Origin of the sequence: Methylobacterium sp. 37f, from assembly GCF_023093475.1 — a bacterium.
Classification (GTDB): domain Bacteria; phylum Pseudomonadota; class Alphaproteobacteria; order Rhizobiales; family Beijerinckiaceae; genus Methylobacterium.
Genome location: NZ_JAGHKN010000035.1, coordinates 1 through 55806, shown reverse-complemented (window position 1 = coordinate 55806; position 55806 = coordinate 1). Strand labels below are relative to the sequence as shown.

At 64.8% G+C, this 55806-nt stretch carries 43 protein-coding genes and 2 pseudogenes; 16 read left to right on the top strand and 29 right to left on the bottom strand.

Annotation, left to right across the window (positions count from 1 at the left end; genetic code table 11):
* The 9 genes from J7U37_RS19655 to J7U37_RS19615 form a co-directional block, all read right to left on the bottom strand.
* Positions 1-309 (bottom strand): DUF444 family protein (locus J7U37_RS19655; RefSeq protein ID WP_247636793.1); only part of this gene is annotated, 309 nt, incomplete at its 3' end.
* 105 nt (positions 310-414) lie between these two features.
* Complete coding sequence (locus J7U37_RS19650; protein ID WP_247636792.1) at positions 415-2361, bottom strand: PrkA family serine protein kinase; 1947 nt, start codon at positions 2359-2361, stop codon at positions 415-417.
* A 199-nt stretch (positions 2362-2560) separates the two neighbouring features.
* Positions 2561-2995: a 4-aminobutyrate aminotransferase gene (locus tag J7U37_RS19645; RefSeq protein WP_247636791.1), complete on the bottom strand. Its 435-nt coding sequence runs from the start codon at positions 2993-2995 to the stop codon at positions 2561-2563.
* A 115-nt stretch (positions 2996-3110) separates the two neighbouring features.
* A complete protein-coding gene (locus J7U37_RS19640; protein ID WP_247636790.1) occupies positions 3111-3641 on the bottom strand; it encodes a MerR family transcriptional regulator in 531 nt (176 codons plus the stop codon).
* A 7-nt stretch (positions 3642-3648) separates the two neighbouring features.
* Positions 3649-3969 (bottom strand): integration host factor subunit alpha, encoded by a 321-nt coding sequence (locus tag J7U37_RS19635; protein WP_056184209.1) that lies wholly within the window; start codon positions 3967-3969, stop codon positions 3649-3651.
* 117 nt (positions 3970-4086) lie between these two features.
* A complete protein-coding gene (locus J7U37_RS19630; protein ID WP_247636789.1) occupies positions 4087-5094 on the bottom strand; it encodes a beta-ketoacyl-ACP synthase III in 1008 nt (335 codons plus the stop codon).
* 28 nt (positions 5095-5122) lie between these two features.
* Positions 5123-6157 (bottom strand): phosphate acyltransferase PlsX, encoded by a 1035-nt coding sequence (gene plsX, locus J7U37_RS19625; RefSeq protein ID WP_247636794.1) that lies wholly within the window; start codon positions 6155-6157, stop codon positions 5123-5125.
* 201 nt (positions 6158-6358) lie between these two features.
* Positions 6359-6868 (bottom strand): DUF177 domain-containing protein, encoded by a 510-nt coding sequence (locus tag J7U37_RS19620; protein WP_247636788.1) that lies wholly within the window; start codon positions 6866-6868, stop codon positions 6359-6361.
* Complete coding sequence (locus J7U37_RS19615) at positions 6865-7467, bottom strand: ubiquinol-cytochrome C chaperone family protein (protein ID WP_247636787.1); 603 nt, start codon at positions 7465-7467, stop codon at positions 6865-6867. Before J7U37_RS19615 ends, J7U37_RS19620 begins: the two co-directional genes overlap by 4 nt.
* 204 nt (positions 7468-7671) lie before the next feature.
* Here J7U37_RS19615 and J7U37_RS19610 point away from each other — a divergent pair, with 204 nt between their 5' ends.
* Together J7U37_RS19610 and J7U37_RS19605 are read left to right on the top strand one after the other, a co-directional pair.
* Positions 7672-8169 (top strand): outer membrane protein assembly factor BamE, encoded by a 498-nt coding sequence (locus J7U37_RS19610; protein ID WP_056184219.1) that lies wholly within the window; start codon positions 7672-7674, stop codon positions 8167-8169.
* A 149-nt stretch (positions 8170-8318) separates the two neighbouring features.
* The gene (locus tag J7U37_RS19605) at positions 8319-10772 is read left to right on the top strand and encodes a PAS domain-containing protein (protein ID WP_247636786.1); all 2454 of its coding nucleotides are present in this window, start codon (positions 8319-8321) and stop codon (positions 10770-10772) included.
* 112 nt (positions 10773-10884) lie between these two features.
* Here J7U37_RS19605 and J7U37_RS19600 read toward each other — a convergent pair whose 3' ends face one another.
* The 3 genes from J7U37_RS19600 to J7U37_RS19590 all read right to left on the bottom strand — a co-directional run bounded on the left by J7U37_RS19600 (position 10885) and on the right by J7U37_RS19590 (position 14694).
* The gene (locus J7U37_RS19600) at positions 10885-11559 is read right to left on the bottom strand and encodes an HAD-IA family hydrolase (protein WP_156376030.1); all 675 of its coding nucleotides are present in this window, start codon (positions 11557-11559) and stop codon (positions 10885-10887) included.
* The gene (locus tag J7U37_RS19595) at positions 11556-13367 is read right to left on the bottom strand and encodes a PAS domain S-box protein (RefSeq protein ID WP_247636785.1); all 1812 of its coding nucleotides are present in this window, start codon (positions 13365-13367) and stop codon (positions 11556-11558) included. The genes J7U37_RS19600 and J7U37_RS19595 overlap by 4 nt, the downstream gene beginning before the upstream one ends.
* A gap of 235 nt (positions 13368-13602) precedes the next feature.
* On the bottom strand, positions 13603-14694 hold the full coding sequence (locus J7U37_RS19590; RefSeq protein ID WP_056482093.1) for an alkene reductase: 1092 nt from the start codon (positions 14692-14694) through the stop codon (positions 13603-13605).
* 238 nt (positions 14695-14932) lie between these two features.
* Here J7U37_RS19590 and J7U37_RS19585 point away from each other — a divergent pair, with 238 nt between their 5' ends.
* On the top strand, positions 14933-16015 hold the full coding sequence (locus J7U37_RS19585) for a catalase family protein (RefSeq protein ID WP_056482090.1): 1083 nt from the start codon (positions 14933-14935) through the stop codon (positions 16013-16015).
* A 72-nt stretch (positions 16016-16087) separates the two neighbouring features.
* Here J7U37_RS19585 and J7U37_RS19580 read toward each other — a convergent pair whose 3' ends face one another.
* The 9 genes from J7U37_RS19580 to J7U37_RS19540 all read right to left on the bottom strand — a co-directional run bounded on the left by J7U37_RS19580 (position 16088) and on the right by J7U37_RS19540 (position 26090).
* Positions 16088-18235, bottom strand: coding sequence for a sodium-translocating pyrophosphatase (locus tag J7U37_RS19580; RefSeq protein ID WP_056184232.1), 2148 nt, complete (start codon positions 18233-18235; stop codon positions 16088-16090).
* Between the two features lie 337 nt (positions 18236-18572).
* On the bottom strand, positions 18573-19562 hold the full coding sequence (gene thiL, locus J7U37_RS19575) for a thiamine-phosphate kinase (protein ID WP_247636784.1): 990 nt from the start codon (positions 19560-19562) through the stop codon (positions 18573-18575).
* 6 nt (positions 19563-19568) lie between these two features.
* On the bottom strand, positions 19569-20045 hold the full coding sequence (nusB, locus tag J7U37_RS19570; protein ID WP_056184236.1) for a transcription antitermination factor NusB: 477 nt from the start codon (positions 20043-20045) through the stop codon (positions 19569-19571).
* A 23-nt stretch (positions 20046-20068) separates the two neighbouring features.
* Positions 20069-20575, bottom strand: coding sequence for a 6,7-dimethyl-8-ribityllumazine synthase (gene ribH, locus J7U37_RS19565; RefSeq protein ID WP_056184363.1), 507 nt, complete (start codon positions 20573-20575; stop codon positions 20069-20071).
* A 154-nt stretch (positions 20576-20729) separates the two neighbouring features.
* Positions 20730-21374, bottom strand: a complete 645-nt coding sequence (locus J7U37_RS19560) for a riboflavin synthase (protein ID WP_056482084.1) — start codon at positions 21372-21374, stop codon at positions 20730-20732.
* A gap of 1 nt (position 21375) precedes the next feature.
* The gene (gene ribD, locus J7U37_RS19555; protein WP_247636783.1) at positions 21376-22488 is read right to left on the bottom strand and encodes a bifunctional diaminohydroxyphosphoribosylaminopyrimidine deaminase/5-amino-6-(5-phosphoribosylamino)uracil reductase RibD; all 1113 of its coding nucleotides are present in this window, start codon (positions 22486-22488) and stop codon (positions 21376-21378) included.
* An 11-nt stretch (positions 22489-22499) separates the two neighbouring features.
* Entirely contained in the window at positions 22500-23087 is a 588-nt protein-coding gene (nrdR, locus tag J7U37_RS19550) for a transcriptional regulator NrdR (protein WP_247636782.1), read from the bottom strand.
* 126 nt (positions 23088-23213) lie between these two features.
* Entirely contained in the window at positions 23214-24518 is a 1305-nt protein-coding gene (gene glyA / locus J7U37_RS19545) for a serine hydroxymethyltransferase (RefSeq protein ID WP_056184242.1), read from the bottom strand.
* A gap of 273 nt (positions 24519-24791) precedes the next feature.
* Complete coding sequence (locus tag J7U37_RS19540) at positions 24792-26090, bottom strand: L,D-transpeptidase family protein (RefSeq protein ID WP_056184365.1); 1299 nt, start codon at positions 26088-26090, stop codon at positions 24792-24794.
* Positions 26091-26787: 697 nt separating this feature from the next.
* Here J7U37_RS19540 and J7U37_RS19535 point away from each other — a divergent pair.
* The 3 genes from J7U37_RS19535 (at position 26788) to J7U37_RS19525 (ending at position 31205) form a co-directional block, all read left to right on the top strand.
* Positions 26788-27807 (top strand): DUF1775 domain-containing protein, encoded by a 1020-nt coding sequence (locus J7U37_RS19535; protein ID WP_247636781.1) that lies wholly within the window; start codon positions 26788-26790, stop codon positions 27805-27807.
* Between the two features lie 219 nt (positions 27808-28026).
* Positions 28027-30153, top strand: coding sequence for a TonB-dependent receptor (locus J7U37_RS19530; protein ID WP_247636780.1), 2127 nt, complete (start codon positions 28027-28029; stop codon positions 30151-30153).
* A 65-nt stretch (positions 30154-30218) separates the two neighbouring features.
* Positions 30219-31205, top strand: a complete 987-nt coding sequence (locus J7U37_RS19525; RefSeq protein WP_247636779.1) for a hypothetical protein — start codon at positions 30219-30221, stop codon at positions 31203-31205.
* 53 nt (positions 31206-31258) lie between these two features.
* Here the strand turns inward: J7U37_RS19525 and J7U37_RS19520 are convergent, their stop codons facing one another.
* Both J7U37_RS19520 and J7U37_RS19515 read right to left on the bottom strand, forming a co-directional pair.
* The gene (locus tag J7U37_RS19520; protein ID WP_247636778.1) at positions 31259-33691 is read right to left on the bottom strand and encodes a penicillin-binding protein 1A; all 2433 of its coding nucleotides are present in this window, start codon (positions 33689-33691) and stop codon (positions 31259-31261) included.
* A 234-nt stretch (positions 33692-33925) separates the two neighbouring features.
* A complete protein-coding gene (locus J7U37_RS19515; RefSeq protein WP_056184251.1) occupies positions 33926-35209 on the bottom strand; it encodes an N-acetylmuramoyl-L-alanine amidase in 1284 nt (427 codons plus the stop codon).
* Between the two features lie 799 nt (positions 35210-36008).
* Here J7U37_RS19515 and J7U37_RS19510 point away from each other — a divergent pair.
* Entirely contained in the window at positions 36009-39086 is a 3078-nt protein-coding gene (locus J7U37_RS19510) for a ribonuclease E/G (RefSeq protein WP_247636777.1), read from the top strand.
* Positions 39087-39145: 59 nt separating this feature from the next.
* Here the strand turns inward: J7U37_RS19510 and J7U37_RS19505 are convergent, their stop codons facing one another.
* A complete protein-coding gene (locus J7U37_RS19505) occupies positions 39146-40324 on the bottom strand; it encodes an aminotransferase class I/II-fold pyridoxal phosphate-dependent enzyme (protein ID WP_247636776.1) in 1179 nt (392 codons plus the stop codon).
* A 161-nt stretch (positions 40325-40485) separates the two neighbouring features.
* Between J7U37_RS19505 and J7U37_RS19500 the strand changes: the two genes are divergently transcribed.
* From J7U37_RS19500 to aat, 6 genes are all read left to right on the top strand, one after another.
* The gene (locus tag J7U37_RS19500) at positions 40486-41274 is read left to right on the top strand and encodes a DsbA family protein (protein ID WP_247636775.1); all 789 of its coding nucleotides are present in this window, start codon (positions 40486-40488) and stop codon (positions 41272-41274) included.
* 112 nt (positions 41275-41386) lie between these two features.
* Positions 41387-41869 (top strand): acetyl-CoA carboxylase biotin carboxyl carrier protein, encoded by a 483-nt coding sequence (accB, locus tag J7U37_RS19495; protein ID WP_247636774.1) that lies wholly within the window; start codon positions 41387-41389, stop codon positions 41867-41869.
* A gap of 14 nt (positions 41870-41883) precedes the next feature.
* Positions 41884-43239, top strand: a complete 1356-nt coding sequence (gene accC, locus J7U37_RS19490) for an acetyl-CoA carboxylase biotin carboxylase subunit (RefSeq protein ID WP_247636773.1) — start codon at positions 41884-41886, stop codon at positions 43237-43239.
* Between the two features lie 137 nt (positions 43240-43376).
* Complete coding sequence (locus J7U37_RS19485) at positions 43377-43676, top strand: hypothetical protein (protein ID WP_247636772.1); 300 nt, start codon at positions 43377-43379, stop codon at positions 43674-43676.
* A 424-nt stretch (positions 43677-44100) separates the two neighbouring features.
* Positions 44101-44433, top strand: a complete 333-nt coding sequence (locus J7U37_RS19480) for a hypothetical protein (protein ID WP_247636771.1) — start codon at positions 44101-44103, stop codon at positions 44431-44433.
* 125 nt (positions 44434-44558) lie between these two features.
* Positions 44559-45227, top strand: a complete 669-nt coding sequence (gene aat / locus J7U37_RS19475; protein ID WP_247636770.1) for a leucyl/phenylalanyl-tRNA--protein transferase — start codon at positions 44559-44561, stop codon at positions 45225-45227.
* Positions 45228-45249: 22 nt separating this feature from the next.
* On the opposite strand, the gene J7U37_RS19470 is transcribed toward aat, so the two are convergent.
* Both J7U37_RS19470 and J7U37_RS19465 read right to left on the bottom strand, forming a co-directional pair.
* Entirely contained in the window at positions 45250-45885 is a 636-nt protein-coding gene (locus J7U37_RS19470) for a DUF2155 domain-containing protein (protein WP_247636769.1), read from the bottom strand.
* Positions 45886-46031: 146 nt separating this feature from the next.
* Entirely contained in the window at positions 46032-46448 is a 417-nt protein-coding gene (locus tag J7U37_RS19465) for an NADH:ubiquinone oxidoreductase subunit NDUFA12 (RefSeq protein WP_056184269.1), read from the bottom strand.
* 495 nt (positions 46449-46943) lie between these two features.
* Between J7U37_RS19465 and J7U37_RS19460 the strand changes: the two genes are divergently transcribed.
* The 3 genes from J7U37_RS19460 to J7U37_RS19450 all read left to right on the top strand — a co-directional run bounded on the left by J7U37_RS19460 (position 46944) and on the right by J7U37_RS19450 (position 53629).
* Positions 46944-50675 carry a vitamin B12-dependent ribonucleotide reductase gene (locus tag J7U37_RS19460; protein WP_247636768.1) on the top strand — a complete coding sequence of 1244 codons (3732 nt, stop codon included), beginning with the start codon at positions 46944-46946 and terminating at the stop codon, positions 50673-50675.
* 288 nt (positions 50676-50963) lie between these two features.
* A complete protein-coding gene (locus J7U37_RS19455; RefSeq protein ID WP_146180477.1) occupies positions 50964-51167 on the top strand; it encodes a hypothetical protein in 204 nt (67 codons plus the stop codon).
* Positions 51164-53629 carry an AAA family ATPase gene (locus J7U37_RS19450; protein WP_247636767.1) on the top strand — a complete coding sequence of 822 codons (2466 nt, stop codon included), beginning with the start codon at positions 51164-51166 and terminating at the stop codon, positions 53627-53629. The genes J7U37_RS19455 and J7U37_RS19450 overlap by 4 nt, the downstream gene beginning before the upstream one ends.
* Before the next feature lie 376 nt (positions 53630-54005).
* On the opposite strand, the pseudogene J7U37_RS19445 reads toward J7U37_RS19450, so the two are convergent.
* The 3 genes and pseudogenes from J7U37_RS19445 to J7U37_RS19435 form a co-directional block, all read right to left on the bottom strand.
* Positions 54006-54335, bottom strand: a pseudogene (locus J7U37_RS19445) (S24 family peptidase); the annotation flags it as partial.
* Positions 54336-54497: 162 nt separating this feature from the next.
* Complete coding sequence (locus J7U37_RS19440; RefSeq protein ID WP_247636766.1) at positions 54498-55490, bottom strand: mechanosensitive ion channel domain-containing protein; 993 nt, start codon at positions 55488-55490, stop codon at positions 54498-54500.
* A gap of 83 nt (positions 55491-55573) precedes the next feature.
* Positions 55574-55806, bottom strand: a pseudogene (locus tag J7U37_RS19435) (mechanosensitive ion channel protein MscS); the annotation flags it as partial.

Genomic DNA, 55806 nt, shown 5'->3' with positions numbered 1-55806 from the left:
GCCCTCCCCCGAACCCTTGCCGCTGCCACCTGAGGGCGGGCGCTCGATGCGGTCGCCCTCCACGTAGGTCTTGTTGCCCGGCAGGATGTGGTCGTGAAGGCCGGTGCCGGGTTGGCGTGCGAAGCGCGGCTCCCGAACCCCATCGACCGGGACCGAGACGCGGCCGTCCTTACCGAGATCCTTGATGTCCTTTTCCCGCGCGGATTCCCGCACGGCGCGCTGGGCCACATCTTTCACCCGGCGCAGGAAGCGCTGGCGGTTTGCGAGGCTCTTGCCCCCGGGATTCAGGCGACGATCGACGATGTGCATCCGGTGTGTGTGCCTTCACCCTCGGAATCAATGTGGGATCGACTGGCCGGAGCGGCCACCGGAGTGGCCACCCCTTCACCTGTAGGACGGGACGTATTGCGCGCCCTAGCCTGCCTGCTTCACCCGCATGTACCATTCGACCAGACGGCGCACCTGCCGCTCGGTGTAGCCGCGCGACACCATCCGGTCGACGAACTCGCCGTGCTTCTTCTCCGTCTCGCCGTCCTTCTTAGAGCCGAAGGAGATAACGGGCAGGAGTTCCTCGACCTGACTGAACATGCGTCGCTCGATGACCTCACGCAGCTTCTCGTAAGACGTCCAGGACGGGTTGCGGCCGCCGTGTTGCGCTCGAGAGCGCAGAGCGAATTTGACCACCTCGTTCCGAAAGTCCTTCGGATTGGCGATGCCCGCCGGTTTCTCGATCTTGGTCAGTTCCTGGTTGAGGAGTTCGCGGTTGAGGAGCTGGCCCGTCTCGGAATCCTTGAAGTCCTGGTCCTCGATCCAGGCATCAGCGTAGTCGATGTAACGGTCAAACAGGTTTTGTCCGTAGTCGTGGTAAGATTCGAGGTAAGCTTTCTGGATCTCGTGTCCAATGAACTCCGCGTAGCGCGGAGCCAGCTCCGTCTTGATAAACTCCAAGTAGCGCTTCTCGGTTTCCGGGGGCAGCTGTTCGCGCCGCAGGGATTGCTCTAGCACGTACATGAGGTGGACCGGATCGGCCGAAACTTCCGTGGTATCGTGGTTGAAGGTCGCTGCCATCACCTTAAAGGCGAAGCGGGTGGAGATCCCGTCCATGCCCTCGTCAACGCCGGCAGCGTCCTTGTATTCCTGCATCGAACGGGCGCGAGGATCGACCTCGCGGAGGGATTCACCGTCGTAGACCCGCATCTTCGAGAAAGCATTGGAGTTGGCGTGCTCGCGTAGGCGCGAGAGCACCGAGAAGCGGGCCAGCATCTCCAGGGTACCCGGCGCGCAGGCAGCGTCGGATAGTTCGGATCCGGAGACCAGCTTCTCGTAAATCCGCTGTTCCTCGGTTACCCGGAGGCAGTACGGCACCTTGATCACGTAAATGCGATCGATAAAAGCTTCGTTGTTCTTGTTGGTCTTAAAGGTCTGCCACTCGGACTCGTTCGAGTGAGCCAGGATGATGCCTGTGAATGGGATCGCCCCGATGTTCTCGGTACCGACGTAGTTGCCCTCCTGCGTGGCGGTCAGGAGAGGGTGCAGCATCTTGATCGGGGCTTTGAACATCTCGACAAATTCGAGAACGCCCTGGTTCGCCCGGTTCAAGCCACCCGAGTACGAGTAAGCATCGGGGTCGGCTTGCGAGAGGGTCTCCAGTCGACGGATATCGACCTTGCCGACGAGACTGGAGATGTCCTGATTGTTCTCATCGCCGGGCTCGGTCTTGGCGATGGCGATCTGGCGAAGGCGCGACGGCCGAACCTTGATCACCTTGAATTTCGAGATGTCGCCGTTGAACTCGTCGAGCCGCTTCAGGGCCCAGGGGCTCATCAGTCCGGTCAGGCGGCGCTTGGGGATGCCGTAGCGCTCTTGGATTTCGGTTCCCATCGCCTCGGGGTCGAACAGCCCAAGGGGACTCTCGAAGACCGGGGAGACCTCATTGCCGGCCTTCAGAACGTAGATGGGGTGTGTCTCCATCAACGCCTTGAGGCGTTCGGCCAGAGAGGACTTACCGCCGCCGACGGGCCCAAGCAGATAGAGAATCTGCTTGCGTTCTTCCAATCCCTGCGCCGCATGGCGGAAGAACGACACGATGCGCTCGATCGTCTCCTCCATTCCGTAGAACTCGGCGAAGGCGGGATAGATGCGGATGGTGCGGTTCATGAACACGCGCCCGAGGCGCGGGTCCTTTGCGGTGTCTACGAATTCCGGCTTGCCGATGGCCTCCAGGATGCGCTCGGCGGCGGAGGCGTACATCAGCGGCTCGTCGCGGCACGCCTCGAGATACTCGGAGAGGCTCATCTCCGTATCGCGACGCGCCTCGTAGCCACGGGCGAAGCTCTGAAACAGGTCGTTCGTCGACGGCATAGGCTTTCCGATCCCCTCACGACAGCGACAGCTTCATCCTGTCTCGCCTTGGATGCAACTGACAGGCCCAGTTTTGTCGCAGCGCATTCACGGCGGAATTTGACCGCGCGATGTGTGCGACAGGGCAACACTCCGGCCTGCCTCTTGGGTTCGGTGTGGGGGCACGCGGACAAAGCCACGCCGCGGCCCCGACTGCGGCTCAGAGGTCGGTGGCATCCTTCTTCGCCGTCGAATCAGGTTTTGCTGCGCCGACCGTGATCTTGATGTTCTGGGTCTGGACGTTCCCGTCAGAATCCTTGACGTCCACCGTCACTTCGTCGGCGCCGGTGAAGCCGTCCTTACTCTGGTAGAACACGGCCTGCACTGCGGCCTCCTTGCCCGGGCAACGATATTTCGCCGGCGTCTTGAGCTTGCCGACCTTCGTGATGAGCGAGCCGTTCTTGGGCGCACCGCTGACCCGGATTTCCGGCATCGGACCTGTCGAACAATCCTTCTTGAGGTTTGGTACGATGGCAAGGCGTACGCTTTTTCCGCTGGCGGCGGTCTCGCTGCGGGTGACCGTGGTCTGCGCCAGTGCCGGTCCGGCTAGAACGACGCTGGCGGCCAGGAAGGTGAAGGAACGGGCAAGCAGCATGCGGACGAACTCCGATCACGCCGGACGATCCGCGCGGGACGCGGTGGATTCGGTCCGGTTGTTGAGAATGTGGGGATCGTGAGCGCGACCGTCGAGTGGGCGATGGGTCGATCCCTTAGGAGCCGGCTTTACTCTCGGGCAGCCGGCGCAGGTGGGCGATGGCTTCGCGGCACGCTTGTAGATCACCGAGGACGTCGACCAGGACTGCCCGCTGCTTTGGACTCAGGGGCTCGGCCGCGGGGAGCACGACATGTTGAACATCCACGTCGGCATCCTGAATCGACGGTGCGGCCACGACGGCTTCGCCGCGTCCCACCGACTGAACGAAGCGGAGGCCGCGTTCACGCAGCACCCGCTGGGCGCCCTTGATGGTGTAGCCCTGCCCATGGAGGAGGCGCTTGATGCCCTTCAGCAGGGCAACGTCTTCGGGCCGATAGTAGCGCCGCCCGCCCGCACGCTTGATGGGACGAATCTGAGCAAAGCGCGTTTCCCAGAAGCGCAGGACATGCTGAGGCACGTCCAATTGTTCGGCGGCCTCCTTGATGGTGCGGAACGCCCCAGCGCTCTTCTCGAGCGCTTCCTGCACAGCAGGGGCTCCCTCGCAATGGGACTCGTTGATGTCGTCGATCCGCGTGGCGAGGGACATGGCAGGCCTACTCGTCGTCGTGTTCGCCCGCGCCGTTGATGCCGTTGATGCGGGCCTTCAGCACATTTGAGGGCTTGAAAACCATGACTTGGCGCGGTTCGATTGCAACTTCGACACCGGTTTTGGGATTGCGGCCGACCCGGCGGCCCTTGCTTCGAACAACGAAGGATCCAAACGAGGATAACTTCACCGTTTCGCCGCTGGCGAGGCAGGTACAAATCTCGGATAGAACCGTCTCGACCAATGCTGAAGACTCAGTGCGTGACAGGCCAACCTGCTGATAGACGGCCTCGCTCAAATCGGCGCGTGTGACCGTCTTTCCCGTCATGAAACATTCCCCGAAGCGATTCGTGTTTTCTTAGTATCTCTATGATTGCGCACGCTAATCGGCGTTCAGTCTGGGGTCAACAGTGCGTGAGGCACCCCGTGGCAAGCGGTGACGCGCTTACCAGCGGATCAGGGCTGCGCCCCAGGTGAACCCACCGCCAATCGCCTCGATCATCACGAGGTCGCCGCGCCGGATTCGGCCATCCTTACATGCGACGTCGAGGGCCAATGGAATCGAGGCCGCCGATGTGTTGCCGTGTCGGTCGACCGTGAGCACCACCTTCTCGCGCGCAATCCCAAGTTTATCGGCCGAGGCTTCGATGATCCGTCGATTGGCTTGGTGGGGTACGAACCAGGACAGGTCCTCCGCGGTGGTGCCGGATCCGCGAAAGGCATCGTCGATGACATCGGTGACCGAGCCCACCGCGAACCGGAACACCTCCTTGCCGGTCATGCGCAGGTGGCCCGTGGTACCAGTGGAGCCAGGGCCGCCATCAACGTAAAGCTTGTCCCGGTGTCGGCCATCTGAGCGCAGGCTTGCACTCAGGACGCCGCGATCGGCGTTGGTGCCCTCGCCTTCGCTCGCTTCCAAGACGATGGCGCCAGCGCCGTCGCCGAAGAGAACGCAGGTCGTACGATCCTCCCAGTCGAGGATTCGCGAGAACGTTTCGGCCCCGATGACCAGCGCGCGCTTGACGCTTCCAGTGCTCAGGAACTTGTCAGCGGTGGTCACAGCATAGACGAATCCGGCGCAGACCGCCTGGACGTCGAAAGCGAATCCACCTCCCAGACCGAGGGATGCCTGAATCTCCGTTGCTGTGGATGGAAAGGTATGATCGGGCGTGGAGGTGGCGCAGATGATGAGATCGATGTCGTTGGCGGTCAGTCCAGCTTGGTCGAGCGCTGCTTGCGCGGCTCGGGTGCCCAAGACGGCTGTCGTTTCCGAGGCATCCGCGAGATAGCGCTGCCGTATTCCCGTGCGCTGCACGATCCACTCGTCAGAGGTATCGACGGTGCGGCTAAGTTCCTCGTTGCTGACGCAACGGGCCGGCAGGGCGGAGCCGCAGCCGACCACGACGGACCGCAGAACTTTCTCAGCGGTAACCGTCCCGGTGGTAACCGTCATGATTCCGTCCTTTTGTTCGCTGCTCCCGTCATGACGTTGCCGCGGCTGGTGTCAGGTCGAGCATATCGCGGATTGTGCGCATCAAGTCGTGCCGAGCCATATCGTGGGCGAGGTCGACGGCCGCCGCGAAGCCGTTCGCGTCCTCGGAGCCGTGGCTCTTGATGACAATACCCTCGAGCCCGAGGAACACGCCACCATTGGCTCGGCTCGGATTCATTTTGTCCCTCAGGGCTTTGAAAGCTTGGCGGGCGAAAAAGTAGCCGATCTTGGCTGAGAGCGTCCGGCTCATCGCGCTGCGGAGATAGCTGGCGATCTGCTTGGCGGTCCCCTCCGCGGTCTTCAAAGCGATGTTGCCGGTGAATCCTTCCGTGACGACGACGTCGACCGTGCCCTTGCCGAGATCGTTGCCTTCGACGAATCCATGATAGCTGAGGTTCGGTAGATCGGTCTCGCGCAGGTAGCGGGCGGCTTCCTTGACCGCCTCGTTGCCCTTCATCTCCTCGGTGCCGACATTGAGCAGTCCGACCGTGGGCCGGTCGAGGTCGAACACGATCCGGGCCATAGCCGAGCCCATGACGGCCATTTCGACGAGATGCTCGGCATCGGTGCCGATGGTCGCACCAACGTCGAGGACGACGCTCTCGCCTCGGACCGTCGGCCAGAGACAGGCAATGGCCGGACGCTCGATTCCCGCCAGCGTTTTCAAGCAAATCTTCGACATCGCCATCAAGGCGCCGGTGTTGCCGGCCGAGACGGCCGCGTCGGCCTCGCCATCCTTCACGGCCTGGATGGCGCGCCACATCGAGGATTTCCCGCGTCCAGAGCGCACCGCCTGGCTTGGCTTCTCGTCCATCGCGATTGCGATCGTCGTGTGGCGGATCTCCACGGCGCCTTTCAGGCGCGGTTCGGCAGCCACCAAGGGTGTGAGGATTGCCTCATCCCCAAACATCAGGAACGTCATCTCGGGATGGCGCTCGCGGGCGATGGCAGCGCCGGGCACCACGGTGGTGGGGCCATGGTCGCCGCCCATGGCGTCGAGCGAGATGCACACTCTCTGGGACATATCGGGTGGCCGGTGGCCTCTGATCGTGGAAAAGGAATGCCTCTCTACGAAGAGACAGCGAGGCGGACGGGCGAGATGGCGGGGTGGTTTCGAAAAACCGGCCCCCTCCCCGGCGCGCCGGAAAATAGCGATTGATGACCGCCGGGCAAACGAAATCTGAGCCTTCGTTCGCATGCCGACCCATCGAGGCGGCTCATGGACTCAGTCTTTGGCGGACTTCAGACCGCGCAGGGCTGCGAGCGGCCCCTCGTCCGCGTCCTCGATATGGGGTTCAAAGGCCACGCCCGGCTTGCGCGGATAAGGATCCAGCCCGAGCGCCAGAAACTCGGCCGTGATCGTTCCGAAATCGATCTTGCCGCCGACGATGGGGTCGGGGATATCGGCATCCTCCGCATCAGTCCCTTCAAGTCGGTCGGTATCCGTGAACAGCAGGTCTACGGACTCCGAAACCGGGCCTTCGAATGGCTCCAGGGTCACGGTACAGACTTGGGTCACCAGAGCGGCGACGGTTCCACGCACTCGGAAGGCCGACGGCGGCCCACTCGTCTCGAAGGTCCCCACCAGCTCCTGGATGGACGGAGTCCCGAAATCCGCTGCAAGAGCCGCGCATTCCTCTGGGCTCGCCGTCACGATCAATCTGCCGTCGCTACGCCTGAGGCGATCGACGCTGACAATGCGTGAAAGTGGCCCGGCTTCTTCGTAACGTGTCATGATGCTGTCCGTGTCGGATCGGCGTTCGACTTCGCGAAGGGCATCGCAAAGGATCGAGGCGGTGGGAACTGTGGGCCGATGCCGATCAGCCCGTCGAGATCGGAGCGCGCCAGAGCGGCATCGCTGGCGAGGACGTAATTCGCCAAACCTGCAGCCGCCGCAGGCGTATCCTGTCCGAGTACGTTGCGGGCCAGGACCGCTTTCAGGCCTTCTGCGTCTCCGGCATCGAGTGCGGTCTCGTAGCTCTCTGCACGCCCATAGAAGGCGGAGCCGAGCTTTTTCATGCGCTTCGGCACGCCAAAATCGCCGATGCCGGATTCACGCAGCGACGAGTCGAGTTGCAGGAAGACCGAGTTGACTAGGTCCTGAGCCACGTCCGCCGCCGGCTCAGGCATATGGTTCAGACGTCGCAACACCAGGATGACGTGGAGGATCAGGCATTCGAACCGTCCTTCCAGCGAGTCCGGCACGCCGATATCGGTGTACAATTCCGGGCGCCGTGCCGCATCATTGATCCGCCTGTGCAGCGTCTCGATCAAACGCTGGCGCGGACTTGGCTGTCCCCAAGCGCGCAAGCGCTGTAGCAGTCCCGCCATCATGCGTATGTCCTCCCGACGGTTGGCTGATGACCGACAGAGACGATCGGCGCATGTGGCTGGGCTTGCCTTGTCAAAACCATAACCCCGCGTTACGGCAGCGAACGGTCAAGGTGCAACCTCCATCGGGATTCTTCAGCTCGGTGCCGAGCCGCTACCGAAGCCGGTAGACGCGTCCAGTTTTTCCACTGTCAGCAAGGGTGGCCGATGTCGCGCCGTCTCGTTTCATCGCTCGCTCGCCTCGCCGTCCTCGGCGTGATCGCAACGGGTGTGTCCGGCTGCATCGGCGAGGACATTCGTCACGGCTATCAGATCGATCAAGCGGCCCTGGCTACCGTCAAGCCCGGCATGAGCGCCGAGCAGGTGCTTCAGGCTCTGGGCACACCCTCCACCGTGTCTACCGTCGGCAACAAGTCCTGGTACTACATCAGCCAGAACACGCGCCGCACCGTCCTGTTCCTTGGCGAGCAGGTTGAGGATCAGAAGGTCACAGCGGTTTATTTTAATTCCGCTTTCAAGGTCGAGCGGGTAGCCCTCTACGGCCTTCAGGATGGGCGCGTCTTCGACTTCATTCAGCGTACGACCCCCACCAGCGGTGCCGACCGCGCCTTCATCAGCCAACTCTTCCGAGGTCTGACCAAGTATGAGCCGTTCGGAAGCGGTTCCGGTACGAGCGTGGTTCCCGGCGCCAATCGCGGTCAGTAATCGGACTCGTCCAGCGGCGAGTGCATGACGCGCCTCGCCGTATCGTGAGGCAAACTTCCCAAACGCGGGGAGATTTGCACAATGGGAATGACCTCGGTGCATGATCGGCTCTCCCGGGCTCAGACCCGGGCGGGCAGAGGATATAGAGGATGCCGTTTCGCGAGGCCTTTCTCGTAGAGGGTGGCGAGGCCGGCGCGCTTTTGCGCAATCACGATTGGTTGGCGACCTCGCTTGGGGCGCCAGCCGAATGGCCCCAGGCCCTCAAGACCCTGGTCGGAGTGATGCTCGGCTCGCAGCAGCCGATGCTCATTGTGTGGGGGCCGGACTACATCACCCTCTACAACGACGGTTACGCCGCAATGTGTGGCGCTCGGCATCCCAAAGCCCTCGGCGGTTCATTTCGCGAATTGTGGCACGACATCTGGGATCGCGTGGAGCCGATCCTGTCCCGTGCCTACGCGGGCGAGGCGACGCATATGGATGGCATCGCCTTCATCATGCATCGTAACGGGTATCCGGAAGAGACCTACTTTTCGTTCGGCTATACGCCTGTTCGCGACGAGACCGGACAAGTCGTCGGTATGTTCTGCGCCTGTGCGGAGACCACCGGGCGAGTGCATGCCGAGCGCAAGGCCAGTGCCGAGCGAGAGCGGCTCGAAACGCTCTTTGCCCAGGCCCCGAGTTTCATGGCGGTCCTACGCGGGCCCGAGCACCGATTTGAGCTCGCCAACCCTGCTTATCGGCGCCTTGTCGGCGACCGCTCTGTGGTCGGCCGTACGGTCGCCGAGGCGCTTCCGGACGCCGTGGCACAGGGGTATCTCGATCTCCTCGACACTGTCTATCGCACCGGGGAAGCTTTCACGGCGACCGCGTCGAGGATCGCCCTGCAGACCAAAGCGAGCGGCCCGGCGATCGAGCGCTACCTCGACTTTGTCTATCAGCCAATTTTCGATGACGATGGCGTCGTGACCGGGATCTTCGTCGAGGGCGTCGATGTGACCGATCGGGCTCTTGCCGAGATCGCTCTCCGTCGGAACGAAGCGGAACTTCGCAATCTCAATGCTGATCTCGAGCGTCAGGTCATCCTGCGGTCCGACGAGCGCGGTCTGACGTGGCAGGTCAGCCCCGACCTCCTCGGTGTCTTTCATCCTGATGGGTACTTCGAGCGCGTGAACCCAGCGTGGGAGGTGGTCTTAGGATGGACGGATACGGAAATTTCAGGGCGTCCCGTACTCGAACTCATCCATCCGGATGATGTCGCCCGGACCGCCGAAGCCATCCGGACTTTGGCACAGGCAATACCGGTCTTCCGCTTCGAGAATCGATATCGGACGCGCGACGGAAACTATCGCTGGCTCTCTTGGACGGCCGTCCCGGAGAGAGGGCGATCTTATTGCAGCGCCCGCGATGTTACGGATGAGAAGGCGCGGGAGGCTGCCCTCGATCAGGCCCAGGAGGCTCTGCGCCAAGCACAGAAGATGGAGGCGGTCGGCCAACTCACCGGAGGTGTGGCGCATGACTTCAACAACCTGCTTACCGTGATCAAGTCCTCGACCGACCTCCTGAAGCGGCCTGGCTTGGCTGAGGATCGGCGCCGCCGCTACGTCGACGCAATCTCCGACACGGTGGCGCGGGCCGCCAAGCTCACGGGCCAACTCCTCGCCTTTGCACGCCGGCAGGCGCTGAAGCCGGAAACTTTCAACGTCGGGACCGGAGTGTCGGCCATCAGCGAGATGATCGGGACCCTGACGGGCGCACGCATCGAGATCGTCGTCCAGGTGCCTCAGACCCCCTGTTTCGTAAACGCCGATCCGAGCCAGTTCGACACTGCACTCGTGAACATGGCGGTCAATGCGCGAGATGCCATGGGTGGCCAGGGCCGGCTGACAATCGAGGTCAGCCCAGTTGTCGGGATTCTACCACTGGACATCCGAAAGGGCGCGTTCGTAGCCGTTGCCCTCACGGATACCGGTACCGGGATCGCTCCGGGTGATCTGCATCGAATTTTCGAGCCGTTCTATACGACGAAGGGGGTCGGCCAGGGGACGGGCCTCGGACTTAGCCAAGTGTTCGGGTTCGCGAAACAGTCGGGCGGCGAGGTGGTGGTCCAGAGTCTTCCCGGCCGCGGCGCAACCTTCACGCTCTATCTTCCGCGCGTCTCGGAAGAGGCAGAGATCCCTGCAGTGCTCGAAGAGATCGAGCCTCTGACGGACGGGCACGGCACCTGTGTGCTTGTGGTGGAGGACAATCCGGAAGTTGGAGGGTTCGCGACCCAGACATTGGCGGAACTCGGATACCACACGGTCTGGGCCACCTCGGCCGCGGAAGCGTTGCATCAGCTTGAGAAAATTCCGTTTCGTTTCGAGGTGGTGTTCTCAGACATCGTCATGCCGGGCATGAACGGGATCGAACTCGCGAAAGAGATCTCACGACGGCGGCCGGATCTGCCGGTGGTGCTTGCCAGCGGCTATAGCCATATCCTTGCAAAAGAGGGGACGCATGGATTTGAGTTGCTACACAAGCCGTACTCGGTCGAGCAGTTGTCCCGCGTCCTAAGGAAAGCTGTGTCGCGGAGCCGACGTGTGCGAAGCGGCAGAGACTGAAGGACTTTCTGGTTTCGCCTGCTTCGGTTCGTTCGGTTCAGTTATGCGATGCAGAAACTATCCGGTGTTTGCGAAGGCCTGAGAGGAGGCCTTGCCTCCGTGGGACGCGTGGTCAGCGATCCTCCAGTCCGCGAACGGCAAGAGCCGGCGTGATTGCGACACAATCTCGAATGCTCGCCGGATTTGAAAAGATATGCGTCGGAGCCAACGCCGCGAGGGCTTCGACCCTTGTATACCCCCAAGAGACGGCTCCGAAGGCGCAGCCGACTTCACCCGCAGCGGACCAATCGCGGATTTCATCGCCGACATACAGTGTGTCGGCGGGAACGACGCCCGCCTCCCGGATCAGCGACCGCAGCCGCTTGGCCTTACCGAAGAGGGAAGCTCCGCAGGCGTAGTGCGTGAAACGCCGAGCATCGGCCGGTCCGAGGACCTGTCGGATGATGGTTTCGCGATTGGAACTTGCGATTCCAAGGCGGAGACCTGCGCGCTCGAGATCGATCAAAATTTCAGAAATCTCGGGGAAGAGCGAGATTGCGTCGATGTCGCGGGCTGCGAGACGATGCATGTGCCGGGTAATCAGCGGCAGCTTCCAGCCGGGAATCCCAAGGTGCCGAACGATGCCCCGGGCATCCATTCGCCGCAGGGTCTCGGTCTCATGCTCGGCGATGCGGGCAAACGCGTAGCGGTCGGCCACATCGTTGATGACTTTGGCAAACCAGGGAAAGCTATCGGCAAGGGTCCCGTCGAAATCGAACACAACGAGACGATAGAGGGGCAGGGTCAAGATCCAAGATTACCCACAGGAACCAAGAGCCGCATCACCAGGCCGCTCGGAGCCCAGTCCTGCTGAAGGGTCCCATCGAGCTGTCCCGCCACGCTGCGCTGTGCCAAGACCGTCCCGAAACCTTGTCGGCTCGGCGGTCCCGCGACGGCCGGTCCGCCGCTCTCGGCCCAGGTCAGAGTATAGGCTTCCCCATCGCGCCGGCCGGACAGGTGGACGCTCCCGGCCTCGGTCGATAAGCCCCCGTACTTCATCGCATTGGTGGCCTGCTCATGCATGACGAGAGCAAGAGCTGTGGCTGCACGCTCGCCCACGGCCACGTCATCGCCGGCAATGGTGATCCGCTCCCGGCCGTCCTGAACATAGGCGGCCATGATCAGCCGCATCAGGCCGAACAGGGTCTGGCCCTCCACCGGAGGCGCACTCGCGGGCGAGTGCGGTCTAACGTATTCGTGCGCCTGAGCGAGGGCGCTGAGGCGCTGCCGGAAGGCCGAAACGAAGGGGCGGGCAGCCGGGTCGGTGCGGGCCGAGAGGCCAGCAAGTCCACCCACCACGGCGAAGATGTTCTTGATCCGGTGCGAAAGCTCTTTGATCAAGAGGTCCTGTGCCTCCTCCGCCCGCTTGCGCTCGCGCAGGTCGCGGGTGACGGTGGCGTATCCGACGAAGCGGCCTTCGTCGTTGCGCAGCGGAAAGATGTTGTAGAGGACCGAGATCCCCTCCCCTGTCACGAAATGACGGAAGGCCAACTCGCCCTCCCACCAGCCCTGCCTCTCTACGGCAGGGAGAACCGTTCCGGTGATCAGCGACTGACTCCCGGGCATGAAGTAGTCCACGATCCGCGTTCCTGCCACGGCCGAGATGTCCGATAGTCCAACGAGCCGGCGCCCTGCCTCGTTGATGTGCTGTACACCGCCATCTCTGTCTGCGATGCCGATGAAGTCCTGCGACTGTTCCACGATGGCGGCGAGCTTGCGCGTTTCAGTCTCGGCTTGCTTCAGGTCCTCAATGTCGGTGCACGTTCCGAACCAGCGCTCGATTCGCCCCTCGGCGTCGATCAGCGGCATAGCCCGGCCCAAGGTCCAGCGATGGGTTCCAGAATGGTGGCGCAGGCGGTAGGCGACTTCGTAAGGTTCACCTGTGGCAAGGCTGTGCCGCCACCGGCCGAGGGCTCTCGCTCGATCATCCGCATGGACGATATGGTTCCAGGCGTCGCCGTCGGTTGAGCCGGCGGGTACGCCGGTGAACTCGTACCAGCGATCATTGTAGAAGTCGTGGTAGCCGTCCGGCTGGGTGGTCCACACCATCTGGGGCATCGCGCTCGTCATGACCCGGAACCGACGCTCGCTCGCCTGCAATTCCGCTTCCCGTGCGCTGACTTCGCTGCGCGTCCGTGTCAGTTCGATCAGCGTCGAGGCCTGCCGCGCCAAAGCCTCCAGCATCTCGACCTGCATCGGCGTGATCCCGTCTGGCCGGGCGACTTGGTCGAGGACGCACAGCGTGCCGAGGGGTAATCCCGAAGGCGAGCGGATCACCGCGCCAGCATAGAAGCGAAGCTTCCGCTCTCCGCTGACGAGGGGGTTGTCGCAAGTGCGGGGATCGAGAGCCAGGTCCGGGATCACCAGGAGGGCGTTTGATTCGATCGCATGTGAGCAGATCGACATTTGGCGCGGTGTCTCAGGCAAGTCGAACCCGACCCGGGCCTTGAACCACTGACGCTCCCCCTCGACCAGGCTCACCAGCGAAATGGGCGCGTGGCACACCAGAGCGGCGATACGGGTCAGATCGTCATAGACCGCTTCCTGCCCATTCACAGTCAGATCAAGGCTTTCGAGCTCCGCCAGTCGATCGGACTCGGTCCACCCGGTCGGTGCGGCTGAACAGAATTTGGCTGAAGGCAAAAGCAGCTATCCTCGACGGTCGCAACACATAGGATGTCTTCCCTCCGGCGGATAGCGCCAAGGTTGGTATTTCATCCCCAAAAGTACGCACCAGCTCTTGTGCCCAACACTGCAAGAGCTGGTGCGGTGATCAGGGTGACGTGAGGGATCAGGCCGCCTTGGCCGCGTCCCGTTCAGGATAATCGATGTACCCTTCGGGACCCTGGCTGTACCAAGTTTTCGCTTCGTCCTTGTTCAGCGGCGAGCCATCGAAGAGGCGTGCCGGCAGATCCGGGTTGGCGATGAAGGGACGTCCGAAGGCGATGGCATCCGCATGTCCCTCGTCCAGGGCAGCCTGCGCACGGACACCATCGTAATCCGAGTTGAGGATCAGGGGACCGTTAAACGCGGCCTTCATCGTCGGGGCAACCGGCGGATGATTGGCGGTGCCGAAGGTGCCATTCGGGCCGGGCTCGCGCAGTTCGAGGAATGCGATGCCAATCTTCGACAGAGCGGCAGCCGCTGCGCCGAAGAGGGCATCGGGGTTCGAGTCGTCGACACCCTGGATCGCGCCGTTGGGAGACAGGCGGACGCCGGTGCGATCCTTGCCGATGGCGTCGGCCACCGTCTGCGTCACCTCGGTCAGCAGGCGGATCCGGTTCTCGACCGATCCACCATAGGCATCGGTCCGAAGATTTGACCCGTCGCGCAGGAATTGGTCGATCAGATAGCCGTTCGCCGCATGAATCTGCACGCCGTCGAACCCAGCCTTGATGGCGTTGCGGGCGGCGCGCTCGTAATCGGCGCGCAGGCGCGGGATCTCGTCGATCGCGAGCGGCCGGGCCTCCCCGTAAGGCTTCTTGCCGTCGTAGGTATGGGCTGCATCCGGGGCCGTGGTGGCCGAGGCCGAAACAGGCTTCTGTCCGCCGAGAAAATCCGGGTGCACGATGCGGCCCATGTGCCAGAGCTGGCAGACGATCTTGCCGCCGGCTTCGTGTACGGCCTGGACGATCGGCTTCCACGCCTCGACCTGCTCGTCAGACCAGATGCCCGGAGCGAAGGGCCAGCCGAGGCCCTCCTGCGAGATGCCGGTTGCCTCCGTGAGAATCAGCCCCGCACTGGCGCGCTGACGGTAATATTCCACCATGATCGGTGTCGGCACGTGCGCGCGGGTGGCGCGTCCGCGGGTGAGTGGCGCCATGAAGACGCGGTTCTTGGCTTCGATCGCGCCGATACGGATCGGGTCGGACAGAGAGGGCATGCGGGAAGCTCACGTTGTTTCAAGGACAAACGGACGACTTGCAGCGTGCGCGGCGGTCGCCGCCGCAACATGTGGATGCTGCGCCGATGATGGCCAGCCACCTGGCCGGCGGGGATGATGCATTTGTGCGGGTGCGCACGCGACGGTGAATGGCGGGACGGCTGCCATGCCGGAACGGTGGGTTGCCGGGCACGGTTTGTCGGTGAAACCTCCCGCGCTCTCACCTTAAGGGCTGCCCATGCCGGTTCCGTCGCCTGTCCGTTACACCCCCGATCTCGAGCGTATTGAGTCGAACGAGACCGACGTCCAGAACGGCATGATCGCCCAATTCGCGAAGATCCAGGGAACGACCCTCAAGGATTACGGGCACGCCGTCCGCGGTGTCCATGCGAAGGCCCATGGATTGCTGACCGGGAGTTTGGAGGTGTTTGCCGATCTTCCCGGGCCTCTGGCCCAGGGGCTGTGTGCGCAACCGGCCGATCACCCGGTGGTCATGCGTTTCTCGACCAATCCGGGCGACATCCTCGATGACAGCATCTCGACACCGCGCGGGTTGGGCCTGAAAATTCTCGGAGTCCCGGGTGAGCGGCTGCCGGACGTGGAGGGTGACACGCAGGACTTCGTCATGGCGAATTCCCCCGCTTTTGTGGCACCGGACGCGGCGACATTTCTGAAAAGTCTCAAGCTGCTGGCTGCTACGACCGACACGCCGCAGATCTTCAAAAAGGCGTTCTCCGCCACACTGCGCGGCGTCGAAACAGTTCTGGAATCAATCGGGACCAAGAGCCCGACAGTGGTCAGCCTCGGCGGTCATCCCGAAACCCATATCCTCGGTGAGACGTTCTTTAGCCAGGTGCCAGTGCGCTGGGGGGACTATGTGGCCAAGGTCTCCGTGGCGCCGGTCTCCCCCGAACTGACGGCGCTGACCAACGCTGCGCTCAACGTGCATGGAAAGCCCGACGGCTTGCGCGAGGCGGTGACGGCCTTCTTCGCCGAGCACGACGCCACTTGGGAATTACGAGTGCAACTCCTCACCAACAGTGAGACGATGCCGGTGGAAGATGCTTCCGTGTCCTGGCCGGAGGCGGAGAGCCCCTACGTTGCGGTGGCTTGCATCCGGATTCCAAGACAGGAGAGTTGGAGTGCTGCCAAGGTGAAGACTCTCGATGATGGGCTCGCCTTCAATCCCTGGCACGGCCTCGAGGCGCACCGGCCGCTCGGATCGATCATGCGGGCGCGCCGCGCCGTCTATCCAAAATCCGCCGGGTTCCGGGCGGAGCATAACGGCTGTCCGATCCACGAGCCACGGACCCTGCCGTGAATCGGTGAAGGGCATGTTCGGATCACATGCCCTTCACACGGGTTTCACCGGTCCCGTGCCGTCGCCCCGAGGTCAGCTATGCGCCAGTACGGCCAGAAGCAGTAACGCGATGATGTTGGTGATCTTGATCGCTGGGTTCACTGCAGGACCGGCAGTATCCTTGTAGGGATCGCCGACGGTGTCGCCCGTCACGGCCGCCTTGTGGGCTTCCGAGCCCTTGCCGCCGTGATGCCCGTCTTCGATGTACTTCTTGGCATTGTCCCAGGCACCTCCGCCTGACGTCATCGAGACCGCGACGTAGAGCCCGGTGATGATCACGCCGAGAAGCATCGCTCCGACGGTGGCGAAGGCCTGCGACTTTCCTGCGATCGGCTGGATCACGAAGAACAGGACGATCGGCGACAGCACCGGCAGCAATGACGGCAGGATCATCTCCTTGATCGCCGCCCGGGTCAGCATGTCGACGGCACGCCCATAATCCGGCCGGTCGGTGCCTTGCATGATGCCGGGCTTCTCTCGGAATTGCCGGCGAACCTCCTCCACGACGGCGCCGGCTGCGCGACCCACCGCTGTCATCGCCATGCCGCCGAACAGGAATGGGATAAGCCCACCGAGGAGCAGGCCGACCACGACGTAGGGGTTCGAGAGCGAGAAATCGACGCTCACGCCCTGGAAGAAGCGGTACTGCGTCGGACTGGCGTTCGCGATGAAGTAGTTCAGGTCCGAGGTATAGGCGGCGAACAGTACCAACGCACCGAGACCGGCCGAGCCGATGGCGTAGCCCTTGGTCACCGCCTTGGTGGTGTTGCCGACGGCGTCGAGGGCGTCGGTGGACCTGCGCACATCCGGCGGCAGGCCGGCCATCTCGGCGATGCCGCCGGCATTGTCGGTGACCGGACCGAAGGCATCGAGCGCCACGATGAAGCCGGCCAGCGCCAACATGGCGGTGACCGCAATAGCGATGCCGAACAGGCCTGCCAGCGAGTAGGTACTGATGATCCCAGCCACGATCACCAGGGCGGGAAGCGCGGTGGATTCCAGCGAGATCGCGAGACCCTGGATCACGTTCGTGCCGTGGCCCGTGACCGAGGCGTCCGCGATGGACTTCACCGGCCGAAAGTTGGTGCCGGTGTAATACTCCGTGATGACGACGATCAGCGCCGTGATGACGAGGCCGATCACCGCGCAACCCAGAAGGCCACCGGAGGTGAAGGTGATCCCAGCGTTCGTGGTGAAGGCTGTGTTGAAGCCGCCGAACAGGGCGTAGTTGACGCCGGCAATCGCCACGATCGACAGGGCTCCGGCGGTGACCAGCCCTTTGTAGAGCGCGCCCATGATCGATTGATTGGCCCCGAGCCGCACTGCATAGGTGCCGGCGATAGAGGTCAGGATGCAGGCCGAGCCGATGGCGAGCGGGTAGAGCAGCATCGCTTCGAGGACGTTGCGCCCGGCAATATCGGTCTGGCCGGAGAAGAAGATCGCAGCGAGTACCATCGTGGCGACGACCGTCACCGCGTAAGTCTCGAACAGGTCGGCCGCCATGCCTGCGCAGTCGCCGACATTGTCCCCGACATTGTCCGCGATAGTGGCGGGATTGCGCGGATCGTCCTCCGGAATTCCGGCCTCGACCTTGCCGACGAGATCGCCGCCGACATCGGCGCCCTTCGTGAAGATACCCCCGCCAAGGCGCGCGAAGATCGAAATCAGCGAGGCGCCGAAGCCTAGCGCCACCAGAGCGTCGATGACATCACGGCTGGCCGGCGACAGGCCGGCGACGCGGGTGAGATAGCCGTAGTAGAGCGCGACCCCGAGAAGCGCGAGGCCGGCCACGAACATGCCGGTCACTGCCCCCGACTTGAAGGCCACGTCGAGTCCGCCACCGAGCGAGGTCGAGGCCGCCTGTGCGGTGCGGACATTGGCCCTTACAGAGACGTTCATGCCGATGAAGCCGGCGGCCCCCGACAGGATCGCACCGATGAGGAAGCCGACGGCGACCTTGAGACCGAGGAAGTAGGCGAGCGCCACGAACAGTACGAGCCCGACCACGGCGATGGTGGCGTATTGGCGCCGAAGATAGGCTTGCGCACCCTCCGCGATCGCCCCCGCAATCTCCTGCATGCGCTGGGTGCCGGCGTCGCGCTTCATCACGTCATTGATGGTGACAATGCCATAGGCGACGGCGCACAGCCCGCCCAGGATGATAAGCAACAAAGCTGTCATTCGACGGTCCTTGATTGGCGATGCCCGTGCGGGTCGGACGTGGCGTTCCTGGACTTTGGGCCGTACTTTCGGTGCGTGCGCAGCTTTTCAGGCGTGCGATGGTCATCGTTCGCGCGTGCGTCTCGGCCACGCGCGGCGTTTCTGTTCTTGTGCATCTCCTTACAAGGAATGCCTGCTCTGAGTGCCAAAATTTACCGACGCTTGCAAATGCGGCTTAGCTTTTTCATCCGTGAATATTTGTGCACCGCAGCATCAAGCGAGCTTACCGCAAGTTCTTACAAGCTCCCGGCCGTATCATGTGGGTTCAGACTTGGCACCCCGCGAAGCGGCCGGCATCTCAGAAGTGGCTGAAGGAGCCGGTACCGAGAGCGCGTGGCGTGCCATCCGCATCCTGGAAGGCCGGAGGCCCGAATCCGGCTGTGACTGTGCCGATGCAGGCCAGCGCTGTACCGGCTGCGACGGCTTCGGCGAGGCAGGCGTCCAGGTTCTCGGGCGCCACGGCACAAAGGATCTCGTAATCGTCGCCACCGGTCACGATCAGGGGCAGCAGGGCTGGCTCCAGCGCCAGGGCGTTAGCGGCGGCCGCGGAGAGCGGGACGCGGCTGAGTTCAATGTCAGCGGAGCGCCCCTCCCCTTTGATCATCTTGGTCAAATCACCGGCGAGGCCGTCGGAGACGTCCATAGCGGCTCGGGCGTAGCGGCGCAGGATCGGAGCCAAGGCGATGCGCGGGCGGGGATGCCAGTAGCGGTCGACGAGGGCATCGCAATCCGCTGCGGCCATCGCCCGAGCCCAGTCCGGGGGACGAGGTCCGCGCAGCAGCAAGCCCAGGGCAGCATCGCCGATGCTCCCGCTGACGCAGATCCGGTCGCCGATCTGCGCAGTCCGGCGCCTGACGATGCCGCCCGTAGGTACCTCGCCAATCGCGGTCACGCCGATCACCGCCGGTCCGGCGGCCCGCACGGTATCGCCGCCAAGGAGGTCGAGCCCGAAATCGGCGAGGCCGTCGCCGAGGCCGGCCACGAAGGCGGCGAGCCATGCTTCGGTCCAGTCGTCGGGCAGAGCGAGCGTCAGCAGGATGCCGCGCGGGCGCGCACCTTTGGCGGCGAGATCCGAGACGTTCACGCCGAGCGCCTTGCGGGCGATCGAACCGGGGGGATCGTCCGAGAAGTAATGGACGCCCGCCACGATGGCGTCGGCTGTGAGAACGAGGTCGCAGCCGGGGCTCGGCGACAGCGTGGCGGCGTCGTCGCGCAGACCATCCGCTCCCGGGCCGGCCAGAGGCGCGAAGTAGCGCGTGATCAGCCCGTCCTCATCGGGCCGGGCCATGTGGGTTCAGGCCCGACCGGAGGCCGGAAGGCCGGCGAACTCGCTGCCGCGCACGTCCCGCGCCACCTTGTCTAGCACGCCGTTGACCATGCCCGGCTCGTCCCCGCCGTAGAAGCTGTGGGCGACGTCGACATATTCGGAAATGACGACCCGGGCCGGTACGTCGCGACGAGACATCAGTTCGTAGGCGCCGGCCCGTAGGATGGCCCGCAGCACCGCCTCGATGCGCTTGAGGGGCCAGCCTGTGGCGAGTGCCCCGTCCAGGAGGGGGTCGATGGCGCGCTGCTCGTCGACGACCCCGCGCAGGAGATCGCGGAAGAAGGCGATCTCGGCGGTCGGATGCGCGATGCCGTCGACCTCACGGCCAATCCAAAAGGTTTCGAACTCGGCAAGCGCCTCGATCACGCCCTTGCCCGAGATCTCCATATCGTAGAGCGCCTGAACCACCGAGAGGCGCGCGCCGCTGCGCTCGGCGGTCTTCATCCCGGAGTCCTTAGCCATGATGCTCAATCCTCTCCGACCGACGCCGCCGACGCGTCGCGCTTGAGCGACAGCACCGCGAGCGCAGCCTCGGCGGCTCCGCCGCCCTTGTTGAGTTCTGCGACCCGGGCCCGGGCCTGGGCTTGGGCCTCGGTTTCCACCGTCAGGATGCCATTGCCTAGCGGCAAGCGTAGGGTGACGGACAGGTCCATCAGCGCCCGCGCGCTCTCGCCCGCGACGATGTCATAGTGACCGGTCTCGCCGCGGATGACGCAGCCGAGCGCCACCACGGCGTCGTAGGGCTGGCCTGCGCGGGCGGCGGCCTCGACCAGAATCGCAATGGCGGACGGAATTTCAAGGGCACCCGGCACCGTCACCACAGTAGCGACGGCCTCGGCCGCCACCAGTGCGGCTTCCGCGCCTGCCAGAAGCTCGTCCGCAAGATCCTCGTAGTAGCGGGCCTCGACCACGAGGACGCGCGCCCCCCTGACGTTGGCGGGAGCAGTGCGGGCAGCGTAGGCGAGGGATACCATCGAGGGGCCTTCACGGGTGCGGTCGATGATCGGCACGCAGGATCCGACCGCTGGGCGAGCCCCTTCGATCGCAGGCGCGAGCGATAGACCGAAGGCGACGCTCCCACAAGCGCGATGCCTGTTTCCCAGGTCGCTGGGCGTGGCGGCGTCCTGCTCAGGCTTCTGCGGCGGCCCGGCTCTCGGACAGGCGCGCGGCGTAGCGGGCGATCAGGTCGACTTCGAGGTTGAGGTGGTCCCCGGCTCGGCGCTCGCCCCAGGTGGTGACCGCGAGCGTGTGCGGGATGAGCAGCACCGAAAACAGGTCGCCGTCCACCGTGTTCACGGTCAGCGAGGTTCCGTCGAGGCAAACGGAGCCCTTCTCGGCGATGAATCGCGCGAGTAGCGCCGGCGCCCGCAGCGTGAAGCGGTCGGAGGGCGCCCATTGCGGATCGCCCGCGCCGCCTGTGACCGGATCGCGGGCGATCAGTTCGGCGAGGCCATCCACATGCCCCGTGACGAGGTGGCCGCCGAGTTCGTCCCCGATCTTCAGGGAGCGCTCCAGATTCAAGCGTCGTCCCTCGCGCCATTGACCCACGTGGGTGCGGGCCAGCGTCTCTGCCGCGGCATCGACGGCGAAAATGCAGCCGCCTTCGACCGCTTCGACCGCGACCGCTGTCAGGCAGGGACCTGAGCAGGCAATGGAGGCTCCCAGCGCGATCGTAGCCGGATCATAATGCGAGCGGATGCGAATGTGACGCAGGCGGTCGTCGCCCGCGACGGACACGACCTCTCCGACGTCCGTAACGAGACCCGTGAACATCTCAGGCGCTCCGCTCGTAGGTGACGACCCGGTCAGGGCCGAGAATCCGGGTGTCGATGACCCTGAGGCGGCCACCGTCGAGGATCCCCTGCAGGACCGGGCCGATGGCCGGCAGGCCGCCGGAGCCGTCTAGGCTGACCGGGCCTGTGATGAGGGTGAAGACGTCGACGAGGTCGGCCTCCGCCAGCGCCTCGGCGAGGTGTGGGCCGCCCTCGCAGCAGAGCCGCGTTACGCCCCGCTCGGCCAGAGTTCGGAGCGCGGCATGAAGGTCGACCTGTCCGGCGCCGTCCGCATCGACGCCGATCACCTCCACACCGAAGGAGGCCAGCATGCGTTTGGCATGGACCGGCGCGCGGCGGGTGGTGAGGACAAGGGTTGGGACGTCGCGGGCACTGCGGACCAGGGTGGTCGAGGGCAGCAGGCGCAGGCTCGAATCGAGCACGACGCGTAAGGGCGAGCGGTCGGACAGGCCCGGCAGTCGGACGGTCAGCGAGGGGTCATCGGCACGTGCGGTGCCGATGCCGACAAGGATCGCGTCCGCATGAGCCCGCCAGAGATGCACCGCTCCGTCGGAGATGGGGCCGGTGATCCGCAGGCGCTCGTTGGGGGCACCGGCGAAGCCGTCCTGGGTCTGGGCGAGCTTGAGGTGAACGCTCGGCCGCCCTTTCGTCACCCGAGTGACGTGGCCGCGATGGTCGCGGGCGGCCTCCTCCGCCAGAAGACCCGTGGTCACGGCGACGCCGGCATCAGCGAGGAGGCGGTGCCCCCGCCCTGCCACGCGCGGATCGGGATCTTCCAGGGCTGTGACGACGCGAGCAATGCCGGCGGCGATGATGGCGTCAGTGCACGGTGGTGTGCGGCCATAGTGTGAGCACGGCTCCAGGCTGACGTAGAGCGCGGCGCCACGTGCCGCCGTGCCCGCCATGGCAAGAGCGATCGGTTCCGCGTGCGGCCGGCCTCCGGGGGCGGTGACGCCCTGCCCCACGATCCGCTCCGCACCGGGCGCACCCGCCACGACCACCGCGCCAACGGACGGGTTCGGCCAGGTCCGACCGAGGTTGCGGTGCCCGAGGGCGAGGGACAGACGCAGGAAGCGGAGGTCGGTTTCGCTCATCCCGGTGCTCCTCATGCCCGCGACTTCGGCTGCCGCTTCGACCGCAGGTCCGTGACCTTGGAGGACAGGGTGTCGATGGACCGATCCCCGGCGGCCGGACCCTCGGAGGTGGGATCACCCTCAGTGGCCGGGTTGGCTGGGAGCACGGCCGGCTCGGCAAGCGTCCCGAGTAGCGCCTTGAAATCGCTGGCCTCACGGAAGTTCTTATAGACCGACGCGAAACGCACGTAGGCGACATCGTCGAGCCCCTTCAGGCCCTCCATCACCAACTCGCCGATGGCTTCGCTGCCGATCTCCGCTTCGCCGCTGCTCTCGAGCTGCCGGGTGATGCCGCTGACGAGGCGCTCGATCCGCTCTGGGTCCACGGGCCGCTTGCGGACCGCGACGTCGATCGAGCGCTGGAGCTTGTCCCGATCGAACGGTACGCGCTTGCCCGATCGCTTGAGGACGGTGAGTTCGCGTAGTTGTACCCGTTCGAACGTGGTGAAGCGGCCGCCGCAATCCGGGCACACCCGGCGGCGGCGAATCGCCGCCGCATCGTCGCTCGGCCGCGAATCCTTCACCTGGGTGTCGGGACCGCCGCAATAGGGACACCGCATCGGACGGACACCTGAAGAGGAACGGCCGCCGGGAAAACGGAACGGCCGCGAACCCGATGGTTCACGGCCGCTGAATGGCATGGTGAGGGGCGCCGGTTCAAGCGCCCCTCGTCGGGGCGTTGCGCCTCAGCCGTAGATCGGGAACCGATCGGTCAGCGCGTGCACACGCTGCTTCACGCTGGCCTCGACGGCCGAATCACCCTCGTCGCCCTTGGCCACCAAGCCATCGAGTACCTCGACGATGAGACCGCCGATCTGCTTGAATTCGGCGACGCCGAAGCCGCGCGAGGTGCCGGCCGGGGTGCCGAGGCGGATACCCGACGTAATGGTGGGCTTCTGCGTGTCGAAGGGCACACCGTTCTTGTTGCAGGTGATGTCGGCGCGGCTCAGAGCGGCTTCCGCCGCCTTGCCGGTCAAGCCCTTGCTGGTGAGGTCGACCAGCATCAGGTGGTTGTCGGTGCCGCCCGAGGTGATGTTGTAGCCGCTCGACATGAGCGTGTCGGCCAGAGCCTTGGCGTTCTCAATCACCTGCTTGGCGTAGATCTTGAACTCGGGCTTGAGAGCCTCGCCGAAGGCGACCGCCTTGCCCGCGATGACATGCATCAGCGGGCCGCCCTGGATACCAGGGAAGATAGCCGAATTGAACTTCTTGGCGAGCGCCTCGTCGTTCGTCAGGATCATGCCACCGCGCGGTCCGCGAAGGGTCTTGTGGGTCGTCGTGGTGACGACATGGGCATGCGGGAACGGCGACGGATGGACGCCTGCCGCGATCAGACCCGCGAAGTGCGCGGCGTCGACGAAGAAGTAGGCACCGACAGCGTCGGCGATCTCACGGAACTTGGCGAAGTCCCAATGACGTGGGTAGCCCGAGCCACCGGCGATGATCACCTTGGGCTTGTGCTCATGCGCAAGGGCCTCGACCTGCTCCATGTCGATGCGCTGGTCGTCCCGGCGCACGGTGTAGGAGACCGGCTTGAACCACTTGCCCGAAACGTTCGGGGGGGCGCCGTGGGTGAGATGGCCGCCGGCGGCGAGGTCGAGACCCAGGAAGGTGTCGCCCGGCTGCATCAGGGCCAGGAACACGCCCTGGTTCGCCTGGCTGCCGGAATTCGGCTGCACGTTGGCGAAGCCGCAATTGAACAGGCGCTTGGCCCGGTCGATGGCCAAGTTCTCGGCGATGTCGACGAACTGGCAGCCGCCGTAATAGCGGCGGCCCGGGTAGCCCTCGGCGTACTTGTTGGTCAGCACCGAGCCCTGCGCTTCCAGGACGGCGCGAGAAACGATGTTCTCCGAGGCGATCAGCTCGATCTCGTGCTGCTGGCGGCCGAGTTCTTGGGCCACCGCCTGCGCGATCTCCGGATCCGCGTCCGCGAGAGGAGCAGCGAAGAACGAGTTGGAGAAGTGCTTGTCGGCAGCAGTACCGGCGCTCATGGAAAGCCTCGATTGTTGAACGGGCGGACGCACCCGTAATCCGCTGGCGTTGGGCGGGCGGGCGTTCGAAGGCTGGATTACTACACGCGACCGGTTCCAAGGCCAAGCACAGGCATTTTTTTGCGTCTCACTAAAAAAATTCAGCACAGAGCGCGGGGCGCGGAGTCGAGGTATTAAGAGCCCGTGTCGTGGCGTCGCATCCGCCATGCAAAAGGCCCACGCTGTGAAGCGCGGGCCTGAGATTTTGGAGACCGGTGCGGTCGGACGTGAGGCTTAATTCTCCTCGTCGCCCGGCTCGAAACTCTGGACCGGCTCCGCACTGGCAACGGGGGTCGGGGCGGAGAGGGTCGAGGGCACGTTCACGCCGTCGCGCTTGTAAATGTCGTCACGGAACTGAACGAGGCCGTCCGGGGTCGACCAGGCGGTGATGTAGGTCCAGTAGACCGGCACCGGGCTCGCCAGAGTGGCGTCGACGCGCTTGCCGCTCTCGATCGCCTGCTCGACCTGATCTCGGCCCCAGCCGGGCGTGTCCTTGAGCAACCAGGTGATGTATTCGCGCACGTTCTGGACGCGGACGCAGCCCGAAGAGATGAATCGGAAGTCGTCGCCGTAGACGCCCTTCGAGTTCGTGTCGTGCATGAACACGCCGTAGGGATTCGGGATGTTGATGCGCACGATGCCCATCGAATTGAAGTCGGCCCCTGAATCCTGGCGATAACGGTAGCGGGTGCCCTCGTCCGAGTTCCAATTCACCGAGGCCGGGGAGATCTCATTCTCTCCTGCGAAGATGCGGATCTTGTTCTCGGTGAGATAGGTCGGGTCCTTCTGCATCTTGGGGATGAGGTCCTTCTTCACGATGGAAGCCGGGACCGTCCAGAAGGGGTTGAAATTGATCTGCGTCGCCTTGGTGTTCATGATCGGCGACTGGCGGTCAATCTTGCCGACACCGGCGGCGTGCAGGGTCACGACCTGTCCGTTCTCCACCGTCTGCACCAGGGCGGCGGGGATGTTGGTGATGACGAAGCGGTTGCCGAGGTTGCCGGCATAAGAGCGCAGCCGCACCACGTTGATTTCGAGCTGGTGAAGGCGAACATCGGCCGGGACATTCATGGCCGCCTGGGTGGTCTGGCTCATGGCGCCGGTCTGGCTCAGGCCATGCCGCGCCTGGAAGCGCTTCACGCCGGCCGCCACGTAGGAATCGTACACCCCTGAGCCGCCGGAGGCCGGGTCGAGGTCGCCGGTGATGATCAGGCGCTGACGCAGGGCCGCCACTGCCGGACCCTTCGCGCCGACGCGCAGGCGATCAGCGCCCGAGACTGATTTCCAGCCACCCCGATTGACGATGTCGCGGTAGCGTTCGATCATCTGCTCGGTGGCCGCGACGGTCTGCGGCGACAGGATCGGCGTCGACGAACGCTGCACCTGCATGGTGGCAGGCGAGGCATAGTCCTGCGCCCACTCGGCTTGTGCGAAGCCGCCCGCTTCACGCGCCGTCGCCGATTGCCCGACAAGGGCCGCCGACGCGAGCAGTGTGAAGCCGAACGCGCGGGTGTGGAAAGCCTGTTTCAGCATCGGACGGAAACTCTGATCTGATTGACGAAGCGACATGCGGTGTTGTCGATCTCGGCGCGACGCGCCGAGGTTCTGAACGCCCCTGTCGCGAACGTGTCGGGGTTGCGTTAAGAACTCATGGGGACCCGGCCACATTGTGGCATGGTCCGGTTTATCCCCGCGATCCCCGCATACATCCTCGTGACTGCGACCTGTGTGCCACAGCACCGTGGTCCGCTATGCAACCGGCATAGCGCAACGATAGCCAATGGCGTAAGCGGGATCACGATGACGCTCCCGGCAAAACAGCTCGGCCACGGGAATTGGGGCCCTTTGCGTGCGATCACTGCAGTGATCGCACTCTACGCTTTCGTCTTGCACGCAGTCCTGAGCGGTCTGGTTCCGCTTCCGTCGGCGGCTTCACATGGTCTCCTCTGTCTCGGTCAAACGGATGACTTAGATTCGGGAACGCCCAATGGCGCTCACACGCATCATCTACCCTGCTGCACCGTCGCCGGGTCGATGCTGCACGCCGCTCTGCCCGAGATCATGCCCCGCTCGATCACATGGCCGACGCCGGTCGTGTGCAGACATGCCTGGCAGCGCGAATTTTCAGCCTCCGCGCGCGGGCCGCCCGGCTCAATTCCCCATCCGCGAGGTCCCCCCTTCGTCTGATGTGATCAGTTCTCTGCGATCCCCTCAGACACGGACCATCCCCATGTGCAGACTTCCCCGAGCCCAATTCATCGCGGGCCTCGTCCTCACGCTTTCGACGACCGCCGCGCTGGCCCACGCCACCCTGGAGCGCAAAGAGGCGAGCCCGAATGCCAGCTATCGTGGCGTTGTGCAGATCACGCACGGCTGCGACGGGCAGCCGACCAACCGCGTCAGTGTTACAATTCCGGAGGGCATTATCGGCGCCAAGCCGATGCCGAAGCCCGGCTGGACCCTGAGCACCGAGAAGGGAGCCTACGCTCGCGCCTATCCGTACTATCACGGCGACATCCGCGAGGGGGTGAAGACCATCACTTGGACCGGCGGTCGCCTTCCAGACGATCAGGTCGATGAATTCACCTTCCTGGCGCGGGTCAGCGATGCTTACGCGCCCGGTAGTACTGTCTACTTCCCCGTCGAGCAGGATTGCGCCACAGGGCAGTATCGCTGGACCGAGATCCCGGCAGCGGGCCAGGACGCACATGCACTGAAATCCCCGGCACCCGGCGTGCGGATCGTCGCCGCCGTGTCAGCATCTGCCGGAGTTGATCACACCACGGCGAGTTCCGGCAAGGCCGAAGCGGCGAGCCTCAAGGCCGGGGATCTCAGCATCGAAACGCCGTGGATGCGCGCGACACCCGGCGGCGCCAAGGTCGCCGGCGGCTACGTCCGCGTCACCAACACGGGCACGCAGGCAGACCGCCTGATCGGCGCAGCAATCCCATTGGCGGGACGCGCTTCAATCCACTCCATGAGCATGGAGGGGGCCGTGATGCGCATGGCCCCGGTTGAGGGCGGCCTGGTCATCAAGCCGGGCGAGACTGTGGAACTGAAGCCCGGCGGATTCCACCTGATGTTCGAGGACCTCACGGGGGCGCCGAAAGCCGGCGAAGCGATTCAGGGAACGCTCCGCTTCGAGAAGGCCGGCACCGTTCCGGTCAGCTTCAGCGTGGCGCCGATCGGTGCGATGAAGCCGGGTGCGCCCGCAGCCGCGCCATCTGCGCCGGGTCCGCACGACCACTGACGCCGCTCCCCTCGCATGCGGGGCAATGGGGCCGACCTGATCCCGTCGCTCCCGCGTGGGGCGGTGCGGGCGGTGATCCGCAATGCAGCCTTCCCGTTCCAGTCTCCACTGCGCGATCCGTCGTGCGGCGTCCGCTCTCCCGTCCTCACCCCTCACCGGGATCATGCAGGCCCCTTCGCGCCATTGCGAAGCGTGGGCCCATGATCCGGAGCCTCACCGATGTCCGGTCCCCTGCCCTGCCGCCCCAGATTTTCCGTTGGTGCCCTCCTAGGCGGCGTCTCACTTCTGACGCTCTGCCTCGCCGGGACGCCCTCTCGCGCCGAGGAAACGGGCGCCGCAACACTCTCCGAGCTCAGCATCGAGGGCGCCTCAGCGGGTTCCCTGACGGTTCCCGGCGTCGCGGCCCAACGCGCGGCCGTGAGTGCCACGGTCGGGTCCGTCGCTTTCGTGGACGCCAAGGATTTCCAGGACCGCTACGCCAACACCCTGCGCGACACCCTCAAGGACGTACCGGGCGTCTACGTGCAGGAGCGCTATGGCCAGGAACTCAGGTTGTCGGTGCGTGGCTCCGGCATCGCGCGGGGTTTCCACCTGCGTGGTCTCGAGCTGTTGCAGGACGGCATTCCGCTCAACCTCGCCGACGGCAGCGGCGACTTCTACCAGATCGATCCTCTCGGCCTCCGCTCGATCGAGGTCTACAAGGGCGGCAACGCCCTGACCTTTGGGGCAACGACACTTGGCGGCGCCATCAACGTTGTGACGCCGACGGCCCAGACCGCCTTAGCGCCCAACATCCTGCGGATCGATGGCGGCGCGTTCAACACGATCCGCGAGAACGTCCAGGTTTCCCGCATCTCCGGCCCGGTCGATGTGCTGATCAACGGGACGATTACGAATTCCAATGGCTACCGGGACCACGAGACCCAACGGACCCAGAACTTCAACGCCAACCTCGGCTACCAATTGGCCCCGGGGGTCGAGACGCGTTTCTATGCCGGCGTCTACCTGACCGACCAGAAGCTCCCCGGTACGCTCAGTCTCTTCAACGCCCTCAACAATCCGACGCTGGCCAACCCCTCGGCGATCACCGGCAACCAGTCGCGCAAGGTCGAGACCGAGCGGATCGCCAATCGCACCTCGTTCCTGCTTGATGTCGGCAAGCTCGATATCGACACGTGGGCGATCCACAAATCGCTGTATCACCCGATCTTTCAGGTGATCGACCAGGACGGCTGGACCTATGGGATCGCCCCGCATTGGTCCGGGACCTTCGACGTCGCCGGCTATCGCAACGACCTGATCCTGGGCCTGCGTGCTTTCGCCGGCCAGAACTCGGCCCTGCAGTTCGTCAACATCGCGGGTCAGCGTGGCGCCCAGACGCTGCGCTCGCTCCAGAGTGCCTCAAATTACGAGGCCTACGGCGAAAATCGCTTCTGGTTCCTGCCGGACGTGGCGTTGATGGCGGGTGCCAAGGCCTTCTCGTCGAATCGCACCTACAGCAACAAGGGCGGGTTCACGGGTGGCAATGCCGTTCCATCCTCGGCCAACGAGACCTTTTCCGGCCTCAACCCGAAGGTGGGACTGCTGTGGCAGCCGCTGCCCGACATTCAGGTCTTCGGCGACATCACGGGATCGCGCGATGTGCCCGATTTCTCCGACCTCGTGCAGCAGAATTCGCTCAACACCACCTTCGTGCCCCTGCGTGCACAGAACGCGGTGACGTACGAGGCGGGGACGCGCGGCCGGATCGACCGGTTGTTCTGGGACCTGACCCTCTATCGCTCCGAGGTCCGCGACGAACTCATCAACTTCTCGATCAATCCCGGCCTCGGCATCCCGGCTGCGACCTTCAACGCGCCACGCACCCGGCACCAGGGCGTGGAGGCCGCGGTGTCCCTCGATGTGGCGCGCGACCTGATCGCTCCCGGTGACGGGCTCGTCGTCTCGCAGGTCTGGACCCACAACGACTTCCGCTTCATCGCCGATCCGGTTTTCTCCAACAACCAGATCGCCGGCATTCCGCGCGACGTGCTTCGGACGGTGCTCACCTACCGGAATCGGCAAGGCTTCCACATCAGCCCCTCGGTCGACTGGGTTCCGCAGGGGGCCTTCGCCGACCACGCCAATACCCTGAAGGTGCCGGGCTACGCACTGTTGAACATCGGTGCCGGAATCGATTTTCAGAACGGAGTCTCGCTATTCGTCGATGCCCGCAATCTGACCGACGCCCGCTACATCTCGGACATCTCGGTCGTCACGAATGCCCGGACCGTCGCGGGTGGTCCGGTGGCGTTCTACCCGGGCGTGGGGCGCAGCATCTTCGGGGGCGTCCGCGCCGGGTTCTGACTCGGCCTGGGATACGGATGATCCAAAAGGGTGCACCGTCGCGGCACGATCGATACAAGGGCGCGATGACCGAGGGTATCTCCATCGCGCCTGTGTCCGCCGTATCGGAACCAAAGCGGCTAGGCCACTCCGACGTGCATGTCGGGCGGGATGGCTGGCTCTTCCTCACCGGCGGTAGCAATGCCGTGCTCGACCAGTACGCCGACCCCGGTTTTCCACGCGCGAAGCTCTGGCGCTGGCGCCGAATTCTCGAAACACGGGTCCGGCGTTGCGTGGAACTCGGCACTCGCTATGCCCATGTGGTGGCACCGGAGAAGCTCGCGATCTATCCGCAGACCTGCGATGGACTCCCCTTCGATCCAGACCGGGCCCCGGTTCTTCGAATGGAGCGCTGGCTGCGCTTCTCATCTGCGCGGCGCCATTGGATCGATCTCGTTCGTCCGTTCCGCGCCCGCGCCGCTGAAATCCCGCTCTATCGTCGTACCGACAGCCACTGGAGCTTCTCGGGATATCTCCTCGCCTATGGGGAGATCTGCCGCCATCTCGGCCTCCGGCCCCGCGAGGATATCGCGCGGCGCTGTATCGGCTCGGCTGGGGCTTATGCGGGCGATCTCGGACTGAAGTTCGATCCCGTCCGCTCAGAAATGGCGGAGCCGTGCCTGTTCGACAGCGCAGCACGCCGCATCTACGCCAACAGCCTCGTGACTACCTTGGAGTCCCAGGGACGCGGCCGCGATGCGCATATCGGGGCCCACGTCATTTTCCGGAATGACTCACCGCAGGCCGATCCACGCCGTTTGGTGCTGTTCGCCGATTCTTATGGGCATCATACGGTCACGCCACACACGGCAAGCCTGACACCGATGCTCGCCGACACGTTTCGCGAGGTCCACGTTCTGTGGTCCACCAGCATCGATTGGGGCTACGTCGCCCGAACGAAGCCGGACTTCGTGGTCGCAGAGATCGCGGAGCGCTTCATGATCGACGTGCCGCAGACTGGGTTCAACATCGAGAAACTTGCGAAGCTCGCTCTGGCACGGAAGTCCGGCTGAACCGGCCAGAGCCCCAGCGAGGGCGCCGGGGCTCTGTTCAGCATAAGGGGACTTCAGTAAAGGCCACCGGCCTGAGCAGCACGGTCGGCATCCGGCGGCACCGCTGCCGGACCGCTGGACTGCTGGGCCGGCGCAGCGACGTAGGCGTCCGGCGGCGCGGTTCCGGGTTTGAACGCCTCGAGGATCGTGCCCCCGCCTTCACCCGAGCCGGCACGCATTCCGGATGAGGCGGAGACGCGGATCAGCTTGATGCCCGGGGGCACGCGGAACGGCGTCGGCGGTTTGTCCTTGAGGGCCAGCTTGAGGAAGTCGAGGGCAATGGGAGCCGCGAGGCCGCCGCCGGTGGCCCGATCGCCGAGCGAGCGCGGCTTGTCGAAGCCGATATAGACGCCCACCGCGAGGTCCGGTGAGAATCCCACGAACCAGGCATCCTTGGCGTCGTTCGTCGTCCCGGTCTTGCCGGCAAGCGGTTTGCCGATCTGCTTTAGGATGGTGGCGGTACCGCGCTGGACAACGCCTTCCATGATCGAAACCATCTGATAGGCGGTCAGCGGATCGAGCACCTGCTCGGAATCGTCGATGAGCTTGGGTTCGTCCTGGCCCGACCATTTATCCGCGTCGCAGCCGAGGCACTTGCGGTTGTCGTGCTTGTAGATGGTTTCGCCGACGCGATCCTGGATGCGATCGATCAGGGTCGGGCGGATGCGCCGCCCGCCATTGGCGAGCATCGAGTAGGCGGTGACCATGCGCATGACGGTGGTCTCGCCGGCACCCAGAGCCATCGGCAGCACGGGCAGCATGTCGTCGTAGACACCGAAGCGGCGGGCGTACTCGGCGATGAGCGGCATGCCGACATCCTTGGCGAGCCGCACCGTCATCAGGTTCTTCGAGTGCTCGATGCCATAGCGCAGGGTGTGCGGGCCGCCAGACTTGCCGTCGTAGTTCGACGGTGTCCAGGCTTCCTGGCCGGGGCCCGCCTCGATGGTGATCGGAGAGTCCTGCACGATGGAGGACGGGGTGTAGCCGTTGTCCAGCGCCGCCGAGTAGACGATCGGCTTGAACGACGAGCCGGGCTGACGCATCGCCTGGGTGGCGCGGTTGAACTGGCTTTCGTCATAGGAGAAGCCGCCGACCATCGCGTGGACGCGACCGGTATAGGGGTCCATCGCCACGATGGCGCCCGAGACCTCGGGACGCTGGCGCAGGCGGTACTGGTTGCGGCTGGTATCGGTCGCCTCGACGTAGACAACGTCGCCCGCGTTCAGAGCCGCAGCGGGCGAGCGCCCGGTCCAGCGGGTGCCCTCGGCCGTGATCGTGCCGGTCTCGCGATCCTTCGAGACGTGGCCCGAAGCTTCACGGCGCGGCTGGAGTCCGATCTGTGCGGCTCCCCCGGTGGTGCTCAACACCACAGCGAGGCGCCAGGGCTGCACGTCGCCGAGACCCGGAACCTCTGCGACGGCGAGGCCCCAGTCACGACCCACGAGATCGACCTTGGCCTGCGCGCCGCGCCAGCCATGCGACTGGTCGTAACGGATCAGGCCGTCCACGAGTGACTTGCGTGCCCAGGCCTGCATCTTCGGATCGAGCGTGGCGCGCACGGAGAGACCACCCTCGTAGAGCTTCTTCTCACCGTAGCGCTCGGCGATCTCGCGGCGCACCTCCTCGGTGAAGTAGTTGGCGTTGGCGGCATTGGCGAAGGCGACGCGCGGGTTGACGCCGAGTGGCATCTTGCGGGCGGCTTCGGCCTCCTCCTTGGTGATGTACCCGTTCTGGGCCATCAGCCCGATAATCTCGTTGCGCCGGTCCAGCGCCTTCTGGGTCTGGCGATAGGGGTGATAGTTGTTCGGCCCCTTCGGCAGCGCGGCCAGGTAAGCCGCTTCGTTGATCGTCAGTTCGTGCACCGACTTTCCGAAGTAGTCGAGCGCAGCCGCCGCGACGCCGTGCAGGTTGCGGCCGGGCACGATGGTGCCGAGAAAGATTTCGTTGAGATAGAGTTCGAGGATCTTATCCTTCGAGTAAGCCGCCTCGATCCGGAAGGCGATGAGCGCCTCCTTGGCCTTGCGCTCGAAGGTCTGCTCCGGCGACAGGAGGAAGTTCTTGGCGACCTGCTGGGTGATGGTCGAAGCACCCTGCTTCTTGCCGCTCTTGAAGTTCGTCAGCGCTGCGCGCACCAGCCCTTCGGGGTCGACGCCGCCATGCTTGTAGAAGTTCTTGTCCTCAGCAGACAGGAAGGCCGCGACGACGATTTTCGGCATCGCTTGGATCGGCAGGTAGAGGCGGCGCTCCGTGGCGTACTCCGCTAGCAACGAACCATCCGCCGCATGAACGCGGCTCATCACCGGCGGCTCGTAATTGGCGAGCGCAGCGTGGTCGGGCAGGTCCTGGCTGAACTTCCAGTAGAAGAACGCTCCCGCGCCCGCGGCCAGCACGAAGATCATCGCACCGACGCTGAACAGGAAGCCGAAGAAACGAAGGATGAAGCGCATCCGGGTCCCGTCCGTCGATGATCCACCGCCGCCGGTCGGCCGTGTCAACGCGCGCCAGCATGGCGTGCACTTCCTCGGACCGTGTCCCATCCCGAAATGCAAGGGTCCCGCCGCGGATTTGCGGTCGAGGCCACGATGTCGGCGGCGTTCGCTCATGAGCGCCACGATCCATCCCGCCGAGACGATCGGCGTCGGTGTGACCAGGGCGCTGTGAGCCCCGGTTTCACACGTATTCTATGGTGAAACTGGGGCGATTGCCGCCGACCGGCGTGCCGGCTGCGGCCGCGTCAGGGAGGTCCGACTTCCGAAGAACGCATCGATGGCCTTGGCCATGCCTCCGGTCACTTCGGCGCGCCAAGCCTCTGATTGCAGAAGGTCGAGATCGCGCTTGCTGGAGAGATAGCCGAGTTCGACCAGAACCGATGGGACATCCGGCGAGCGCAGGACCTGGAATCCCGCCTCGCGGTGCGGCTTCGTGCTCATTTCCATCACGGGTCCGAGATGGGTCATCAGTCCCTTGGCGAAGCCCGAAGAGAAGGTGCGGGTTTCGCGCAGGGTCAATTCCTGGAGGATATCTGCGACATGGCCGGGGCCTTCGTTCGATTCGGTGCCCGCTGCCGCGTCGGCACGGTTCTCGCGCTCGGCAAGCTTGGCTGATTCGGCGTCGGTAGCCTTCTCGGAGCCGGTGTAGATCGTGGCGCCGCGCACCTGAGGCGCCGATGAGATCGAATCCGCATGGATCGAAACGAAGAGGTCGGCCTTCGCCTCGCGGGCGAGGCGGACGCGTTCGGAGAGGGGAACGAAGACGTCGCGGTCCCGCGTCATCCGCACCCTGTAACGTCCGCTGGACTCGAGTCGGGCCACCAGGGCTTGGGCGAAGCCGAAGACGATATCTTTCTCGAACACGCCGGTTGCCGCGATGGCCCCCGGATCGGTTCCGCCATGGCCGGCATCGACCATGATGAGCGGGCGCGCGTCCGTCGGCTCCGGTAAGATCGCCGCTTTGCGCTGGGCGGGCGCGGGATCGCTTGAGACGGCGGCACGCCGAAAGCCCTCACGATCGCTGCGCTGGAAGTCGATGCTGAGCAGCACGGCGCCGTCGCGGGCCCGCGTGACCGTTTCGATCCGGCCCACCGTGGCGGGCTGGGCAAGGTCGACCACGATGCGCGACCGGCCGGGTGCGAACAATCCGTAGCGGAAGGAGGAGACGACGCCCTCGCGCTTCCGTCCGGTCTCCGGACCCAGTTGAAAGTTCACTTCCGCGAGATCGATCACCGCCCGGTCGGGACGCTCCATCACGAAGGCCTTCGCGTCGATGGCCTTCGAGAGCGTCAGGGTCAGCTTCGTCGTCGCATTGCTGGTGGAGAGATCTGCTGCGATGGCGACGGCGGCCTGAGAGCTGGCCCCGCGCAACTTTTCATTGTCCTGAGCCTGCGCGCTCGGGCAGACGAACGGGATCGCGCCGGCAAAGACGAGGGCGACGAGGGCGGAGCGGAGAAGGCGTAAGCGTCTCTGCATCGTTCCGGCATTCATCCTCGGGAGGACAAGCACGCCCCGGTTGGGCATGCTGTTAGCGAACTGCCATATGAAGCAGCCTCTACGAGATACGGACCGGATGGTTAACCGTTCCTCAAGCGGTGCCCCCGCTTCCGTGGAGCTTATGTCCCCACGGCGACAGGTTCGCGCAGCACGGGAATCCAGGCAGGACGCCGGGGGCCGAGCCCAGGATACGGGCCGATTCAAGCGGAAGACCGCGACCCGGAACAGGAAGGTCCTTGCCAAAACGTCGCGACGCTCTGTAATGATACGGTCCCCTTCCCGGCGCCGTGCGGTTTGCTCCGCGGCCCGCGGGTGCGATCCGGCTTCTTGCTGGATAGCCTTCGCAGTCGGTTCCCCGCGTCAGACAATGCGGCATGGCGAGGCTGGGTGGGAGTCGGTTCATTCGGTGGCTTTTTCGGCCGTCGCACCGTTCTTGGAATGCACGCCTGTCCTCGGACGGGCCCACACAGTCTTCGCGAGGTCAGGGAGAGAATGAGCGGACACACAGCATCGGTTGCCGTTGCTCGTGTTCAACGCCTGCGCGTTTCGCGTGGCGCCGCTGTCTCGTCGACCCTGGCCAGGATCAACCCCACGCGCGCCGAGATCCGGCGCCCAACGGCGGTTGACGGCAATCCCTTCCCCACAGCTTCCGCGACCCCCTTCCCCGGGTCGTCACGTGCACCGATCCGCCAGGCCAGTGAGCCTGGACCGAACGGCGCACCATCGGGACCGAGCGGTTCGAGGAGAACGACGTCGACCGCCATGTCGAAAGTTCGTCATGGCCAACAACAACAAGATGCTCATCGACGCGATGCACCCGGAGGAGACTCGGGTCGTCACGGTCCACGGGTCGCGGGTTGAGGAATTCGACTTCGAGGCCGCCAATCGGCGCCAGCTTCGCGGTAACATCTATCTCGCCAAGGTGACGCGCGTGGAGCCCTCGCTCCAGGCGGCCTTCATCGAGTACGGCGGCAACCGCCACGGCTTTCTCGCCTTCAGCGAGATCCACCCGGATTATTACCAAATTCCACTCGCCGACCGGCAGGCGTTGCTGGAAGACGAAGCCCGCGAGGCCGAGGAGCACCGCGAGCGCGAGGAGCGTAAGCCTCGCCGCCGCTCGCGCGGTCGTCGCGATGGGACGTCCGCCAAGCGCGCTCGGACCTCCGATACGGTGACGTCCGAGGATGTCGCCGCGTTCGTCGAGAACGATTCCGCGATCGGCGCAACGGACGCGCTCCTCGAGGGCGGCTTCACCGATGGGTCTCAGGAAATCGCTTCGCGTGGCGATGCCTCGGCCGACCTGCCGCAATCCGATCTCGGCAGTCCCGAGACACCCGCCTCTTCATCGGAAGCCTCCGAGGATCAGGCCCTCGTCGGTGCTACGGCCGAGGCGCCGATAGCCCCGGCCGTCGAACTGGCTCTCGAGGCCGCACCGATGGGTGACGGCGCGGCCTCTGGTTCCTCTGAGCGCGAGTCTCATCAAGTGGAGCCCTCGGACGCTGAATCTTCGAACGCTGAATCTTCGGAGACTAGGTCGTTCGAAGGCGAGACTTCTGTCGCCAACCTCCATGTCGAGCCTGAATCCGAGGACGACTCCGACGAGGACGATGACGAGGACGAAGAAGAGGACGATTCGGACGACGAGTCCGAGGATGATGACGATTCCGACGAGGATGAGGACGACGACGAGTCCGAGGGCGAGGACGGCGAGCGTCCGCAGAAGATCGCGCAGGTTGGCGGCGACGCTCTCGCTGAAATCCCCGAGCGTCCGCGCACTTACCGCCGGCACTACAAGATCCAGGAGGTGATCAAGCGCCGCCAGATCATCCTAGTGCAGGTCGTCAAGGAGGAGCGCGGCACCAAGGGCGCGGCGCTGACCACCTACCTCTCGCTGGCTGGCCGCTACTCCGTGCTGATGCCCAACACCGGTCGTGGTGGCGGCATCTCCCGCAAGATTACCTCGGCGGCCGACCGCAAGCGCCTCAAGGAAGTCGCGCAGGACCTGGAGGTCCCGGAGGGCATGGGCGTCATCCTGCGCACGGCCGGCGCTTCCCGGACCAAGCCGGAGATCAAGCGTGACTTCGAATACCTGATGCGCCTGTGGGAGAGTGTGCGCGAGTTGACGCTGTCCTCCTCCGCACCGGCGTTGGTCTACGAGGAAGGCTCGCTGATCAAGCGCGCTATCCGCGACCTCTACAACAAGGATATCGACGACATCCTGGTGGCCGGCGACGAGGCCTACCGCGAGGCGCGCGACTTCATGCGCATGTTGATGCCGGGTCAGTCCAAGGTCGTTCAGCCCTATCGCGATCCGACGCCGATTTTCGCGCGCTATGGGGTCGAGCAGCAGCTCGACGCGATGTTCTCGACCCATGTGACCCTCAAGTCGGGCGGATACCTCGTCATCAATCCGACCGAGGCCCTCGTCTCCATCGACGTGAACTCGGGTCGCTCGACCCGCGAACACGACATTGAGGACACTGCCCTGCGCACCAATCTGGAGGCGGCCGAAGAGGTCGCCCGCCAGCTGCGCCTGCGCGACCTCGCGGGCCTCGTCGTCATCGACTTCATCGACATGGAGGAGAAGCGCAACAACCGCGCCGTCGAGAAGAAGCTCAACGAGTGTTTGAAGAACGATCGCGCTCGCATTCAGGTCGGTCGCATCTCGCCCTTCGGTCTGCTGGAGATGAGCCGTCAGCGCATCCGCACCGGCATGCTCGAGAGCTCGTCCCTCCCCTGCGCCCATTGCGGCGGTTCGGGCTACGTTCGCGCCACGTCGTCGGTGGCGCTGCAGATCCTGCGGGCGATCGAGGAGTCGCTGCTCAAGAGCACCAGCCACAACCTCATCCTCAAGACCCGCACCGAGGTGGCGCTCTACATCCTCAACCAGAAGCGAGCCCACCTGAGGGAACTCGAAGTCCGCTTCGGCGTCTCGGTGACCATTGCGGCCGACGAGCGCCTGGCCGCCACCTCCGCCTTCCAGCTCGACCGTGGTGAGCCTGCGACCCGGGCCGAGGGGCCGGTCACCGGGGTGCGTGCCGTGGCGATCAATTCCGCCCTGGAGCCAGAGGAGGATTTCGATCCGGAGATCGAGGAGGAGATCGTCGAGGTGGAGGCCGAAGAGGTCGAAACCGGCAACTCCACCGAAGACGCAACCGAGAAGGCCTCCGAGAGCGGCGATGGCCGTGGCGGGCGTCGTCGCAGGCGCCGGCGTCGCGGTGGTCGCCACGAGACCGGCGATCAGGCCGGTGCCGAGAGCACTGCGACTGATGGTGACGACGAGGGCGAATCCGATGAGCCGGAGGAGATCGCTGCGCAGGCCGAGACTGACGAGGGCGTGTCGCCCGCCGAGGCTTCGTCGGCTGGCGAGGATGATGGCAGCGGGCGTCGTCGCCGTCGGGGTCGGCGCGGTGGCCGTGGTCGTGATCGCGACGGCCGTACCCGGGACGGCGAGAGCAACGTCCAGGAGTTCGCCGGCAAGGAGTTCGGAAACTCGGAGTCCGGCGACCGGCCGGTTGCTTCGGTCGAAGGAGACGAGGGGGCGGCTGACGCGCCGTCCGCCTTCCTCGGCGGCGAGGAGCCGGTGAGCGCCGAGGCGGTGTCCGAAGCCGTGGCTCCGTCGGCGCCGGAGGAGGCCGGCGCCGTTGCGCTGGAACTGCCGGTCGCAACCGAATTCCCCGAGGGCAACGAGGCTGCTCCGGTCGAAACCCCTCAGGCATCGGCCGCATTGGCGCCGGCCCCGGCGAAGCCTGCTCCCGAGCCGGTGGCGGTGGTTCTCACGCCGCCCTCCGATCCGGATCGTCCGAAGCGTGCCGGCTGGTGGTCGCGCACCAAGGCGGCCCTGACGGGCGAGTGAAAGCCGCCACAGTGCCATGAACAGAGCGGGGTGGGCATGAGCCCGCCCCGTTTTACGTTTCAGCGCAGCCACGCCTTGAGGCGTCGCACCGCATCCACGCAATCGGCGTTCGAGCCGGCGAAAGAGAAGCGGACGTGATGGCCGCCATCCCGTGCGTCGAAATCCAAGCCCGGGGTCGCCGCAACCCCCGCTTCGTCGAGCATGCGCCGGCAGAAGGCGACCGAGTCGTCGGTCAGGTTCGAGACATCGGCATAGAGATAGAAGGCGCCGTCGGCCGGATGTGTCCGCCCGAGTCCGAGACCCGGGAAGGCGTCGAGCAGCAGCGCTCGATTGGCGGCATAGCCCGCCCGCACAGTTTCGACTTCCTCAGCAGCGTCGAAGGCGGCGAGCGCAGCCACCTGCGATAAGTACGGCGGTGAGATGTAGAGGTTCTGCGCCAGCCGCTCGACGGGACGGGCGAGCCAGTCCGGCACCACCATCCAGCCGATGCGCCATCCGGTCATGCACCAGGTCTTCGAGAACGAGTTGATGACGATCGCTTCGTCATCGTAGCGCAGGGCGGTCTCCGTCGGCACGCCGTAGGCGAGCCCATGATAGATCTCGTCGGAGATGAATCGGAGGTTCAGAGTCCGGGCCGTGGCGCAGAGGTCAGCGAGGCGTTCGGGTTCGATCACCGTGCCGGATGGGTTGGCCGGACTCATCACCAGGATGCCCGACAATCCTTCGCGTTCGTGCAGCGCCCGCAGGGCGGAGCCGGTCGGGGCGAACCGGTCGGCATCTTGCAGAACCAGGGGCGCCGGGACCAGGTCAAGGGCGTTCAGCAGGCTGCGATAGGCCGGATAGCCCGGCTGCGGCACCGCGATGCGGGCGCCGGCATCGAACAACCCGAGGAAGGCCAGCACGAAGCCCGCCGACGAGCCGGTGGTCACCACGATGCGGCTTGGTGACACCGTGACTCCATAGGTCTCCGTATAGTGGCGCGCGATGCGCTCGCGCAGAGCCGGCAATCCCAGGGCCTGGGTGTAGGGCAAGGCGCCGGTCGCAAGGGCGGCTTGCGCCGCCGCGATCACGGCTCGGGGCGCCGGTGCCGAGGGCTGGCCGACCTCCATATGGACGACGCCCTCCCCGCGTGCCTCGCGCGCTGCGGCGGCCGACATCACGTCCATGGCCAGGAAGGGTGCAACGCGGGCTGCGCGCTGGGATGAGAACTTCGGAGCGGGGATCGGAGCTTGTGTCATCCGCCCCGTCATAGCCCCTGCGCGGGACCGGGGACAAACCCGCCATTCGGCGATTGACCGCCCGCCGCGAAAACGCCTAACCCGGCCGCTAACCGCATGTCTAATTGAGATGACCCCTGATGGCCGGCCTACGTCTGACCGGTCCCGCCCCGCGAGGACGTATGCCCCTCTTCCGTACTCTGCTCTGCGCCACGATTCTCGCCGGCACCCTGGGTGTCGCCTCGGCGCAGACCACCACGAGCCAAACCGCTCCGGCTGCCGCGTTCACGGACGTTCAGCGCCAGGCGATCGAGGGCATCATCAAGGATTACCTCGTCAAGAACCCGGACGTGCTGCAGGAGGCGATCGCGGAAGGTGAGCGCCGGCAGCAGGAGACGCAGAAGCTTGCTCAGTCCGCCGCGCTCAAGGAGGCGCGTGAGGCCCTGATCAATTCGCCCCATGGCGTGGTCGCGGGCAACCCGAATGGCGACGTCACGATGGTCGAATTCTTCGACTACAATTGCGGCTATTGCCGCAAGGCGCTGTCGGACATCCAGGCTCTCATCAAGGGCGACCCCAAGCTGCGCGTCGTCCTCAAGGACTTTCCGGTTCTCGGTGCCGAGTCGCTGGAAGCGAGCAAGATCGCACTGGCGGCCAAGCAGCAGCTCAAGGGCGATAAGGTCTTCGAATTCCACACCAAACTCCTCGAATCCAAAGGTCGGGTGAACGGCGAACGCGCGCTGGCCGTTGGCAAGGAGATGGGTCTCGACGTCAGCCGCCTGCTCAAGGATGCGCAGGGTCCGGAGGTGAAGGCCGCCCTGTCCGAGAACGTCGGGCTCGGCGACAAGCTCGGCCTTTCGGGAACCCCCGCCTTCATCATCGGGGACGAGGTCATCCCGGGTGCGGTTGGCGTCGAGCCGATCCGCAAGACCATTTCCGACGTGCGCCAGTGTGGCCACGCGAACTGCTGAGCCCACGCGCCTCCCGCCCCGATCCGTTGCCACCTTGCGAGTCCCGTCTGGCGGCGACATTTCCCGTCGATCCTAGCCGCACCCTGCGCCTGACCTGAAGACGACCGAGCCGATGTCCAAGAACGACCCTTTCGATCCGGAGCTCGTCCGCGAGCTTGCCAAGCTCATCAACGAGACCGATCTCAGCGAGATCGAGGTCGAAAAGGGCGATCTGCGCATCCGCGTCGCCCGCCGCATCGAAGCGGTCCAAGTGCAGGTGGCCGCGCCCGCGCCGGCGCCCGCGATGGCCGCCGTCTCGGCTCCCGTCCCCGCTCCGGGCCCGGGCGGCGGGGTCGATCGCGGCAAGGCCGGAGCCGGGCATCCGGGTGCCGTGCCCTCCCCCATGGTCGGTACCGCCTATCGCCGCCCATCGCCGGAAGCGAAGCTGTTCGTCGATGTCGGGTCCAAGGTTGAGGCGGGCGAGAAGCTCCTCCTGATCGAGGCGATGAAGACCTTCAACGAGATCGTCGCTCCCCGCTCGGGCACCGTCACCGCCGTCTTCGTCGAGGACGGGCAACCCGTCGAGTTCGGCGAACCTCTCCTCGTCATCGAGTGAGCCGGGCCGCACCCATGTTCGAAAAGATCCTGATCGCCAACCGGGGCGAAATCGCCCTGCGGATCCTGCGCGCGGCCAAGGAACTCGGAATCGCGACCGTGGCGGTCCATTCCACGGCCGATGCCGATGCGATGCACGTGCGTCTGGCCGATGAAAGCGTCTGCATCGGCCCACCGGCAGCCCGCGACAGCTACCTCAACATCCCGTCGATCATCGCTGCCTGCGAGATCACCGGGGCCGATGCGGTCCATCCCGGATACGGCTTCCTCTCCGAGAACGCCCGCTTCGCCGAGGTGCTGGCCCACCACAATATCGGTTTCATCGGTCCCAAGGCGGAGCATATCCGCATCATGGGCGACAAGATCGAGGCGAAACGCACGGCGAAGCGTCTCGGTATTCCGTGCGTTCCCGGCTCGGAGGGTGGCGTCGAGGATCCCGAGGAAGCCAAGCGGATCGCGGCTGAGATCGGGTATCCCGTCCTGGTCAAGGCGGCCTCCGGTGGGGGCGGCCGCGGCATGAAGGTCGCCCGGACCGAAGCCGATCTCGAACAGGCGCTCGGCATGGCCCGGACCGAGGCCAAAGCGGCCTTCGGTGACGATGCGGTCTACCTGGAGAAGTATCTCGAGAAACCGCGCCATATCGAGGTGCAGGTGCTCGGGGATGGACGCGGCCATGCGGTGCATCTGGCCGAACGCGACTGCTCCCTGCAGCGACGGCATCAGAAAGTCTGGGAGGAAGGCGGGTCGCCCGTCCTCGACGCTGAGATGCGAGCCGAGATCGGCGGTATCTGCGCCCGTGCGATGCAGGAACTCAAGTATCTCGGCGCTGGAACGGTGGAATTCCTTTACGAGGATGGCCAATTTTACTTCATTGAGATGAACACGCGCATCCAGGTGGAGCATCCGGTCACCGAGATGATCACCGGGATCGATCTCGTGAACGAACAGATCCGTGTTGCGGCCGGCCTGCCTCTGTCGGTGACGCAGGATGAGATCAAGGTTGAAGGTCACGCCATCGAGTGCCGGATCAATGCCGAGCATCCGGCGACCTTCCGCCCCTCGCCCGGTCTGATCACCTACTTTCATCCTCCCGGCGGCCTTGGGGTTCGCGTCGATTCGGCCGTGTTCCAGGGCTATCGGATTCCACCCAACTACGATTCTCTGATCGGCAAGCTGATCGTGCACGGGCGTACGCGCAACGAGTGCCTGATGCGCCTGCGCCGGGCTCTGGATGAGTTCGTCGTCGACGGCGTCGATACGACTTTGCCGCTCTTCCGGACCCTCGTTCGCAACCTCGATGTGCAGAACGGAGATTACGACATCCACTGGCTGGAGGGATTTCTGGCCGATGGGGGACTCGATGAGCCGTAGGCAGGCAAGCACATGAAGCGCTGGTGGTGGAGATCAGCGGAACGAGAGGGTGGGCGGCTGGTTTCTTTTCCAGCCGCTTCGCTGGTGCCTCGTCCCGGAAGGTGCCAGCTTCATCACAAGGACGTTTTCCTGTGCGCTTGAATACTTTTCTGATCGCCGGTCTACTGCTTGCTGGTCCCGCCCTGGCGCAATCCCCCTCTGGCAATGTCGGCCAGCCCGAGCGCACCGTGCCGCAAGCCGGAGGGACGACGAAGGGTCCGATCGACAATCCGTCCACGCGCGGCATGGCACCGGCGACCGGCTCCGCCGCACCGGTTGGTGAGCGCGGCATGAGCCCCGGGGCTGGTGCGGTGGACTCGGCGAAGGGCGGCAACGCGAACGACACCAATCGGAGCGTTCCGAACACCGGCGGTACCTCAGGTGGCCCAGCGCGCTGAGGCTTTCCTGGCCCCTCGCGCCGCGGCTGATCCATCCTGAAAGCCGGCTCCTCACGGGGCCGGTTTTTTCATGCTGGGTTTCAAACCGCCTGAGATTGCTGAATCCCGTGTGAGATTGCGCACAATCAGGTTGCGCGTCAGCATCCTTCAAGTGACACGGATGAGATCTTCGTTGCTCGCATCGACCCGGCAAAACGCATCGAACTGATCCATTTCGGCAGGTTTTGCGGGGCATGGGAATGATATCGAATTCGTCCATTGCATGAACCTGCGACACGTTGCCAGCGAAACAATCTCTGGAACGCATTGGCGGACCACGACTTCTCACCCCGCATCCGCCAAGTGGAGGCGATTTGAGCCAAGGGCGCTCGGTGGTGATCCTCCATGTCAGCGACTGAATATTCCTAACGACCGAAAGACTTCCATGCGCATTTTCAGCCTTGGCTTCGCCGCCGCAACGCTTATCGCGACCGCCGCCCTCGCCCAGTCACCGTCCGGCAATGTCGGCCAGCCGGAGCGTGCCGTTCCGCAGGCCGGCGGCACCACCCGTGGTCCGATCGACAACCCGTCGACGTACGGCGGCTACCGCAATGTCGACGGCCGCGTTGACATGAACGTGACCGGTTCGGTCGTCGAGACACCCTACACGTCGAACCGCGAAGCGATCGTCGATGATTCGGCGAAGGGCGGAAATGCCGAGCAGCCGAACCGCATCGTGCCAAACCTCGGCACGACGTCTGGCGGTCCGAGCAACTGAGACGCGCGAACGTTCATTGAAGAGGTCGGGGCGGTGCCGCGAGGCGCCGCCCTTTTTCACTAATTGGACCCTCGCACGACGCGTCGCCTCTGGCCTTCCGCGCGGCTCCGCTTCAAAATCGTCGCATGTACGATGGCGACCGTGTTGAGATCACGCCCGAGATCCTGCTGAAGGCCTATGCGGCCGGGATCTTCCCGATGGCGGAGGATGCGGACGACCCGGCCGTCTACTGGGTCGAGCCGCGCGCGCGGGGTGTTCTGCCCCTGGACGGCTTTCATGTCGCCAAGCGGCTTGCCCGGACGGTTCGCTCTGACGTCTTCGAGGTTCGGACCGACCAAGACTTCGATGCGGTGATCGCCGGTTGCGCAGCTCCGCGCGATGACGCCGAGCGAACCTGGATCAATGGTCGGATTCGCGAACTCTATGGGGCTCTTTTCGAAGCCGGGCATGCGCACACCGTCGAGGTCTTCCTTGAGGGCCAGCGGGTTGGCGGCCTCTACGGCGTTTCCCTCGGGGCGGCATTCTTCGGGGAAAGCATGTTCCATACGGTGCGCGATGCTTCGAAGGTCGCGCTCGTCCATCTCGTGGCGCGCCTACGCGCAGGCGGTTACCGCCTCGCCGACACCCAGTTCGTCACCGATCACCTGACGCAGTTCGGGGCCGAGGAGTTGCCTCGCCATATCTACAAGCGGCGGCTCGCCGAGGCGATCCTCCAGCCGGCGGATTGGAACGTCTGGCCAGGGGACGGTTCCGTGGGCGGGCGGCAAGCCCTGGCCGCGCTCGGAGACGCTTGAGTGCGCTGCGTCCGCGCCTGTCTTACCGGAACAGGGCGTCGAACAGCGATTGCGGCGGCGGCGGAGCGGCCGCCGGGCCTTCGTTCGACGGGAAAAACTTCCGTGAGGGCTTCTGTTTGGGTTGCACCGGCACGCCGCGCGGTGCTTCCACATCCACCTGTCCGTTCGGGTTGACCTGCTGGGCAGTGCGGGTCGCGTCCTGCCCGCTCTTCGGACGCCGGGTCTTCTCCGGCTTGGAGGCCATGGCCGGCACGTCCTCCTGCTCCCGCGCCTCGGCGATCACGTCAGCGCCACCCTTACAATCGACAAGCCAGACATCGTAGATCGGATGTTCGATGGCATGGAGACCTGGGCTCGAGGCGAACATCCAGCCCGTGAAGATGCGACGGTACTTGTTGTCGAGCGTCACTTCGTCGACCTCGAGGAATCCCGTGGTCTTCGGGCTCTCCGTTGGCGGCCGGCTGTAGCAGACGCGCGGCGTCAGTTGCAGGGCGCCGAACTGCACCGTCTCGTCTACCGCCACCTCGAAGGAGACGATGCGCCCGGTGATCTTGTCGAGGCCGGAGAACACCGCAGTCGGGTTCTTGATCTTGTCGGCGGAAGCCGGAACGGCGAGCAGGCCCGTCGCGATCGACGCGAGGATAAGGCGCTTGACCACGGGGCGGTACGATCCTGCTGTGCTGCGGCTCACGGGCGCCCCCTCTCGGCTGCGCTCTCATCGGAGCGGCGGTGCGAGGGCGAGGTTAGGCCTGAGAAGATTGGTGGAAAAAGGGCCGCGGCGTCCCGAATGCCGGGCGTTCGGGATCAGTTGCCCGGGCTCCACGGAACGTAATCGCCGGTCGCCGCCGGTCGCTGGCCGACATTGAGCTGCGAACCGCGGGGCCGATAGGCACCGCTCGTGCCCGTGAGATTTTCAACATGAGGCTTCTGCCACTCGCGTGGCGTGTAAGTCTCCTCGCTCGGTGGCACATCGCCGTTGTGGCAGAGCCAGCTGCGCCAGCCGGGAGGTACCTTCGAGGCGTCGGCGTAGCCGTTATAGACGACCCAGCGCCGTTCGGTTCCAACGGAGCGATCAATGAGCGCTCCCTGCGCGCGATAATAGACGTTGCCGTGATCGTCGGAGCCGACCCGCTGCCCGCGCCGTGCCGTGTATAGCGCGAGCGACATGGTCTGCCCGTTCCACCAGGTGAAAATCCGCAGGAGCGTGTCCTTGAGAGCCATTGCGTTCGCCTGATTGGGGCGTGGAAACCCCGCCATCGAGTGTCGGCGGGACTATGGTGAGGTGCCCCCCGTAAGTCCAGTCGCCGTGGCCCCCTCCGAGACCGGGTCGGTGGCTACGAGTGCGGCGGAAATCCCACACCCCGGGCGTTAACCATCCCTTCGACGAAGGTGGCGATCCAACAGCCTGTGGGTGGAAAAATTTTCGCAGGCGAATCTCTCAGGCCGAAAGGGCACTTACGAAGGCCCCCGGGATATCCACAGGATTCAGGTCTATCCTACTACATCTAGCCGGGAACACGCAGTCGGCACACTAGTTATTGACGTGAGCCCCCTCAGCGGGATACCTTCGGAACATCGCCGAGGCTGTCGCGTCACCGGCGGATCACCGAATTTTCGTTGCTGAGTTCAGCGCTTCGCGAGCGGTCGCGGACGCTTGCCATCTTCCTTCTTGGACACGGTGCCGCGCTCCGATGCGTGGCTCGGGAGACAGGTTACATGCGGTTCGAGCGGCGCCACACCACGGCCGGACAATCCCCCTACGCGACGATTCCCTTTCGCAAGACGCTGAGCGAGATCCGCAATCCGGACGGCTCGACGGTCTTCCGCTTGGACGGCATCGAGGTGCCGGAGAGCTGGTCCCAGGTGGCGAGTGACGTCCTGGCGCAGAAGTACTTCCGCAAGGCCGGTGTGCCGGCGGCGCTCAGGAAGGTCGAGGAAAACGACGTGCCGTCGTTCCTGTGGCGTTCCGAGGCCGATCTGAACGCCCTTGCCGAGCTGCCGGAAGCCGAGCGCTACGTTTCCGAGATCTCGTCCACGCAGGTGTTCGATCGTCTCGCCGGGTGCTGGACCTACTGGGGTTGGAAGGGGGGTTACTTCAGTTCCGAGGAGGATGCGTCGGCATTCCTCGACGAACTGCGCTTCATGCTCGCGCGCCAGATGGTGGCGCCGAATTCCCCGCAATGGTTCAACACCGGCCTGCACTGGGCCTACGGCATCGATGGGCCGGCGCAGGGCCATTATTATGTCGATTACCGCACGGGCGAGTTGACGAAGTCGGCCTCTTCCTACGAGCATCCGCAGCCGCATGCCTGCTTCATCCAGGGCGTGCAGGACGATCTCGTCAACGAGGGTGGCATCATGGACCTGTGGGTCCGTGAGGCGCGCCTGTTCAAGTACGGCTCAGGCACCGGCTCGAACTTCTCGATGTTGCGCGGCGAGAACGAGAAGCTCGGCGGCGGCGGCAAGTCCTCCGGGTTGATGTCCTTCCTCAAGATCGGCGACCGGGCGGCCGGTGCCATCAAGTCGGGCGGGACGACGCGTCGCGCTGCCAAGATGGTCATCGTCGACATCGACCATCCGGATATCGAGCAGTACATCGACTGGAAGGTGAAGGAGGAGCAGAAGGTTGCGGCCCTCGTCACAGGCTCCAAAATCGTCTCCAAGCACCTCACTGCGGTGATGAAGGCCTGCACCCAGTGTGAGGCCGAGGGCGACGCCTGCTTCGACCTGGAGCGTAACCCTGTCCTGAAAAAGGCCGTGAAGGCCGCGCGCAAGGACATGGTGCCGGATTCCTACACCAAGCGGGTGATCCAGTTCGCCCGCCAGGGTTTCACCAAGATCGACTTCCCCGTCTACGACACCGACTGGGATTCCGAAGCCTACCTCACAGTGGCCGGGCAGAATTCGAACAACTCGGTCTCGCTGACCGACGATTTTCTGCGCGCCGTGGAGAACGATGCTCCTTGGGAGCTGAAGGCCCGCACTACCGGCAAGACCACGAAGACGCTGCCGGCGCGTGAGTTGTGGGAAAAAATCGGCGAGGCCGCCTGGGCTTCGGCTGATCCGGGCCTGCACTTCAACACGACGATGAACGATTGGCACACCTGCCCGGCGGGCGGGCGGATCCGGGCTTCGAACCCATGCTCCGAGTACATGTTCCTCGACGACACCGCCTGTAACCTCGCCAGCGCCAACCTGCTGACGATGTATGACCGAGCCGCGAACCACTTCGACGTCGCCGCCTTCGAGCATCTGAACCGCCTTTGGACGGTGGTGCTGGAAATCTCGGTGATGATGGCGCAGTTCCCCTCCAAGGAGATCGCCGAACTCTCGTTCCGCTACCGGACGCTGGGCCTCGGCTACGCCAATATCGGTGGCCTGCTGATGAGCATGGGCCTGCCCTACGACTCGGATAAAGGTCGTGCCCTGGCCGGCGCCCTCACGGCCATCATGACTGGTGTCGCCTACGCGACGTCAGCGGAGATGGCCGGTGAACTCGGGTCGTTCCCGGCTTACGAGGAGAACGCGGACGCCATGCTCAAGGTGATCCGCAACCACCGCCGCGCGGCGCATGGCGAGGCGGAGGGCTACGAGTTCCTGTCGATCGCCCCCGTGCCTCTCGACCTCACCAACGTCCCCCAGGCCGACATCGCCGAGCGGGCGAAGCATGCCTGGGACCGCGCCCTGGCGCTAGGCGAAGAGCACGGGTACCGCAACGCGCAGGCGACCGTGATCGCGCCGACCGGCACGATCGGCCTCGTGATGGATTGCGACACCACCGGCATCGAGCCCGACTTCGCCCTGGTGAAGTTCAAAAAGCTCGCGGGCGGCGGCTATTTCAAGATCATCAACCGTGCGGTGCCCGATGCCCTACGCACCCTCGGCTACCGCGAAGCGGAGATCGCCGAGATCGAGGCCTACGCCGTCGGTCACGGGTCGATGGGCCAGGCCCCCGCGATCAATCCGGGCTCGCTCCGCGCCAAGGGCTTCACCGACGACAAGCTCGCTGCCGTCGAGGCTGGCCTGAAGCAGGCCTTCGACATCAAGTTCGTGTTCAATCGCTGGACGCTGGGCGATGATTTCCTCACGGACGTGCTGAAGGTTCCGGCCGAGAAGCTGGCCGACCCGACCTTCGAGATTCTGCCCTTCCTCGGCTATTCGAAGAAAGACATCGAGGCGGCCAACACCCACATCTGCGGTGCGATGACCCTTGAGGGAGCCCCCTTCCTCAAGACCGAGCACTACGAGGTGTTCGATTGCGCCAATCCGTGCGGCCGCATCGGCAAGCGTTATCTCTCGGTTGAGAGCCACATCCGCATGATGGCGGCGGCGCAGCCCTTCATCTCGGGGGCCATCTCCAAGACCATCAACATGCCCAACGACGCCACCGTCGAGGATTGCAAGAACGCCTATAAGCTGTCCTGGACCCTAGCCCTGAAGGCTAACGCCCTCTACCGCGACGGCTCGAAGCTGTCGCAGCCTCTGAACTCGGCCCTGATCGCCGACGAGGAGGACGATGCCGACGAGATGATCGAGGCCCTGGCCGCAGCGCCGGCCGCCGCCAAGGCCGCGCAGGTCGCGGAGAAGATTGTCGAGCGGGTGATCGAGCGCGTCGAGCGCATCCGGTCGCGGGAGAAGATGCCCCATCGGCGCAAGGGCTACACCCAGAAGGCGGTCGTGGGCGGGCACAAGGTCTACCTCCGCACCGGCGAGTACGATGACGGTCGCCTCGGCGAAATCTTCATCGACATGCACAAGGAGGGGGCCACCTTCCGCAGCCTGATGAACAACTTCGCCATTGCGATCTCGCTGGGCCTCCAATACGGCGTGCCCCTGGAGGAGTATGTCGAGGCCTTCACCTTCACCCGCTTCGAACCCGCGGGCTTCGTGCAGGGCAACGACGCGATCAAGAACGCGACCTCGCTTCTCGACTACGTGTTCCGCGAGTTGGCCGTGTCCTATCTCGGCCGCGCCGACCTCGCCCACGTCAACCCATCCGAGATCGGCGGCACGGTGATCGGCGGCGGCGAGACCGACACCACCCGCGATCCTGCCCGGACGGAAACCACCGCAGCCAGTGTGGTGTCCCGCGGCCTCCTGCGCGGGTCAGCCGACCGTCTCACCTTGATCCAGGGTGGACCGGCCGGCGGAACGGTTGGCGTCGGTGCGGCCTCCACCGGCCAGACGTCGCCGGCCGGTGGCGTAGTCCACGCTTTGCGCGGCGCGACGGCGCTGAAAGCCGAGCCGGTTGCGGCCGGACGCGCCGAAGCGCTGGTCGACGCCCTCCCCTTCGCCAAGCCGGAGCGATCGGTCTCTGACCGCCGTGCCGAAGCAAAGATGAAGGGCTATGTCGGCGAAGCGTGCCCCGAATGCGCAAACTTCACCCTGGTCCGCAACGGCACCTGCCTGAAGTGCGACACCTGCGGCGGAACAACTGGCTGCAGCTAAGCTGGATGCGGGCGGTGTTGTTGTAGCCGACAGGGGAGTTTGGACACGAAGACGGGATGTTTGGAAGCACGCGATAGGGGAGTTTGGTCATTCCCCCCTGTCGCCCCCTTGAGGAGGTCCCTCTCCGAGGCTTGACGTGATGGCCAAGGGCGAAAGACGGTTACGGCCCAGGAATGTTGGCCGTAACCTTCAATAGGCAAAGAGGCCGCGGCCCAGCGGGTCTGAGCTTCGACACCGGCGATTTTATCGCCGAGCGCAGCCAAGCTCCGCGACATTAGGGAAACGACCGTGCGGAAACCTGATGAGTGCGATGCCGGCTCGGTGGGCGACCTTTCCCTCGTTGATCGGATATTTGCTACGTTCATCGATGCCCTTGCCGGCACGGCCGACTGTGCCGACATCGCCGAGCGTCTCAAGGTCACGCTCATGGTTGACCGGGACTTGAGCGAAGCGGCGCTCGATCGTGCGCTGTTCGATGCCCAGCAGCCATGATCAAGGTTGAGTCCCTCACCATTTTCGAGTTCCGGGGCATCAGGGAGCTGACCCTCTCACTCAACCGGAAGAACTTTGCGGTCTGCGGACCGAACGGGACCGGGAAGAGCGGTGTTGTCGATGCTTTGGAGTTCGTGCTCGCCGGAACGATCTCGCGTCTGACTGGGAAGGGGCGCGGCGATCTCTCGGTGAAGGGACACGGGGCCCACGTCGATTGCCAGGAAGCCCCGGACAAGGCCTTTGTCGAGGCGGTCGTCTGGATCCCGTCGCTGTGCAAGTCCGTCACTGCTCGCCGGACCGTGAAGGCGCCTTCGTCGCTTAAGCTGACCCCCGACAGCGCCGAAGCGCGGGCGGTGTTCCGCCAGTTGGAAGCACATCCGGAGATCGCGCTTTCCCGAAGGGAGATCATTCGTTTCGTGCTCGCGGAGCCCGGTCAACGCGCCAAGGATGTCCAGGCGCTCCTGAAGCTCGACGAGTTGGAGGCGCTGCGGACGCGCCTGCAGAAAATTGCCAACGCACTGGAGGTCACTCGGAAGAGAGCGGTCGCCGAGCTGGACACGGCAGGTACGAACCTAGCCCGGGCGATGGACATCGCCGGAGCGACGGATCGACAGATCCTCGAAGCGGCCAACAGGCGCCGCTGCGTAGTCGGTCTCGCACCGTTGCAAGCGCTCGCCTCGGTAACATCCCTCCGCGAGGGGTTGCCAACTCCGGAAAGCAACCAGGCCTCGCGCGTCAACAAGGCCGTCGCCAAGGTCGATGTCGCGGCTGCAGTCGTCAGCCTCCGGTCGAGGTCGGAGGAACCATTCTCTTCGCTGGTGGCCGAGGCGAAAGCGGCAATCTGCGCCTTGCAGGTCGACCAGACGATGCTGAGCGCCGTCGTCGGCGACGATTTCCTGAAGACCGCCTTGGAGCTCTACGACGGGGAAGTCTGCCCGGCCTGCGACACGCCGAAATCCTTGGAGGAGTTCGGCGCCATCATCGGCGGGAAGCGCTCGAAGCTCCAATCGGTCAAGACGCTACGGGAAAGAGCCGAACGCGCGATCGCCCCGGTGTATGACGCACTCGAAGCCGACCTTGCTTCCGCGCGCTCCATCTATCCGCATGCCAAGCATTTGCTCGACGAGACCGAACTGAAGTTCATCGCGAACCATGGGACGGCATTGAAGGTCGCCGGTGATGCGCTGAAGGCGCTCCTCCCCCTCGATGCGACGCTTGGGATCCTTCTGGATCTGGCGCCTTCGCCGGCGATCATTTCGATGCTGGGAAAGCTGGAGGCGCTCATTGGAGCGCTGCCCGAACCCTCGGAGAAGGAAGCGGCGCAGGAGTATCTGATCACCGCACAGCCTAGGCTTGATATGTTCCGGACCGCGAGAGCGGCAGCGATGGCGGCCGAGGATCGGGCGACCAGGGCAAGGACGGTGTTAGAGGTCTACAAGTCGACGTCGGACGCTGCGTTGGAGGCGGTCTACGCGAACGTGCAGAATGATTTCGCCAACCTTTACAGGCGCATAAACGCTGACGACGAAGGGGCCTTCGAGGCCAAACTGGCTCCGTCGTCCGGGAAGCTCGGCTTCGGCGTTGATTTCTACGGGCGCGGCTTCTTCCCGCCAGGCGCCTATCACAGCGAAGGGCACCAGGACAGCATGGGGCTGTGCCTGTACCTCGCGCTGATGCGGCACCTCCTCGGTGGCGGCTTCACCTTCGTGGTGCTCGACGACGTCCTGATGTCGGTCGACGCCGGCCACCGCCGCGAGGTGTCGAAGCTCCTCCGTGCAGAGTTCCCGGCGACGCAGTTCGTGCTGACGATCCACGACAAGGCGTGGCTGAAGTTCATGAGCACGACCAAGCTCGTGGACGCGAAGGATACAGTGCATTTCCGCAAATGGACCGTTGCCGACGGTCCAACCATATGGGCGAAGGGCGACGTGTGGGCTGAGATCCGGGCTCTCGCCGGCGACGACGAGATCCCGGGTGCGGCGTCTCTCCTGCGGCGCTCTCTTGAGCACCTGTCGTCGGAGTTCTGCCAAGCGTTGCGCGTCAGGGTTGAATTCAGCGTTGACGGCCACCACGGCCTGGGTGACCTGCTCGATCCCGCGATCAGTCAGCTCAAATCCTTATACAGGGAGGCGCGGCTTTCCGCCGACAGTTGGAAGGACGCCGATCGGGTCGCATCCATCCAACTGCGGGAGAAGGCGTTCGACGAGGCCGTGGCCTTGGCGAAGTTCGAGCAATGGCAGATCAACCCGTCCGTTCATTACAACGAGTGGGCTAACCTTCAGAAAGACGAGATCCTCGCCGTCGTGGACGCCTTCCAAAGGCTGTGCGGCCTCTTCGAATGCGATGCGTGTGGTCCCATCGAGGTGAGCCCTGGGCGAGGAAGCCGGGAGTTCATCCAGTGCCTGTGCGGCAAGATCAGATTCTCCTTCATGAAGAACCCTAAGGCGAAGCAAGCGGCTTAGAACCATGCGCCGCCCATGCTGCCAGTCGATTGACCTGCGGCGCTGCTTCGGCCGTCCTCCAGAATACGATCACGGTATGGATCCGAAAACGGACGCTTTCTCTCTGTTTTGTCCTGAGGCTGTCATCTGACCCTTTGCCTATCTGGCAGGACTGTGTGTGTGCGGACCGTATGATCGACCGCAACGTTCGCAATTTGCCCCAATGAAGCAGATCTCCCGGGAGCGCCTGTGAGAACAGCCAGCGCGGTACCGTCCGCTCCGGGCTCAGCGACCGACCATGACCTTCAGGCGTGTGCCAGGCGGCGACATCGCCCCTGGGCTGGGACCTGACGGCAGGCGGGGACGTTCGCCCCGGTGTCCAGGCTTGCGATAATCGGTTGGCGAAGTGGAGTGCGATCCGTGGCGCCTGGTGCTTCCTGACCTTGAAGGAGCGCTCCCCGTCGATCTCGACCACCCCGACGTCGCCATTTCGCGGGGTCAGCGACCAGTCGACGATGGCGAGGTCGCCGTCGAACAGGCGGGCGAGGATCATGCTGTCGCCGGCGACCCGGACCAGGAAGGTGGCGGGGAGACGATCAGCAGGCGTTGAACGTCGATCTCATCCACGATGAAGTCGTCGGCCGGGCTTGGGAAGCCGGCACGGACCGTGCTTAGCGAGAAGGGATATCGGCATGGGAAAGCCGATGGTGACGCCGCTGACCTGCATGGCGCTCCTTCGTGAAGGCAGGAACAAAAGCAGAACACGTGTGGTGGGTTCCGTATAGCGGCTACGCTGGTCGGCCGAGGTACGTTTTGGTGGGCGTGGCTTTTCCGGGTGAGACGATCAGGGGGCACCGCGACGTATCGTTGGCGGCCACGGTGCCGTGTCTCATTCCGCAGCGTCCGAAGCCTGCCCGGCAGGGGTCCGCCCGGCGCGCCGTCGTCCGGCGAGTTCGACGGGCGGCAGCCCGACGATGTCGTAGGTGGCCGACGCGATGCCGATGCCCGCGGCGTCGAGGCCTACCAGCATCTCGCGGCTCATCGCGTCCTTGGCGCCTCGGATCTGGTGGGTGCCGAGGATGAAGCGGACGGTCAGCTCCAGCCAGTTGTCGGTGATCCGGAAGAACACGCGCGGCTCCAGGTCGATGGGCTCGACCCCGAAGCGGTCCTGCAAGTTCGTCTTGGCCTCGGCGGTCATGGCGTTCGTGTCCAGGGCATGCCGCTTCGCCGCAGCGAGCATGATCGCCTCGACCTTCGCCCGGTCGGCCTCGTAGGTGATCGGGATGGACATCTCCTCCCAAATGAACGGGAAGTCGCGAGTGTAGTTGAACACCGGCTCGGAGAAGATCTGCGCGTTGCTTACCGTGACGATGCGGCCGGTGAACTGGCGGCTGCGCACCCACATGGCCGGGCTGCTGCCCTGCACCGCCGGCGGCTGGCCCATCTCCATGATCGTGGTCTGGATGAAGCCGAGGCGGAGCACGTCGCCGCGCACGCCGCCCATGGTGATGCGGTCGCCCACCGTGAAGGTCGAGCCGCGCAGGATCACGAAGTAGCCGGCGACCGAGGTGACGACCTGCTGAAGGGCGAAGGCGAGGCCGGCGGACATCAGGCCGAAGGCGGTTGCGAGGCGGGCGGGGTCGTTGAACCAGATCGAGAGCAGGCCAAGGACCAGCAGCACCGCCGCGAGGAGGCTGATGCCCTGGCGCGTCCAGAACTTGGTCTGGAGCGTGGAATGGTCAGTGCGGTTCAGGACCAACCCGACGAGCGCCCGAAGGCCGATCCCGCCCCCGACAATCACCGCGATGAAGATCAGGGAGAGCAGGAGCTTTCGCCCGTTCTCGGCATTCACGCCGACCCAATCGATTCCGAGAAAATGCACGCGTTGATCCTTCGTGTGGACCTGGAAGCGAATGCGTCCGGGTCGGAATGGTCAGCCTCGAAGCCGTGCTCGACGCCGTTCGGTCAGGTTGTCGGAGACGGCGTCAGCGCGACCGCCTCCACGGCGCCGGCGTCGGCGATGGCGAGCTTGCCGCGTACGGTCAGGTCGCTGACGAAGGCGAACTGGTCACGCATGTCGAACGGGTAGGCGCGCAGCTTGTAGTGCGTGCCCCAGGGCTCCTCGTGCAGCACCACGCGGACCGATTTGCCGTAGTTCAGGTACGGGCTGGTCAACGCCACGTCCGTCAGCAAGGCGC

Excerpts from the sequence above, each read along its gene's own strand:
- J7U37_RS19460 (WP_247636768.1), top strand. The coding sequence starts at position 46,944 with ATGCGGTTCGAGCGGCGCCACACCACGGCCGGACAATCCCCCTACGCG.
- J7U37_RS19465 (WP_056184269.1), bottom strand. The coding sequence starts at position 46,448 with ATGGCTCTCAAGGACACGCTCCTGCGGATTTTCACCTGGTGGAACGGG.
- plsX (WP_247636794.1), bottom strand. The coding sequence starts at position 6,157 with ATGTCCCAGAGAGTGTGCATCTCGCTCGACGCCATGGGCGGCGACCAT.
- J7U37_RS19590 (WP_056482093.1), bottom strand. The coding sequence starts at position 14,694 with ATGCCCTCTCTGTCCGACCCGATCCGTATCGGCGCGATCGAAGCCAAG.
- thiL (WP_247636784.1), bottom strand. The coding sequence starts at position 19,562 with ATGGCCCGGCCCGATGAGGACGGGCTGATCACGCGCTACTTCGCGCCT.
- J7U37_RS19585 (WP_056482090.1), top strand. The coding sequence starts at position 14,933 with ATGCCGGTTCCGTCGCCTGTCCGTTACACCCCCGATCTCGAGCGTATT.
- accB (WP_247636774.1), top strand. The coding sequence starts at position 41,387 with ATGTCCAAGAACGACCCTTTCGATCCGGAGCTCGTCCGCGAGCTTGCC.
- J7U37_RS19505 (WP_247636776.1), bottom strand. The coding sequence starts at position 40,324 with ATGACACAAGCTCCGATCCCCGCTCCGAAGTTCTCATCCCAGCGCGCA.
- J7U37_RS19640 (WP_247636790.1), bottom strand. The coding sequence starts at position 3,641 with ATGTCCCTCGCCACGCGGATCGACGACATCAACGAGTCCCATTGCGAG.
- accC (WP_247636773.1), top strand. The coding sequence starts at position 41,884 with ATGTTCGAAAAGATCCTGATCGCCAACCGGGGCGAAATCGCCCTGCGG.
- J7U37_RS19630 (WP_247636789.1), bottom strand. The coding sequence starts at position 5,094 with ATGACGGTTACCACCGGGACGGTTACCGCTGAGAAAGTTCTGCGGTCC.
- J7U37_RS19515 (WP_056184251.1), bottom strand. The coding sequence starts at position 35,209 with ATGCAGAGACGCTTACGCCTTCTCCGCTCCGCCCTCGTCGCCCTCGTC.
- nusB (WP_056184236.1), bottom strand. The coding sequence starts at position 20,045 with ATGAAGACCGCCGAGCGCAGCGGCGCGCGCCTCTCGGTGGTTCAGGCG.
- J7U37_RS19560 (WP_056482084.1), bottom strand. The coding sequence starts at position 21,374 with ATGTTCACGGGTCTCGTTACGGACGTCGGAGAGGTCGTGTCCGTCGCG.
- J7U37_RS19540 (WP_056184365.1), bottom strand. The coding sequence starts at position 26,090 with ATGCTGAAACAGGCTTTCCACACCCGCGCGTTCGGCTTCACACTGCTC.
- ribD (WP_247636783.1), bottom strand. The coding sequence starts at position 22,488 with ATGAGCGAAACCGACCTCCGCTTCCTGCGTCTGTCCCTCGCCCTCGGG.
- J7U37_RS19610 (WP_056184219.1), top strand. The coding sequence starts at position 7,672 with ATGTCGCGCCGTCTCGTTTCATCGCTCGCTCGCCTCGCCGTCCTCGGC.
- J7U37_RS19500 (WP_247636775.1), top strand. The coding sequence starts at position 40,486 with ATGCCCCTCTTCCGTACTCTGCTCTGCGCCACGATTCTCGCCGGCACC.
- J7U37_RS19580 (WP_056184232.1), bottom strand. The coding sequence starts at position 18,235 with ATGACAGCTTTGTTGCTTATCATCCTGGGCGGGCTGTGCGCCGTCGCC.
- J7U37_RS19635 (WP_056184209.1), bottom strand. The coding sequence starts at position 3,969 with ATGACGGGAAAGACGGTCACACGCGCCGATTTGAGCGAGGCCGTCTAT.
- J7U37_RS19645 (WP_247636791.1), bottom strand. The coding sequence starts at position 2,995 with ATGCTGCTTGCCCGTTCCTTCACCTTCCTGGCCGCCAGCGTCGTTCTA.
- J7U37_RS19535 (WP_247636781.1), top strand. The coding sequence starts at position 26,788 with ATGTGCAGACTTCCCCGAGCCCAATTCATCGCGGGCCTCGTCCTCACG.
- aat (WP_247636770.1), top strand. The coding sequence starts at position 44,559 with ATGTACGATGGCGACCGTGTTGAGATCACGCCCGAGATCCTGCTGAAG.
- J7U37_RS19510 (WP_247636777.1), top strand. The coding sequence starts at position 36,009 with ATGGCCAACAACAACAAGATGCTCATCGACGCGATGCACCCGGAGGAG.
- J7U37_RS19650 (WP_247636792.1), bottom strand. The coding sequence starts at position 2,361 with ATGCCGTCGACGAACGACCTGTTTCAGAGCTTCGCCCGTGGCTACGAG.
- J7U37_RS19605 (WP_247636786.1), top strand. The coding sequence starts at position 8,319 with ATGCCGTTTCGCGAGGCCTTTCTCGTAGAGGGTGGCGAGGCCGGCGCG.
- J7U37_RS19620 (WP_247636788.1), bottom strand. The coding sequence starts at position 6,868 with ATGACACGTTACGAAGAAGCCGGGCCACTTTCACGCATTGTCAGCGTC.
- glyA (WP_056184242.1), bottom strand. The coding sequence starts at position 24,518 with ATGAGCGCCGGTACTGCTGCCGACAAGCACTTCTCCAACTCGTTCTTC.
- J7U37_RS19480 (WP_247636771.1), top strand. The coding sequence starts at position 44,101 with ATGCGCATTTTCAGCCTTGGCTTCGCCGCCGCAACGCTTATCGCGACC.
- nrdR (WP_247636782.1), bottom strand. The coding sequence starts at position 23,087 with ATGCGGTGTCCCTATTGCGGCGGTCCCGACACCCAGGTGAAGGATTCG.
- J7U37_RS19520 (WP_247636778.1), bottom strand. The coding sequence starts at position 33,691 with ATGCGCTTCATCCTTCGTTTCTTCGGCTTCCTGTTCAGCGTCGGTGCG.
- J7U37_RS19530 (WP_247636780.1), top strand. The coding sequence starts at position 28,027 with ATGTCCGGTCCCCTGCCCTGCCGCCCCAGATTTTCCGTTGGTGCCCTC.
- J7U37_RS19450 (WP_247636767.1), top strand. The coding sequence starts at position 51,164 with ATGATCAAGGTTGAGTCCCTCACCATTTTCGAGTTCCGGGGCATCAGG.
- ribH (WP_056184363.1), bottom strand. The coding sequence starts at position 20,575 with ATGGTATCCCTCGCCTACGCTGCCCGCACTGCTCCCGCCAACGTCAGG.
- J7U37_RS19615 (WP_247636787.1), bottom strand. The coding sequence starts at position 7,467 with ATGATGGCGGGACTGCTACAGCGCTTGCGCGCTTGGGGACAGCCAAGT.
- J7U37_RS19525 (WP_247636779.1), top strand. The coding sequence starts at position 30,219 with ATGACCGAGGGTATCTCCATCGCGCCTGTGTCCGCCGTATCGGAACCA.